This is a genomic window from Pseudomonas sp. PDM31, assembly GCF_019218965.1.
Taxonomy (GTDB): domain Bacteria; phylum Pseudomonadota; class Gammaproteobacteria; order Pseudomonadales; family Pseudomonadaceae; genus Aquipseudomonas.
Map to the genome: position 1 here is coordinate 171767 of NZ_JAHUWS010000010.1, position 55276 is coordinate 227042.

The window sequence follows — 55276 nt, forward strand, 5'->3', positions numbered from 1 at the left end:
GCCATGCCCCCCAGGCTGATAGTGTGCAGCTGTTGCCGCGAGATGCATTCGGGTTTGAGCAAGGTCAATTCGACGGGTATATCGTCAGGATGAGGAAGAAAACGTCCCATGAGCACGGACTCCATGTGTCGGTCATCTGACATTGTTTTCCCCAGTATAGTGGTCGAATCGGAACTGACCGATTTCGACGCCGACCAACGGCTGCTGGCGATGAGCGGTGTTTCGCTGGTTGTGTTTACCAGCGTTGGCTGCGCCAGTTGCCGTTATGCCCGCGAGCAACTGCCCGGACTCGAACTGGCGGTCGATCGACTGTGCTGGATCGATGCCGGAAACAATGGCGGGCTGGTCGAGCGTTATTCGGTTTTTCACTTGCCGGCACTGTTTGTCGTGCGTGACGGTGAGTTTTATGGGGCATTGCAATCGCGCCTGACCCGTATCGAGCTGAATGCAGCCTTGGGCCAGGCGTTGGGTGGAACAGCAGAGGAGTTGCCATGAAGGGGACAGTTGCCAAGCCGGTAGTGGGCATTATCGGGACGGGCGCAATTGGCGGTTTCTACGGTGTGATGCTGGCGCGGGCAGGGTTTGATGTGCATTTTCTGCTGCGCAGCGAGTTCAGCGCGGTGGCCGAGCGCGGCCTGCACGTTGATAGCGCGCCCCATGGCGCGCTGACGTTGAATCCGGTTCAGGCTTATTCGTCGGCTGAAGACATGCCACCCTGCGACTGGTTGCTGGTCGGCGCAAAAACCACCAGCAACGCGGATCTGGCACCGGCCATACTCAAGGCCGCGGCGCCGGGGGCGAAAGTGCTGCTGCTGCAAAATGGCCTGGACGTGGAAGACAGCTTGCGCCAATTGCTCCCCGACTCACTGCATGTGCTAGGCGGGCTTTGCTATATCTGCGTCCATCGCGAAGGCCCCGGGGTGATCACTCATCAGGCGCTCGGCGCGGTGCATGTCGGCTATCACAGCGGTTGTGCCGATGAAGCGGCGCGCACAGCGATCGTCGAAGAAGGCGTCGGCCTGTTCCGCGCTGCCGGCATCGACTCCCAGGCCATGGCGAACCTTAATCAAGCGCGCTGGCTGAAACTGGTATGGAATATTCCCTACAACGGTCTTTCGGTTGTGCTGGGGGCAAGCACCACACCGCTGATGGCCGATGCCGATAGCCGTATGCTGGTCAAGGCATTGATGGATGAAGTGGTCCAAGGCGCCATCGCCTGCGGTCATGAGGTGCCGACGGGTTACGCCGAGCATTTGTTCAAGGTCACCGAGAATATGCCCGACTACTGGCCGAGCATGTATCACGACTTCCTGCACAAGCGACCACTGGAGCTGGCCGCGATCTATGCCCGTCCGCTGGTGGTGGCCAGGGCGGCGGGATGTGAGATGCCGCGCATCGAGGCGTTGTATCGTAGCTTGAGTTTTATTGAACGACGCAACCTGGGTTGATCGACCCGAGGGGGAAGGGCATGCCGAAGGTTATTGACGACAAACTGGTGCTGGCGATTTCTTCGCGGGCGCTGTTCGACCTGAGTGAAAGCCACAAGGTTTACGAGGCGAGTGGTGTCGAGGCCTACCGGCAATATCAGATTGAACACGAGGACGAAATCCTCAAACCCGGCGATGCCTTTCCGTTGGTGCAAAAGCTCTTGAGCCTCAATGCCAGGCTGGGCCGCGCCCGGGTCGAGGTGATTCTGGTGTCGCGCAACAGTGCCGACACCGGCCTGCGGGTGTTCAACTCGATCGACCATTACGGGCTGGCGATTTCCCGCGCGGCATTTGTCGGCGGGCGCAGTCCGTACCCCTATCTAAAGGCCTTTGGCTGCGACCTGTTTCTCTCGACCCACGCCGAAGACGTACGCAATGCACTGGACGCCGGGTTTGCAGCGGCGACCATTTTGTCCGGCGGTGCCAGCCGCGCGGCCAGTGACGAATTGCGCATCGCCTTCGATGGCGATGCGGTGTTGTTCTCCGACGAGTCGGAGCGTGTCTATCAGTCCGGTGGTCTGGAAGCGTTTCAGGCCAGCGAACGTCAAGCCGCCCGTGAGCCATTGCGCGGCGGGCCGTTCAAGGGGTTTCTTGCCGCACTCAATCTGTTGCAGCGCGAGTTTGCGGACGACGCCTGTCCGATCCGCACCGCCCTGGTGACGGCCCGGTCGGCTCCGGCCCATGAACGGGTTATCCGTACCTTGCGCGAATGGGATATTCGTCTGGACGAGTCGCTGTTTCTTGGGGGCCTGACCAAGTCGGCGTTTCTCGAGGCGTTCGCGGCCGATGTGTTTTTCGACGATCAGGCCGGGCATTGCGAATTGGCCCGTGAAGTCGTCGCCACCGGTCACGTACCCCATGGCATCAGCAATGAGCTAAAGGTTTAACCCCGCCGTTCAATGTGTTACGCCGGACGTCGTAGTCGCCAAGGCACTGCTAAGCTGAATCAAATCCGAGCCATCTTGCCACTCAAGGAGGTCATATGATTCGTTCGATGTTGTATGCCACCGACCTCGGACTGTACGCACCTGTAGTGATGCAGCACGCCCTGGAGCTGGCTCGAACCTTCAATGCCAACTTGTATGTGGTGCACGCGGTCGAGCCCATGGGGCTGTTTGCCGAATCTGTATTGCAGAGCTATCTCGATGAGCAGGCACTGAACGAGTTCCACAGCCAGGGTCTGAATACGGTGATAGCCAACATTGAACAGCGCGTACTGGACAGTTTTCGTGAAGAGTTGGGTGAGGATGGCGAGCATGACCTGGCGCGCATCCAGGCGGTTCGCGTGCTGCAGGGGGATCCGGCGCAGGTGATTCTGGAGCAGGCGCAGAAACTCTCCGTGGATTTGCTGATCGTAGGTAGTCACAGCCAGGGGGCAGGTGTGGACACGCCATTGGGGCGCACCGCAGCGCGTGTGCTGCAGCTGGCCAAGGTGCCGGTCTATCTGGTGCCGCTGGTGCAACGTCGTCGCCAGGGGGATTTCTAGAGCATCAATAGTGGCAGTCTGATAAAAAAGTTCTAGATTTATTCTTCACGCCATTAATATAGTTATATACCGTCGCTGATGCCCGTGGCGTCTACCTGCTTTGAGGGATTGATATGAAGCTTCAACAATTGCGCTACATCTGGGAAGTGGCGCACCACGACCTCAACGTTTCCGCTACAGCCCAAAGCCTTTACACCTCTCAACCGGGTATCAGCAAACAGATCCGCCTCCTTGAAGACGAACTGGGCGTCGAAGTTTTCGCCCGCAGCGGCAAGCACCTGACCCGCGTCACACCAGCCGGTGAGCGCATCATCACTACCGCTGGCGAGATTCTGCGCAAGGTCGAAAGCATCAAGCAGATTGCCCAGGAGTTCTCCAACGAGAAGAAAGGCACGCTGTCGATTGCCACCACTCACACCCAGGCGCGATATGCGCTACCGCCGGTGATCAGCAATTTCATCAAGCAATACCCGGATGTTGCCCTGCACATGCACCAGGGCTCGCCGATGCAGATCGCCGAAATGGCCGCTGACGGCACCGTTGATTTCGCCATTGCCACCGAAGCGCTGGAACTGTTCGGCGACCTGGTGATGATGCCGTGCTATCGCTGGAACCGCTGTGTGGTCGTGCCACAGGGGCACCCTTTGACCAAGCTGTCGAAGCTGACTCTCGAAGCGCTGGCCGAATACCCGATCGTGACTTACGTGTTCGGTTTCACCGGCCGCTCGAAACTCGACGAAGCCTTCAGTCATCGCGGCCTGACGCCGAAAGTGGTGTTCACCGCGGCCGACGCCGACGTGATCAAGACTTATGTGCGTCTGGGCCTGGGCGTAGGCATCGTGGCGAAAATGGCCGTCGATACCAAACTCGACAGTGACCTGGTGGTACTCGATGCCAGCGAGCTGTTCGAATCCAGCGTGACCAAGATCGGTTTCCGTCGCGGCACCTTCCTGAGGGGGTTCATGTGCGACTTCATCGAGAAGTTCGCGCCGCACCTGACCCGCGAAGTCATGGCCAAAGCCATTGCGTGCCACAACAAGCAGGAGCTGGAAGAGCTATTCGACGGCGTCGAACTGCCCGTTCACTGATTTTGGCTAGACGACCTCGGTGACAGCGTACTGTTGCCGGGCACCCGCCACCAGAATCTCCACCTCATCACCCTCGAACTTGCCCAGCAGGCTTTTGCCCAGGGGAGAGCGGGGGGTGATGACGGTGATCAGCTGGCCCACCAGATCGACTTTCAAACCTGCCGCGTCGGGCGCCAGAAACAGCCATTGCTCGCGACCCTTTTCGTCTTCGAGCCCGAGCAACGCGCCCACTTCAATGCCCCGCCGAGCGTCGTAGGCACGCAGTACCATATTCTGGCAGAGCGTCAGCGACTGGCGAATTTCCTCCACCCGCCTGGCCTGCCCGGCCGCCAGGTAAGAGGCTTCCAGGCCCAGGGTGTCGTACTTGTTCTCGGCGATGTTTTCTTCGTGGGTCGCGGTTTCGTAAGCGGTTTGCGCAGCACGTTCGGCGATGTCGAGATCGATCCGCAGCTTGTCGAGAATCAGTTGGTGGACGCTGAGTTTGTTCATGATCAATCGCAGAACTGCAGGACGTTGGCGCGACTTTTTTCGCTGGGTATGGTCCGGTCCTGCTGCAGCCAGAACTGGCAGGCAGGATTGGCCAGATTGCGGCCGCTGCTGCGCGCCTGGTCGAGTCGTTGCTGTTGTTCATTCTTGCGCAGGTTTTCTTCGTACTGGTCGAACAGCGGGCTCTGCGCCGGGATGTCCGGTACCGGTTGCGCCGCTACCGGCGGTTTGGCCAGTTGCTCGATCGCTGCCGAGACCGGGGCCAGTTGCTCGCTGAACAGCAGGCGCGAAGCGAGCCAGCAGGTCAGCGCGATGGCGACGAAACCCAGCCATACACCGAGGGCAATACTGCCGGTCAGTTGCAGGGCATTGAGCCGGATCGGCAAGTGACGGCGGGGGGTGGCACGGTAGGTCATGGTTGCCTCCTGGCGAAGGGTCGCGGGCGAGTGCCGATTGTCGCATGAAGATTAATTGCCGTCGGCTCTTCTGCGCGGGGTAATTTATGCGGACAATCGGCGCCTTTGCCAACGGGAGCCCGCAATGCCTGAACTGAAAACCCGCTGGGATATATTTTGCACCGTGGTGGATAACTTCGGCGACATTGGCGTGACCTGGCGCCTGGCCCGGCAACTGGTAGCCGAACAGGGTCTGGCGGTACGCCTGTGGGTCGATGATCTGCGGGCTTTCGAGCGTCTGTGCCCGGATATCGACATCCACCTTTCGCAGCAGTGGCAACAGGGTGTCGAGGTACGTCAGTGGCCCGCCGAGTGGCCGCCGACGCAAGCTGGCGATGTGGTGATTGCCGCGTTCGCCTGCCAGTTGCCCGGCGCTTACATGGAGGCCATGGCGGAGCGGGAAAAACCGCCGCTGTGGATGAATCTCGATTACCTGAGCGCCGAGGACTGGGTGATTGGCTGCCACGGCTTGCCTTCGGTGAAGTACAAGAATGTGCAGAAGTACTTTTTCTTCCCCGGATTCCAGAAGGGCACCGGCGGTCTGTTGCGTGAGCGCGAGTTGCTGGAGCAGCGCCGGCAATTTCAGCAAAGTCCCGAAAGCCAGCGAACATTCCTGCAAGGTCTGGGAGTTGATCGCGCGCCGGGCGCGCAGTTGATCTCGCTGTTTGCCTACGAAAATACCGGGCTGGCCAGTTGGCTCGATGCAATGGCCGCAGATTCGACGAGCACTCATCTGTTGGTGCCCGAAGGTCGGATTCTTGGCGATGTCGAGTGTTGGCTCGCAGAGAAGGGGCTGGCAGCCGGCGCCGTGCATGTACGGGGTGCCTTGACCGTGCAAGTGCTGCCGTTCGTCCGCCAGGATCAATATGACCGCTTGTTGTGGTGTTGCGATTTCAATGCCGTGCGCGGCGAAGATTCCTTCGTGCGCGCCCAATGGGCCGGCCGGCCGTTGCTCTGGCACATCTATCAGCAGGAAGAAGACGTCCACCTGGACAAGCTCGAAGCCTTCCTGGAACTCTATGTAAAGGGCCTGTCTGAACCTGCGGGCGAGGCGATCAGCGGTCTATGGCGAGCATGGAATGCCGGTGAGAAAATGACCGACCACTGGCAATCCACTCGTAAACACTGGCCAGAGCTGGAAAAACACGCCGAGAAGTGGTGTCTGGAACAGGCCTTGCAGGCCGATCTTGCCACGGCGCTGGTACAGTTTTATGGAAATTGGATATGATACGCGGCCTAGATTTTTGTAAATCCCATCCAAATTCGGATATTCGCAATGAAAACTGGTAAAGAACTGAAACCCGGTACCGTGATCCGTCTCGAAAACGATCCTTGGCTGGTTCAGAAAGCTGAATTCACCAAGTCTGGTCGTAACAGCGCGATCATGAAGACCAAGCTGAAAAACCTGCTGACCGGTTACAAGACCGAGATCGTTTACAGCGCCGACGACAAACTGGACGACGTAATCCTCGACCGTAAAGAAGCGACCCTGTCCTTCATCAACGGCGACACCTACACGTTCATGGACACCACTGACTACACCATGTACGAGCTGAACGCCGAAGACATCGAAAGCGTTCTGCCATTCATCGAAGAAGGCATGACCGACGTCTGCGAAGCCGTGTTCTTTGAAGAGCGCCTGGTTTCCGTAGAGCTGCCGACCACTATCGTGCGTCAGATTGACTACACCGAAGGTTCCGCCCGCGGCGACACTTCCGGCAAGGTGATGAAGCCTGCCAAACTGAAGAACGGTACCGAGCTGTCGGTTGCTGACTTCATCGAAATCGGCGACATGATCGAGATCGATACCCGCGAAGGCGGTTCCTACAAAGGCCGTGCCAAATAAGCACTGCTTGAGGAATGAAAAAGCCCGACCATTGAGTCGGGCTTTTTTTCGCCTGGATGAAACCCGCCTCCTGTAGGAGCGAGCGTGCTCGCGATGGTCTTTAACGATAACGCGGGCTTGCTGAGTGCCCGCGTTGTCTGGACGCTCCTCGTCGGTACGCCGCCCGGAGCCTGCTCGCTCCTACAGTAGGGCACTTGCCAACGGTTAGACCGCAACGTGAAGACGCACATCTACATTGCCACGGGTAGCGTTGGAGTACGGGCAAACCTGGTGGGCGGCGTCGACCAGACTTTGCGCGTCGGCCTGTTCAAGTCCTGGCAGGCTGACATGCAGGTCGATGTCCAGACCGAAACCGCCAGGGATCTGGCCAATGCCGACGTGTGCGGTGATCGAAGTATCGTTCGGGATGCTGCGTTTGCTCTGGCTGGCAACGAATTTCAGGGCGCCGATGAAGCAGGCGGAGTAGCCAGCGGCGAACAGTTGCTCCGGGTTGGTAGCTGCGCCACCTGCACCGCCGAGTTCTTTCGGGGTAGCGAGTTTGACGTCGAGGATGTTGTCGCTCGAAACCGCACGACCGTCACGGCCACCGGTGGAAGTTGCGACTGCGGTATAGAGAGTTTGCATGGTGGAAGCCTCATTTGGAATTTGGTGTTTTGCGCTAAATGTTTGCGCATTAAGTAAGTGCGAGATGAATATATCGCGCAAATAATTAGCGCGCAATATAAATTCTGAAAAAATCCCCAGTGATCAAGTCGATGACGGCATGTGACGGGTTGTGAGAGCCGGTTTAGAGCCTTTCCGGCAGGCTTCTCAGCGATGAATATTTTTGCCCAGTGAAAAACAACTGTGGGAGCGGGCTTGCTCGCGAAGGCGCAGGGTCAGGCAATCCAGAGGTTGACTGACACATCGCTTTCGCGAGCAAGCCCGCTCCCACAGGTTTTTTGTATGACTTGAGGTTAGAGGCTGGCTTGCAGGTGGCTGCGCAGTTCTTGTAGCTCCGCTTGCAGTTTCTGCAGTCGCTGCAGCGTCATCCCGCTGGCGCCGAGGATGCATTGGGGGATGCCACGGGCCTTGTCGCGCAGGGCGCGGCCCTGTTCGGTGAGTTCGACGATCACCACCCGTTCATCTTCGCGACTGCGGGTGCGGCTGAGCAGGCCTTCGGTTTCCAGGCGCTTGAGCAGGGGTGTGAGCGAACCTGGGTCGGTCAGCAGCCGTGTGCTGATTTCGCCTACGGTCAAACCGTCCCGTTCCCACAGCACCATCATCGCCAGGTATTGTGGGTAGGTCAGGCCCAGCGCTTGCAGCAGGGGTTTATAGACCTTGGTCATCATCAATGAAGTGGAATGCAGGGCGAAGCAGGCCTGATTGTCCAGCAACAGATGGTCGCAGTTGTCCGGGGTGCCGTGTTTGGTGGTCATGTCAAAGCCTTGATCTGTGATTTATAGAATCTAGCGGCCAAATCTTTAATGCGCCAGATAATTTTCAATCAAGGTTTACCCACGTCAGTGCTGTTGCAGATGGGTTTGCAGCACCAGATCCCAAGGCGGTATGGGGCTGAAACGGGTTTTCAGGTATTCCAGCAACAAGCGGCTGCGGGAGTTGGGTTGCTGCTCCAGGCGCAAGGCGTAGATACCGGCGCTCTCCGGCTTTGGCAGGCCGGCTTCGCAGAACAACGGCAGCAGTTCACCGCGCAGCAGGTATTCACTGGCGAGCCAGGTCGGCAAGTGTGCGATGCCCAAACCGGCCAGCGCACCGCAGACCAATGCTTCGGCATTGTTGGCGCTCATTCGGATTCGCGCCGGGCGGTGCAGATACATCTGCCCGTCGCGTTCGAAGCGCCAGGCGAACGGCGGGGCGAGGCCATCCCAGTCGAGGCCATCGTGTCCGTTCAATTGCTCCGGATCGGTCGGCACTCCGCGTCGCTGCAAATAATCCGGACTGGCGCATGCGATGCGCACCATGCTCGCAAGCGGCGTGGCCACCAATCGGCTGTCAGCCATCAGTCCGGCACGCAGTACGAGATCGACCTTGCCCAGATTCAAACCTTGCATGTCGACAAAACTGTCGATCAAGTGCAACTGGACGTCGAGGCCGGGATACAGCAATAAAAAGTCGGCAACCACGGGGGCCAGGTGTCGCCGCCCGAACGCCGCCGGTGCATCCACCCGGATCAGGCCTTCCGGCGCGCTGCTCAGGGACACAGCTTCGGCCCGGGCCAGGCGCAGCTCGGCGACAATCCGCCGGGCGCGCTCGGCAAAGGCCAGTCCCGCCGGTGTGGCACGTACCGCATGGGTGCTGCGAAGGAACAACTGGCTGCCGACCGCACGCTCCAGGCTGTCGATCCGTCGTGACACGGCCGAAGGTGTCAGCGGGTGGCGGCGCGAGGCGGCGGAAAAACTGCCGGTTTCCAGCACATCGAGAAACAAACCAAGTTGCTCGGTCAGTTGATTGGGATTCATGGCGTTCTGCGCTTATGCGGATGTGGCAAAGCCATTGTGCGTCGCTATGCGTTTCCCCGCCACAAACATCTGCGTAGGATCAAAGCCTGATGTGAGTGGGGGAAATCGCAGTGATTGAGCTTTTGATGTACCTGGTGTTTGGCGCAGCCCTCGGCACACTCGGCGGGTTGTTCGGAATTGGTGGCGGCTTGATTGCCATTCCGCTGCTGGGCGTTTTGTTCGGCCTGGATCAGCAAATTGCCCAAGGCACGGCGCTGGTGATGGTAGTACCGAATGTGATGCTGGCACTGTGGCGTTATCACCAGCGCAACAAAATCGAATTGCATCACGCCCTGCCACTGGCCTCGATGGGGTTCTGCTTCGCCTGGCTCGGCTCGATCTGGGCAGTAGGCATGGATGCGCAAACCATGCGTCTCGGCTTTGTCGCGTTCCTTGTCGCACTGTCGGCCTACAACCTGGCGCGAATGTTCTCTACTCGCTCGTCGGCTACTTCGCAGATGAACTACTCATGGCCATGGCTGGGTGTGTTGGGTGCGGCTTCCGGCACCATGGGCGGGCTTTTTGGCGTGGGTGGGGCAGTGGTCGCCACACCGGTATTGACCAGTCTGTTTGGCACCAGCCAGGTGGTCGCGCAAGGGTTGTCCCTGGCGCTGGCCCTGCCGAGCACCGGTGTCACACTGGTGACCTACGCGGTGCATCATCAAGTGGATTGGCTGATCGGTGTGCCCTTGGCGGTTGGCGGTTTGATGAGCATCAGTTGGGGCGTGAAAATCGCCCACGCGCTGCCGGAACGATTGCTGCGAGGACTGTTTTGCGGCTTCCTGGTGTTCTGCGCGGTAACGCTCGCCTTTAAGGTTTGAAGCCGTCGGCGATGTGTTCGGCCAGGCATTCGGTGATCGGCGAGGGATTATGCAGGTTGCGCACGAGCACGATGCTGGCTTCCGGCAGCAGTGGCAGCCCCTCTGCTTCACCGAGAATGCGCATGTCCGGAGTGATCAGGCTCTCCAGTTGCGCAGTGATTGCCAGGCCCGCGCTGACCACCGCCATGATCGCCGACAGACTGTCGCTGTTGTACGCAACGCGATAATCGCGACCGATGGCGTCGAGGGCATTGCACGCCCAGAGACGACAGAAGCAATCACTGTTGAACATCGCCAGCGGCAACGGCGTTTGTTCGTGGGCGCTGTAGCATTGCGCTTCGGCCCAGACAAAACGCTCCTTGCGTAACAACTGGCCGATTTCGCTACCCGGCTCGCGGGTGACGATCGATAGATCCAGGTCCTGGCGCATCAGCAGTTGCTTGGATGATTCGCAGTGCACTTCGATCTGGATCAGCGGATAGGACTGGGCGAACCGTCGCAGAATCCCTGGCAGGAAACGCATCACGTAATCGTCCGGTGTACCGATGCGCACCGTTCCGATCATGTCTGGCTCGCGCAGGGTATTGAAAACCTCGCTGTGCAGCTTGAGGATTCTGCGGGCATAACCGAGTAGCACCTGGCCTTCGGCGGTCAGGCGTACCTGGCGTCCGTCGCGCTGGAACAACTGGCGCTGCAGCACGTCCTCTTCCAGCCGTTTCATCTGCATGCTCACGGCCGACTGGGTGCGATTGACCAATTCGCCAGCGCGGGTAAAGCCGCCCTGGTCGGCGATCGCAACAAAGGTGCGCAGCACTTCGGTGTCGATACTCGGGTAGGCCGACATACATCAATCTCCGAGATGGTTGCCATCAGAAACATTTGTTGGATTGATCTTAGCCCCGGGGGGAGACTTGAGCCATCCAAACGGAGGGCAACAAGATGAAAGGTCAACATGGTTTTATCAATGCCGAAAAACATTCAATTCATGTCGTCTCCGACCTGCTGCACAAATTCAGCCGTTGGTATGAATTGCATCGTGAACGCGAGTTACTGGCGGGTATGAGCGACGAAGCCTTGAAGGATATCGGCTTGAGTCGAGCAGACGTCGCACAGGAGGCCGAGCGGCACTTCTGGCAAGATCCCTTGAGCAATGGAAAATAAATTGAAACCGCAGGAAATATTCGGTCACCGCCCCATGAATCATGGCAAGTGCCTGCAAACGTGGGGTGGGTGCCGAGCGGAAACAGACAGTCATAGAACCTGACTGGAGCTTCCCCGCCAACAGTACAAGACTGCCGCCTCAATCCTGAGGATGGCCGTCATGGAAGACAAACAATCTGCTGCAAAAGTCCTGTCCAAATCGTTGCGCAACGCCTCGGGCAACTGCGCTGTGCATTTTTCCCGAGCCTTGGTGCAAGTGGCACGCTGGAGGCAACTGCATCGAGATCGCGCCGAGTTGTCGCGCCTGAGCGATGATCGTTTACGTGACATCGGCTTGAGCCGGGCGGATGTCAGACGCGAAGCGTGCCGGCCTTTCTGGGAAGATCCGCTGAAGCGGTGAGGGCGGCGGTGGCGTTTTTTACGCAGAGGGCTAAGGTGGAGTGGCCTCGTCATCAACCAGAGCCATTGAATGCCTGCACTTCTTTGCCTGTCCTTGAAAAAAGCCAGACGTCTGGCGCTGACTGCCCAGGCGTTTACCGCGCGTCGCCCGTGCGCATTGGTTACACCGGCACGCATTAATCGATTGATCGAGCGCCTTGGCATTCTGCAGATCGATTCGGTCAATGCCTTGGTGCGCTCACATTATCTGCCGCTGTTTTCTCGTCTCGGCAATTACTCGTCCGATTTGCTCGACCAGGCTGCCTGGAGCTCGGGTCGCCGACGCACGTTGTTCGAGTACTGGGGTCATGAAGCTTCCTTGCTTCCGTTGTCCATGTACCCGTTGCTGCGCTGGCGCATGCAGCGGGCGCGCCGTGGCGAAGATATCTATCAGCAATTGGCGCGTTTTGGCCGGGAGCAGCAAGGCACGATTCGCCGGGTCCTGGCTGCGGTTGAGGAGCAGGGCGCCCTGGCTGCTGGAAGCCTGTCAACCCGTCAGGAGCGGGCGGGGCCGTGGTGGGACTGGAGCGCGGAGAAGCATGCGCTGGAGTGGTTGTTTGCCGCCGGTGAAGTGACTGTGGCGGGGCGGCGTGGATTCGAACGGCTTTATGACCTGCCGGAGCGGGTGATTCCCTCGGCGATCCTCGCCCAGCCGCTGCTCACGGAAGCCGACGCTCAGCGTGGCCTGTTGCTGCATGCGGCAACCGCCTTGGGTATAGGGACGGAAAAGGATCTGCGAGATTACTTCCGTCTGAACCCGGGTGATGCTCGTGCGCGCCTGGCGGAACTGGTTGAGGCGGGGGCGTTATTGAGCTGTGAAGTCCAGGGCTGGCGGCAGCCGGCATTTTGTCTGCCCGATGCGAAGTCGCCACGCAAGGTCGAAGCCAGCGCCTTGCTTTCACCTTTTGATTCGCTGATCTGGGAGCGCAGCCGCACCGAGCGCCTGTTCGATTTTCGTTATCGACTGGAGATCTACACGCCACAGGACAAGCGGGTCTACGGCTATTACGTGTTGCCGTTTTTGCACAACGAACGGATCGCCGCCCGGGTTGATCTGCGCGCCGAGCGGGCGGCGGGTCGGTTGGTGGTGCACGCGGTGCACGAGGAAGTGCCGGGGCTGGATGGGGAGGGGATGCGGGCGCTGGCGCTCAATTTGCGGCAGCTGGCGGACTGGCTAGGGCTGGCGCAGGTTCAGCTCAATTGTCAGCGCGAAAGTGCAGGGCGGTTGCGGGTGGCATTGGTACGGATTGAAGGTGATTGAACTGGCCGCATCGCGAGCAGACTCCCACATTGGATTTGTGAACGACACAGAACCAGTGTGGGAGCGAGCCTGCTCGCGATGGGGGGACGCGATTTACCGCCGAACCTGCTTGAGGGTTTCGGCAATCAAAAACGCCAACTCCAAGGACTGATCGGCATTCATCCGCGGGTCGCAATGGGTGTGGTAACGATCCGACAAACCGTCTTCGGTAATCGGTCGGGCACCGCCGATGCACTCGGTGACGTTCTGCCCGGTCATCTCGATATGAATACCGCCGGCATAGCTGCCTTCGGCTTGGTGAACCTGGAAGAACTGCTTCACCTCGCCAAGGATCTGCGCGAAGTCGCGGGTCTTGTAACCGCTGCTGGCCTTGATGGTGTTGCCATGCATCGGGTCGCTGCTCCAGAGCACCTGCTTGCCTTCACGCTGCACTGCGCGGATCAGTTGTGGCAAATGGTCGCCGACCTTGTTCGCGCCCATCCGCGCAATCAGGTTGAGACGACCGGGGTCGTTGTCCGGATTAAGGACGTCGATCAGCCGGATCAAGTCTTCAGGGTTCATGCTTGGGCCGACCTTGACCCCAATCGGATTGTTCACCCCGCGCAGGAATTCAACGTGTGCGCCGTCGAGCTGGCGGGTGCGGTCGCCTATCCACAGCATGTGCGCCGAGCAGTCGTAATAATCATTGGTCAGGCTGTCGCGGCGCACGAACGCTTCTTCGTAATTCAACAGCAGCGCTTCGTGGGCGGTAAAGAAGCTGGTTTCACGCAGTTGTGGCGAAGTGTCCATGCCGCAAGCGCGCATGAAGGCCAGGGTTTCATCGATGCGATCGGCCAGGTGGCTGTATTTTTCCGCCAGCGCCGAGTTGGCGATGAAGTCCAGATTCCACTTGTGGACCTGATGCAAATCGGCAAACCCGCCCTGGGCGAACGCGCGCAACAGGTTCAGGGTCGCGGTGGACTGGTGGTAAGACTGCAGCAGGCGCTCCGGGTCCGGCACGCGGCTTTTTTCATCGAAACCGATGCCGTTGACGATGTCACCCCGGTAGGCAGGCAGCGTCACGCCGTCGATGGTCTCGTCATTGGCCGAGCGGGGCTTGGCGAATTGCCCGGCCATGCGCCCGACCTTGACCACCGGGCAGCCGGCAGCGAATGTCATGACGATCGCCATCTGCAGCAGCACCTTGAAGGTGTCGCGGATTTTCGCGGCGGAGAACTCTGCAAAGCTTTCGGCGCAGTCGCCGCCCTGCAGCAGAAACGCGCGGCCCTGGGTCACTTCGGCAAACTGACGGCGCAGCTCCCGGGCTTCGCCGGCAAACACCAGTGGCGGGTAGCTGGCCAGGGTCTGCTCGACGTGCAGCAAGTGCGCGGCGTCGGGGTATCGGGGTTGTTGCTGGATCGGCAGGGCGCGCCAGCTGTCAGGACTCCAGGGTTGGCTCATCACGGTCTCTAATGTTTTACGCTCGGACGACCATGTTATCAGCAATTAGTGCGTGACCTGTTCCCGTCGCTTGGCCGACAATCGCGCCTTTGCCGTGCCCTGCGCGCGGTGTTATCGCGTCGCCGCCCCGGGTGACGATCAGGAGACAAGATGACTGAGGAGCGCGTCGAGCATCTGCTCGCCGAGGTACAGGACGAGTTTGGCGTGATTCGCGTACTGGAAGTGGCCGACTACCGTTTTCTCGAATTCGGTGATGCCATCGAGCAAAGCTGTGTGTTCACCGCCGATCCGAGCTGGCTGGAGTACGACTATACCCGGGCGATGCTGATCGGTGCGTTGTGTCACGAGCAGCCGGAAAGCGCGCTGTTCCTCGGTCTCGGAGCCGGCACGCTGACCCAGGCGTGCCTGAAGTTCCTGCCGCTGGAGGACGTCGAAGCCATAGAACTTCGTCCCGACGTACCGCGCCTGGCCATCGAATATCTGGGCCTGGATGACGATCCGCGGCTGTATATCCGTGTTGGCGATGCGCTGGAATTGCTCGATAGCGCCGAGCCGGCTGATCTGATTTTCGTCGACCTGTATACCGATGTCGGTCCGGGGGTCGGGCATTTGGCCTGGAGTTTTCTGGAAAACTGTCAAAAACGCCTGAATCCGGGTGGCTGGCTGGTGATCAATCAGTGGGCCACCGATGATGGCAAGCCATTGGGTGCAGCCTTGTTGCGCGGTTTGTATCACCGTCATTACTGGGAATTGCCGGTGAAGGAGGGCAACGTGATTCTGATCGTGCCTTCGGAACTGGATCAGCAACTTGACCTGGAAGGGTTGATCGCCCGGGCTGAAGGCCTGGCGCCACGGTTGGGTTATTCGTTGCAGTCGTTGATCAAGGCTATTCGGCCGGCGACATAATTGGTTGATTGTGATGGCCCCTTCGCGAGCAGGCCCGCTCCCACATTTGATCTGAATCGATCACCAATCCAGTGTGGGAGCGGGCTTGCTCGCGAAGGGGGCCTAAAAACCAATACAAGGCTAAAGCCCCTTGAAAACTCCGGGCCGCCGCTCAACCATGGAGCGCACGCCCTCGGCGGCATCCTCGCTGGCCAGTAACTTCTTCACCAACGGTGGTAACCCTTGTGCTGCGGCGGTTTCCCCCTCATAGCGGGCCTGTCGGGCCGACATCAAGGTTGCCTGCACACCCAGCGGCGCCTGGCGGGCGATGCGCTCGGCGAGCTCCATCGCCCGTGGCAGCAAATCTTCGCTGGCCATGACCTCCTGCACCAGTCCCAAGCGCAATGCGTCATGGGCATCGAACTCATCTCCGGTCAGCAGCCAGCGCATGGCGTTGCCCCAACCGGCGACCTGATGCAGGCGCAAGGTTGCCCCACCGAACGGGAAGAGCCCGCGCTGCACCTCCATTTGCGCAAATCGGGTATTGCTGGCGCACAGGTTGATGTCGGCTGCCAGCATCAACTCGATGCCGATGGTCAGGCAGTAACCCTGCGCGGCGACAATTACCGGTTTACTGACTCGAGGGCCGGGAGAAATACCCCAGGGGTCGGCGCCACCGGGTGGCGGCAGCCAGCCATTGGCCAATGTCGCGCTGGCGTTGACCAGATCGAGCCCGGCGGTAAAGTGTTCGCCGTGGCCGAAAATCACCGCCACCCGTGCTTCGCTGTCGGCTTCGAATTCGCCGTAGGCCAGACTCAGTTCGTTGAGCAGATCGAGATCGAAGGCATTGCGCTTGGCCACCCGATCCAGACCGATCATCAGAACATGACCCTGCCTTTGGCGGCTGACTCGGCTGGAAGAAGGCTGATTCATGGAGCAGTTCCTCGGGTGGGGAAGGGGCTGTCAGACAGGCGGTCTGCACTGCAAGGGTGAACCGTTTTAGCTTCTTCAGCCGCAGGGCCGGGCCTTTGAAAAGTAGACGCTCGATCGATTATCCGCAAAGCCTGTGACGCAAAGGTTTATCCAGCGCATTTACGATAAAAAAAGCTCCCTTTTTGGGCGAATTCCGGTATAGTGCGCGCCGGCCTTTAGCCGGGCCGCGTTTAGGTGGCGCAATTCCCCGAAGTCAGATTCGGTTGCAAGTTCGCCCAGCGAACACTTCCTAAACGATTCTTTCATTCATTCGTTTTCGCAAATCCCCGCCGACAAAGCTGCCAGGGCGACTCTTGAGTCTCAACACGGCACGCGCAGCTTTGGAGCATGGGTCTTTGCGGATGCACTTAGAGGCAGACCCATGACCCAGGAATCCGGCGGATTCGCCGCTTTTAATCTTAATCCGAATATTCTTGCAGCCGTCACCGCGACTGGCTACGAAGAGCCATCGGCTATTCAGCAGCAATCGATCCCGATCATCATGGCCGGACACGACATGATTGGTCAGGCGCAAACCGGTACGGGTAAAACCGCAGCGTTCGCCCTGCCGATCCTGCATCGCATCGATCCTGCAAAGCGCGAACCGCAAGCCCTGATCCTGGCGCCAACTCGTGAGTTGGCGCTGCAAGTAGCAACCGCTTTTGAAACTTACGCCAAGCAAATGCCCGGCGTTACCGTTGTGGCCGTTTACGGCGGCGCGCCTATGGGCCCGCAACTGAAAGCAATCCGTAATGGCGCACAGATCGTTGTCGCTACTCCGGGCCGTCTGTGCGACCACCTGCGTCGTGACGAAAAAGTCCTGGCGACCGTGAACCACCTGGTTCTCGACGAAGCCGACGAAATGCTCAAACTGGGTTTCATGGACGACCTCGAAGTCATCTTCAAGGCCCTGCCTGCAACCCGTCAGACCGTATTGTTCTCGGCTACCCTGCCGCAGTCGATCCGTGCCATTGCCGAGCGCCATCTGCGCGATCCGCAACACGTGAAGATCCAGACCAAGACCCAGACCGTTACCGCGATCGAGCAGGCTCACCTGCTGGTTCACGCTGACCAGAAGACTTCTGCAGTTCTCAGCTTGCTGGAAGTGGAAGACTTCGACGCCCTGATCATGTTCGTGCGCACCAAGCAAGCGACCCTGGACCTGGCCAGTGCCCTGGAAGCCAAAGGCTACAAAGCCGCTGCGCTGAACGGTGACATCGCCCAGAACCAGCGTGAGCGCGTCATCGACTCCCTCAAGGATGGCCGTCTGGACATCGTTGTGGCGACCGACGTTGCTGCTCGTGGCCTGGACGTTCCGCGCATCACTCACGTGTTCAACGTTGACATGCCGTACGATCCGGAATCCTACGTTCACCGTATCGGCCGTACCGGCCGTGCCGGTCGCGAAGGTCGTGCGCTGCTGCTGGTGACTCCGCGTGAGCGCCGCATGCTGCAAGTGATCGAGCGTGTAACCGGTCAAAAGGTTGCTGAAGTTCGCCTGCCGGACGCTCAAGCCGTTCTGGATGCGCGCATCAAGAAGCTGACCAACAGCCTGTCGCCGCTGGTGGCTGAAGCCGAATCGACTCACGGTGATCTGCTCGATCGCCTGACCGCCGACATCGGTTGCAGTCCGCGTGCCCTGGCCGCAGCCCTGCTGCGCAAGGCTACCAACGGTCAAGCGCTGAACCTGGCCGCTATCGAGAAAGAGCGTCCACTGGTGCCGAACAATGCACCGCGTGGCGATCGTCCAGAGCGTTCCGGTGATCGTCCTGAGCGTGGTGACCGCGAGCGTCGTGCTCCGATGCCACTGGGCGAAGGCCGTGCCCGTTGCCGTACCGCGCTGGGTGCGCGTGATGGTATCGCTGCCAAGAACCTGCTGGGCGCCATCCTCAACGAAGGTGGTCTGGCGCGTGAAGCGATCGGTCGCATCCAGGTGCGTGACAGCTTCAGCCTCGTCGAGTTGCCGGAAGATGGTCTTGAGAAGTTGCTGACCAAGCTCAAGGACACTCGCGTTGCCGGTAAGCAGTTGAAGCTGCGTCGCTACCGCGAAGATTGATCCGCTCTCGGGCTGATTGATCGAACATAAAAAATCCCCGACTGGTTCGGGGATTTTTTTTGCCTGCAGTTCAAAGCCCGGCTGAAGTGTGGCGGTGGCCCCTTCGCGAGCAAGCCCGCCCCCACAGACGACCGCGTGACTTTGGAAAGAGTGCGATCAAATGTGGGAGCGGGCTTGCTCGCGAAGGTCGCGACGCGGTCTTGCTGTCAGCCGAAGCGATAGATGTCCATGCCCAGTGCACCCATGGTGAACCCCTGATGGGCAATGTTGAACGGTCCTCCCGCGGCACGGGCAAAATACAGCGGCAACAAGTGCTCGTCGCTGGGATGGTTGCGCACGGCATTCGGCGCTTGTTGGCGATAGTCGTGCAGCGCGGCTTCGTCATTTGCGACGAGTTTGTCGATCATCCATTCGCGAAATGCCAGGGCCCAGGGCTCAACGCTCTCGGGGCCGGCATGCCAGTCCAGTTCCCGCAGATTGTGGGTGATGCTGCCGGAGCCGATCAGCAGCACGCCATGCTCGCGCAGGCTGGCCAGGGCTTGGCCAACGCGGGTTTGCAGGGCCGGGCCGCCACGGGTGGGCAGGGACACTTGCACGATCGGGATGTCCGCCTGCGGATACATCAACGATAAGGGCACCCAGACCCCATGATCGAAGGGGCGCCCGGGGTCAATCCGGGCGGGTAGGTTGCTCGCCTTCAACAGCTCGACAACTTCTGCGGCCAGCTGAGGATTGCCAGGCGCCGGGTATTGCACTTCGAACAGGGCTTTGGGAAAACCGCCGAAATCATGCCAGGTGTCAGGCTGCGGATTGCCGCTGACCAGCAATTCGTTGCTTTCCCAGTGCGCAGAAACAATCACGATGGCTTTTGGCTTCGGCATTTGCGCTGCCAGAAGCGCGAGAGCTGGCCCACTGGCACCAGGTTCCAGGGCCAGCATCGGGGAGCCATGGGATATATACAGGCTGGGGAACATGAATGAGCTCCTGAGGGTTAAGATGTCACCATCTTCAGTCAGATCATTGATCTAAATCTAATATAAGTTTTAGGGTGTTTTGATCGAATATTCGGGGTTATTTATGCAGCCGGAGTTTTGGCACAAGAAGTGGGCGTCGAATCAGATCGGCTTTCACCTGCCGCAGGTCAACCCTCATCTGAAGCGGTTCTGGCCAGCGCTAAACCTTGAAGAAGGTGCCCGGGTGTTAGTACCGCTATGTGGTAAAAGCCTGGATTTGCTATGGCTCGCTCATCAAGGTCATGAGGTCTTGGGCGTCGAACTGTCGGAAAAGGCCGTCGAGGAGTTTTTCAGCGAGCATGGCTTTGATCCGGCCGTCAGCGAACAGGGGCCGTTCAAGGTTTATCGGGCAGGTTCGATTGAGCTGTGGTGCGGCGATTTCTTCGAGCTGACGGCCGGTGACGTTGCCGATTGCTCCGCGCTTTATGATCGCGCGGCGTTGATCGCGCTGCCGGCGCCAATGCGAGAGCGCTATGCCGCCCATTTGAAGCGGATACTGCCCAATGAGTCCCATGGCCTGGTGATCACCCTGGACTATGACCAGGCGCAAATGCCCGGGCCGCCATTTGCTGTACTCGATGATGAGGTGCAGCGGTTGCTCGGGGACTCATGGGCGCTGAAGATCCTGGAAGATCAGGATGTGTTGAGCGAAAGCGGGAAGTTTCTGGAGGCGGGTGTCACGCGGCTGGAGGAGCGGGTGTATCGGGTTTCCAGTCAATAATTTGTTTTGCCCGTGCCGTCCTCTTCGCGGGCAAGCCCACTGCAACAGGGGCGGGCGCCGCAGATCTTGTGGACGGCTCGGAACCTGTGGGAGCGGGCTTGCCCGCGAAGAGGCCCGGAAAAACACTGAAGCTTCCAGGCAGACAAAAAAAGGCCCGCATCACTGCGGGCCTTTTCATTTGCACTACGAATCACTTAGCCCCGACGACGAGCCAGTGCGTCGATACGCTCTTCCAGCGGCGGGTGGCTCATGAACATGCGGGCGAACCCTTGTTTGATACCACCGTTGATGCCGAAGGCATTCAGGGTGTCCGGCATGTGCACCGGCAGACCTTGTTCTGCCCGCAAGCGTTGCAGCGCGCCAATCATCGCGGCGGTGCCGGCCAGGTTTGCACCCGCTTCGTCGGCACGGAATTCACGCTTGCGCGAGAACCACATGACGATGGAGCTGGCCAGAATGCCCAGGACCAGTTCGGCGAAGATGGTCGCCACGTAGTAGGCGATACCCTGGCCTTCTTCGTTCTTGAAGATCACCTTGTCGACAAAGTTACCGATGATCCGCGCGAAGAACATCACGAAGGTGTTCACCACGCCCTGGATCAGTGCCAGGGTGACCATGTCGCCATTGGCTACGTGGCCGATTTCGTGGGCCAGCACCGCCTTCACTTCATCTGGCGAGAACCGTTCGAGCAAACCCTGGCTCACGGCAACCAGTGCATCGTTCTTGTTCCAGCCGGTGGCAAAGGCGTTCGCCTCGTAGGCCGGGAAGATCCCGACTTCCGGCATCTTGATCCCGGCTTCGCGGGACAGTTGCTCGACGGTTTGCAGCAGCCATTGTTCGTGACGCGTGCGCGGCTGAGTGATGATCTGGGTGCTGGTGCTCATTTTCGCCATCCACTTGGAGATGAACAGCGAGAACAGGGAACCGGCAAAACCAAAGACCGCACAGAAAATCAGCAGCTGATTGAGGTTGAGATCAACCCCATTGGCCGCCATGAACCCGTTGAAGCCGAAAAGGCTCAGGGTGATGCTGGCAATCAGCACGACCGCCAGGTTAGTGGCCAAAAACAGCAGGATGCGCATCATGGTTGTAGAAATCTCCTTTTGCTAAAGATGTAGCGTACTGCGGGGTATATAAGGTGATGCACCGGGGTATTCAACCGGGTGACTATTTCAAACTGTGTCCTACAGCAACAGTCTAGCTGTTTGAAGGACATTTCCGACGTCGAAGCAGCAGGCGTTTGTAAACCGGTTCACGTCACAGGCCCCGCCGTTGTTGGGCCCGGCGGGAGAGTGCAGCCCCGTCGAGGATAGCGGCGGCGTTAACGTCCAGGGCGTGAAGATATGTTGCTGAATCAATCACCGTGCGAGTTGCGCGAGCATCGCACGGTGATAGTAGCTTACTGGCGGTAGGACTTGAGGAAGGTACCGATACGCCCGATGGCCATGTCCAGGTCGTCGACACGGGGAAGGGTCACGACGCGGAAGTGGTCGGGCCAGGGCCAGTTGAACGCGGTTCCCTGAACCACCAGCAGCTTTTCGGACAGCAGCAGGTCCAGGACGAACTTTTCGTCGTTGTGGATCGGGCACACCTTGGGGTCGATCCGCGGGAAGGCATAGAGTGCTCCCATCGGTTTGACGCAGCTCACGCCGGGAATGTCGTTGAGCAACTCCCAGGTGCGGTTGCGTTGCTCCAGCAAGCGGCCTGGAGGCAGTACCAGGTCGTTGATGCTCTGGTAGCCACCCAGGGCGGTCTGGATCGCATGCTGGCTCGGCACGTTGGCGCACAGGCGCATGTTGGCCAGCATGTCGATGCCTTCGATGTAACTCTGGGCGTGGTGTTTAGGACCGGAGATGGCGATCCACCCGGAACGGAAACCCGCCACGCGATAAGACTTGGACAGACCATTGAACGTCAGGCACAGCAGGTCCGGTGCCAGGGACGCGGTGCAGATGTGCACGGCATCGTCATACAGGATCTTGTCGTAGATTTCGTCGGAGAACACCACCAGATTGTGCTGGCGGGCCAGTTCCAGCATGCCTAGCAGGACTTCTCTCGAGTACACCGCACCGGTCGGGTTGTTCGGGTTGATGATGACCAGAGCCTTGGTGTTCGGGGTGATCTTGGCCTTGATGTCGGCCAGGTCCGGCCACCAGTTGGCTTGTTCGTCGCACAGGTAATGCACCGGGTTGCCGCCCGACAGGCTCACCGCAGCGGTCCACAGCGGGTAGTCAGGAGCCGGCACAAGCACTTCGTCGCCGTTATTGAGCAGGGCCTGCATCGACATCACGATCAGTTCGGAAACGCCGTTGCCCAGGTAGATGTCTTCGATACCGACACCTTCCACCTGTTTTTGCTGGTAGTACTGCATCACCGCCTTGCGCGCACTGAACAGGCCCTTGGAGTCGCTATAGCCCTGTGCGGTCGGCAGGTTGCGGATCACATCCTGGAGGATTTCGTCCGGCGCTTCGAAACCAAAAGGCGCCGGGTTGCCGATATTCAGCTTGAGGATGCGATGGCCTTCCTCTTCCAGGCGTTTGGCGTGCTTGAGCACCGGGCCGCGAATGTCGTAGCAGACGTTGGCGAGCTTGTTCGATTTGCTGACCTGCATGGCGATGTGTTCCCGAAAGTGAACGATCCAGGCGGTGTATAAACTACCGTACTGGGAATTCTGCGTTCTTGCTCAAACCTGGCGCTTGGGCCGCTCGCCCCAAAATCCGTTTGAGTGCGTGTAACGCTGCTGCCAGACTGGCGTCAAATGAGGCGCAATCATACGTGCCGCCCGATCAGTGGAAAAGATACAGATCGGGCTTTTTCAGCCGCCGAGGTGTGATGATGGAAAAGTTGCAAAAAACCCTGGAAGAATGGAAGGCGATGCTCGACCCGGAGCAGTACAACGTGTGCCGCCTCAAAGGCACCGAGCGACCGTTCTCCGGCAAATACAACGCCACGAAAACTGATGGCGTCTACCACTGCATTTGCTGCAATGAAGCGCTGTTCGACTCCAGCACCAAGTTCGATTCCGGCTGCGGCTGGCCGAGCTTCTACGCACCGATCGCCGACAGTGCCATGGTCGAGATCCGTGATGTCAGCCACGGCATGATCCGTACCGAAGTGGTCTGCGCCAAATGCGATGCGCACCTTGGGCATGTGTTTCCCGATGGTCCGCCGCCGACCGGCCTGCGCTACTGCATTAACTCGGTGTGCCTGGATCTCGTCCCCCGCAACTGATCCCGGGTTGTCCGTAAGAGCCAGCTTGCCGGCGATAGCGTCGGCAATTGCGATGCAAGGTTCAAGGGCCTGTTCGCTGGCAAGCCAGCTCCTGCGGTTCGGAATTTATGTCGGAAGGAGAGAACGGGGCGATCAATTAAATTGCACGCAATTCAATTGCTCGCTATTTTGTCATTCCTGTCTTCCATTCGGAACCTGCGCCATGAGCGACAATCTGCTGAGCATCCCTTGCACCACCATCAAGGGTGAACAAAAGACCCTGGCGGATTTCGCCGGTAAAGCCGTGTTGGTGGTCAATACCGCCAGCAAGTGCGGTTTCACCCCGCAGTACAAGGGCCTCGAAGAGCTGTGGCAGACCTACAAGGATCAAGGTCTGGTGGTTCTCGGTTTTCCCTGCAATCAGTTCGGCAAACAGGAGCCAGGTAACGAAGGGGCGATTTCCGAATTTTGCGAGTTGAACTACGGGGTCAGTTTCCCGCTGTTCAAAAAGATCGAAGTCAATGGCACCGGCGCTCACCCGCTGTTCGTGCAATTGAAGAAACGCGCACCGGGTCTGTTGGGCTCCCAGGGCATCAAATGGAATTTCACCAAGTTTCTGATCGGCAAGGACGGCCAGTTGGTCAAGCGCTTCGCCCCGGCCACCAAGCCGCAGGACCTGAGCCGCGAGATCGAAGCCCTGCTCAAATGAACAGTTTGTCCATCGACTCCCTGAGCCTGGACAGCCAGCTCTGCTTCAAGCTGTACGCCGCTTCCCGGGCGGTCATCCGTGCCTACAAGCCGATGCTCGATCAGTTGGGCCTGACCTACCCGCAATACCTGGCGATGCTGGTGTTGTGGGAATGGCAGGAGAACGCCCCGCAGCAGCCGACCGTCAAGGCGCTGGGCGAGCGCCTGGCGCTGGACTCTGGCACGCTGACGCCTTTGCTCAAGCGCCTGGAGCTGCTGCACCTGGTGCAACGTCAGCGCTCGGCACGGGATGAGCGTGAAGTGCATCTGAGTCTGTCGCCTGCCGGCCGGGGCCTGCGCGATCAGGTTGGGCCCCTCAAGGCGCGGTTGTTATGCGATAGCGGGGTTGATCTTGATCGACTCAATGACTTGCGCGACGGGCTTGATCACCTGCTGGGTCAGATCAAGGCACTGACTTAGCGGGAATCCACAAATCGAGGAGGGCGGCCAGTTCTTCGCGCCTGAAGGGTTTGGCCAGATAGTCACTCATGCCCGCCGCACGGCAGCGTTCACGCTCTTCGGACATGGCGTTGGCCGTCAGGGCGACAATGGGCAGCTGTGGCCAGCGTCCGCTGTGGCGAATTTGCCGACTGGCCTCGTAGCCATCCATGACTGGCATGTTGCAGTCCATCAGCACCAGATCGAAGTCCCTGAGTTCAAGTTGATCCAGTGCCTCGGCACCGTGGGCGGCAGTGACCACCTCGCAGCCGAGTTTGCCGAGCATACCCTTGGCCACCAGCTGGTTGACCGGATTGTCCTCTACAAGTAGCACGCGCCCACGGGGTTGCGAGTTCAGCGTGTCGAGGCGGGCATCGTTGAGTGTCTCGGTCTGCGGTTGCAAGAGGCGTCGCAAGGCCTGGTACAGCGCGTTGCGCGCCAGGGGCCGTGCCTGCTGCTGCAAGGGCGCCAGAGCGCTGACTTCTTCGATGGGCATGAAATTGCCGTAGGCGGTCACCAGCAGAATCGGTGCGGTAACGGTGGGGCGCAGACTGAACAGGCATTCGGGGCAGTCGGTGATCAGTACATCGAGTTCTACGCCCAGTAGCGGGTCATCAATGGATCGGCGTTGATAGTCGAGTCCCCAGCCAGGCAGCAGGCTGCTCAGCAGTTCACCCAATCCACTGCTGGCGTCGGTGATTGCGATGACCTTGCCCTGCAGCAGGGGTGCAGGTATTACGCGAGTATGGGCGGATAACGGCAGCTCGGCGCAGAACTGGCTGCCAAAACCCGACTCGGAACTGATCGTCAGGCGCCCTTGCATGGCTTCGCAGAGGTTGTAGGTCAGGGCCAGGCCCAGCCCGGTGCCGCCGAACTGCCGGGTAATGCCGGCGCCGGCCTGGGTGAAGGGCTGGAGTATCTTGACCTGGGCGTCCTGGGGAATTCCGATACCCGTGTCGCAAACTTCGATTCTGACGCCATTTGCAGCGTTTGAAAGGCGCACATCGACGCGACCGAAGCGGGTGAACTTCAGGGCATTGGATAACAGGTTGCTGACAATTTGCCGAACCCGGGTCGGATCGCCGAGTACCAGTGCCGGGAAGCGCGGATCGATCAGGCAGGTCAGCTCGACGCTTGGCGCGGCGTTTTGCGAAAGCAGGTTGGCGGTGTCTTCGACCAATGCGCCGAGGTCGAAGGGGATGTGTTCGAGTTCGAGCTGGCCGGCATCGAATTTCGACAAGTCGAGAATATCGTTGAGCAACTCCACCAGAACTTTGCCCGAGTCATGGGCGATGGATAGCTGCTGTTGCTGCTCGGGGTTCAGCGGGCCGTCGAGCGATAGCGCGATCATTCCCAGCAAACCGTTGAGAGGGGTGCGGATTTCGTGGCTCATGTTAGCCACGAATACCGAGCGCGCTTCGGCCATGTCGAGGGCTGTACGGCGGGCGACTTCCAGTTCCTGGTTGGACAGGCTGAGCCGTGCGTTGATGGCCTTGAGTTCGGCAGTGCGGGCCGAGACGATGTTTTCCAGTTGTCCGAGGTATTCGGTCAGGCGATTTTCGGCGCTGCGCCGCTGCTGGATTTCGGTGGCGATATTGGCGAATTGCTGGTTGGCGACCTTGACCAGCACGCCGATTTCGTCATTGGCGTGCCCCGCGGGGCACTCCAGGGATGTCGGTTGCGTACTGCGCGGGTCGCGACCGCTCAGCTCGTGGATGATGCGTACCAGAGGCTTGGTCAACATGACATAAAACAACGCCAGCAGGATGCCCGACAGCAGCAGGCTGCGGGCGAAACCATTGAGCAGGGTGACTTCGGCCCGGCGCAGAAAGCGGTTGCCGAAGGAGAAGGTGTCCACATCCAGCTGCAGCGTTCCGAGGGCTTCGCTGTTCATGTGATCCAGATAGAGACGGTCTTCGAACTGTCTATGGGCGCCGAACAGGAAGTCGCTGAGCACTCGATAACCGCTTTGCATGCCTTGTCGTTTGACGTTCGCCAGCACGATACCGTTGTTGTCGGTCAGTTTTGCACCAATGATCGCCGGCGAGCGCAACAGCCCCTGGGTCAACTCCCTGGCGAGCTCGGCGTCGATGTTGTAGGCGATGCGTGAGGCCGGGTTGTGGCTGATTTCCAGCAAAGACAGGATTTCCCGGTTGATGGAGGCGTCTTCACTGGCATAATCGATGCCTATTTGCAGCACGCTGAGCAGCGTGCCGAGAATGAAACCAACCAGCACGGTAAGCCGGGCCTGCTTGTATGACAGCCGGTTGGTGAACTTGATATCCATGGGGGGTTGAACCACTTCCGTTTTCTTCGCTGCTCAAGCATAGCCGATCATGCAGGGCGACCGAAGTTCTGGAGAGCCTTGTTCAATCAGGTAAGCCGGTCACCGGACGCTGTGCTTCGTCGCTGCATCGCCATCATTACTGTCAACGTGTCCGAGGAGAAGTCGTGGATTCCCGATTGAATGCTTTTCTTGAGCGCGCCGATGCCGTACTGGCCCGAATCGAGCCGTTGCTGCCCGCGCCTCGCCCCGCTATCGACTGGACGCATTGCCTGGCCGCGCGCTGGCAGCGCGAGGCGCGCAGCGGCTTTCTGCTGCCGCTGCAGGTCAGCCTCGACATGCGCCTGAGCGACCTGATTGGCGTCGATCGTCAGGTGGAGCAACTGGGGCGTAATACCCAACAGTTCCTCGATGGCATGCCGGCCAACCATGCACTGCTCTGGGGTTCACGCGGCACCGGCAAATCTTCGCTGATTCGCGCCTTGCTCGCTGAACACGCCCAGGCCGGTCTGCGCCTGATCGAAATTGAACGCGATCACCTGGCGGACCTGCCACGAATCGTTGAGCAGATCGGCAAACTGCCCCAGCGTTTTGTGCTGTTCTGCGACGACCTGTCGTTCGAATCGGGCGAGGGTGATTATCGAGTGCTCAAAAGCGTGCTCGACGGCTCGCTGGAGCAGGCGCCGGACAATGTTTTGCTGTACGCCACCTCCAACCGTCGGCACCTGGTGCCGGAAAAGGAAAGCGATAACGAAAACTGGAAGCGTGTTGATGGCGAACTGCATCCCAGCGAGGCGGTGGAAGACAAGATCGCCCTGTCGGATCGTTTCGGCCTGTGGTTGTCGTTTTATCCCTTCACCCAGGAACACTTCCTCAATGTGGTCGAGCACTGGGTCGGTCAGTTGGCCAGCAAGGCCGGCCTGCCGTGGCAACGCACCGAAGAGCTGGACGTTCTGGCGGTGCGTTGGGCCACTGGGCGGGGCAATCGCAACGGGCGCTGCGCCTATCAATTTGCCCGTTACTGGGTCGGGCTCAAACTGTTGGAGCACAAGGCATGATCGATTTACAAAAGAGCGGCCAGGGCCTCGAAGGCTACGGCATGCTGCACGCACAGCTTGAATCCTTGTTGGCGGACGAGCGTGATTTCATCGCCAACGCCGCGCAGTTCTCGGCGTTCCTGTTCAACCAGCTTGACGACCTGAACTGGGCCGGTTTTTACCTCAATCGCAATGAAGAGCTGGTGCTAGGCCCGTTCCAGGGGCAGATCGCCTGCGTGCGCATTCCGTTCGGTCGCGGGGTATGCGGGACGGCAGCAGCCACCCTGCAGACCCAACGGGTCGAGGATGTGCACGCGTTTCCCGGTCACATCGCCTGTGACAGCGCGTCGAACAGTGAGTTGGTCGTGCCGCTGGTCAAGGACGGCCGACTGATCGGTGTGCTTGACCTCGATAGCCCGAAACTGGCGCGCTTCACCGCCCAAGACCAGGCCGGTATCGAGCAGCTTGCGGCGATTTTCCTGCGTCTGAGCGACTGCTGATCAAGCCAGTCCGGCCTTTGCCAGCAGGCTTGAAGCGTCCACCGCATCAATTTGCTGGGGGTCGAGAAAGCGCTTGGCGTACTGCAAATAAATTTGCGCGTTGATGAACAGTCCGAAGAGTTCAGGATCGATGTGGGCATCACGGCACATGCAGGCCATGATGCCCAGCGCCTCACTCAAGGTCTTGGCCTTCTTGTAGGGGCGATCGGCAGCCGTCAGCGCTTCGAAAATATCGGCTATTGCCATCATTCGCGCCGGCAGGCTCATTTGCTCGCGCCTCAAGCGTTTCGGATAACCGGTGCCGTCCATTTTCTCATGGTGGCCGCCGGCAATTTCCGCGACCGTGCCGAGATGGCCGGGGAAGGGCAGGTGGCTGAGCATCCGAATCGTCTGCACCATGTGGTGATTGATGATGTAGCGCTCCTCGGCCGTCAGGGTGCCGCGCACAACGCTCAGGTTGTACAACTCGCCCCGGTTGTACTTGTAGGCGGGCACGTCGAGTTTGAAGCCCCATGGGTTGTCTTGGGCAATCAGCTCGCTTTGCGCACGCTCGAACAGGTGTTCCGGCTTGTCCGCCAATAGCGGCTCGCTGACGGGCAGAGCCGGGGCGGGTGTTCGTGCCTGTCGCCGGTTTTCTTCCCAGGAAACCCCGAGACGGTCATCCAGGGTGCGGGTCCAGGTACGTTGCGCCAGACTGCGCAAGCGTTGCAGGTCTGCCTCTGCCATGGCTTCACCACCAAGGTTGCAGCGGGCGACGAAGGCAAAATCCTCATCCAGCCCGGCCAGGGTAGCGTTGCGCAGCTCTGTCAGGGGCTTTGCGTCACCGCCCATGGCGACGGCCTGCCAGTAGTCGATCCAGGCATCGCGTTTGAGCACCTCGAAGCGGGTGCGGATTTCGTGGATGCGATCGTTCAGGGTTTCCAGTTTCGTGGCTTTGTCGACCACGTATTCCGGGGTGGTGACTTTGCCGCAATCGTGCAGCCAGGCTGCGATGTGCAGCGCCTCCCATTCATCTTCGCCGGGTTGATAGCTTTTGAAGGCAGGCTCCTGGCTGGCAGCTGCGGCGTGGGCGAGCATCAGGGTCAGTTCCGGGACACGCTGGCAATGGCCACCGGTATAGGGGCTTTTCGCGTCGATCGCGCCGGCAAGCAGTTGAATGAAGGCGTCCAGCAATTGTTTTTGCCTGGCTTGCAGGCGTTGACTTTCAATACTGACAGCGGCCGCGCCGGACACCGCCTGGATGAACGCGATGCGATCGGGCCGCAGTTTTTCCTGATCACTCTGATTGCCGCTGTCGGCGAGCAGCAGTACCAGCAAGCCCACGGTTTCGTTATGCCGGTTGTGCAAGCGGATACCGATCAGATGAACCCGGGGGCAGGCCAGTGCCAGGAGCACGTGTTGCAGGTCTGCCGCCTGATCGAAACCGAGACTGGTGACAATATTGTCGGTTTTCGCCAGTTGCAGCATCCAGGCCGGACTCTGCGGGTCTTCAAGCGCGTGGCCTCGAATGTCGTACGACGACAGCTCCTCGGAACTGTTGTTGAGCACCAGGCCGTGGGGCTCCATGCGATCGCCGTCTCCTTCACGAAGGTAAATCAGGCCGGCCTGGGCCTGGGCGATTTTCGCGGTTTCAAATAACACTCGTTCGAGCAGCGGGGCGAAACGGGTTTCGGCGCTCAGGCTGTCGGTGATCTGGAAGAAGCTTGCCAGGGTGTCCTTCATCCGCGCCATCGACACACTCAGTTGATCGACTTCGAGGACTGGCGAGCGCCGGGAAACCGGGAAGTTGAAGTCGAAACTGCGAATCGCATCCGCTTCCTGCACCAGTGCACGCAGGGGTTTGACCAGGACTCTTGACGTCAACCAACCCAGAGGCAGGCACAACAGCAATGTTGCCAGGGTAATCAGCGCGCCTTGCCAGCGCATGCGGTAGGCGTCGGCGAGCAACTCATCTTCCGGGACCAGCATTGCCAGTTGCAGCCCGTGGGGGCCGCCCTCCTGCAGGCTGCTGCGGGCCACGATCCATTGTCGACCATAGGCGTTGAGCCGATTGCCCGCCACAGGATTCTTGAGCAGCGCGCCGAGACTGGGGCTCAGGTCCGCCGCCTTGATCAGGCGCGCGGTCTTATCGTCGATGATCAGCCGGGAACTGTCGGGGTAGGCGATGGCATTGCCTTGGGCATCGAACAGCACGATTTCGGTACTGGGGGTCACGACGTGCCTGGCCAGGGTTGCACTGAGCTCGGCCAGGGTCAGGTCGGCGCCCATGACGGTGTTTTCGTCGCTGCGTCGGGCCAGTGTGGTACCAATGTTGTGGGTGGAGAAAAAAATGTAGGGTTCGGTGGTGATCTGATCGTTGTCGCTACGGGCGTGGGTAAACCAGGTGCGACTGCGTGGGTCGTAAGTATCGTTGGGGTTGTCCCGATGGCTGACGAGAGTCAGGTCTTGAGCGAAAAACAACGACTGGGAATGGACCATTCCGGCGTTGTCGTGTTCGATGCTCCAGACCTGATAAGCCGCCGTCTGCGGGGCATCGAGCAGCGCTTTGAGGTCCGGGGTGCGTAGGGGGCGTACCATGAAAAAATCGCCGTTGCCGTAACCTACATACAGCGAGGCCAGGTCAGGATTGTCCTTGAGCGACTGGCTGAACGGTGCGAGCAGCGCCAGGCGTTGTTCCAGGTCAGGGGCATGCCCCGCCGGGTTGACGACAAGCAGGCTCAACAGATGACGAATCGGTTCATAGGTGGCTTGCAGGTCCAGGCGAACGTCCTGCTCGATGCGTTCAAACAGCTTTTCACTGCTCGAAAGAATGATTTGCGTGGTTTGCCGATAGTTGAAAATGCCCAGCACTACCCCGGTCAACAGCAGCAGGAAAGTGAACATCACGCTGATATGGACGTGTAGCGGAAAGCGCCGTGCGTCCGGATGCAGTGGGTTGGGCATTGCAGGTTTCTCCAGGCTGGAAACGCACTGCTGAGCGTTCAAGCATAGTTAAGGCTCTGTCATCGTGCTCTCGGCGTTGTACTCAAGCTGTTGCAGCAATGCCTGTTCCAATTCAAGCAACGCGCGCTCCATGGCTGTTATGCATTGAGCCACCTTTTCACCATGGAAATCCCCATGACAGGCTGTTTCGAGCGCCTCGCAGCGCTCGATTACGCCAGATGCCTGGACGATACGGGCTGCGCCCTTGATCTTGTGGGCGAAGTCGAGCAGTGACTGCTTGTCCTCTGGAAACGTTAAAGCCAGCAGCGATTGCAGATCGAGCCGGTTGCTCTTCACCAACTCGCTCAGCAAGCGCCTGTTCAAGGTCGGGTTACCCCCTGTCAGCAGGTGCAAACCATTGAGACTGAATGGTAGAACGCCATGGCCCGGCTCGATGCCATCGACCCTTTGACTCAAGGCGTTCAGGCTGAGGGGCTTGAACAGGCAGTCATCCATCCCGGCCTGCTTGCAGCGTTGTATTTCCTCTGGCTGCGCATTGGCGGTAAAGCCCAGGATGGTGCAGGGCGGGCGCCGGGCTTGCCGTTCGTGCCGGCGTATGGAGCGAGCCAGTTCGTAGCCGTTCATGACCGGCATGTTGCAATCGGCAATGACCAGATCGAACGACTCGGCTTGCCACGCCTCGAACCCTTCCTGACCATTGACGGCAACCTTGCTTCGGTGGCCGAGGAACTCCAGTTGCTGGCACATGAGCAAGCGATTGGCTGAATGATCGTCCACCACCAGGACATTCAGTGCGCTCCGTGCGGTAGAGATTTGTACTTCGGCCGTATTCGGCACAGGTTGTGCCGGCAATGTTTTGAGCTGCAACGAAACCTCGACTTGAGTGCCGACCCCCGGCTGGCTGCTCAATTGCAAGCTGCCCCCCATCATCTCGCACAGGTTGCGGCTGATCACCAGCCCCAGCCCTGCACCACCCCTGGCCGATTGCGCGGCGTTGTCGGCCTGGGCGAATGGTTCGAACAGACGATGCTGATCCCGTTCGCTGATGCCCATGCCACTGTCCCGGACCTGTAGGCGCATTTGCACCTGATCGGGCTCGTCAACGCAGCTCAGATCAACAATGACCCGGACTTCGCCCCGTTCGGTGAATTTGATGGCGTTGCTGACCAGATTGGACAGCACTTGCTTGAAGCGCAACGGGTCAAGCATGACATCGATTACGGGGTAGGCCGGATGGAATTCCAGCAGAAGATCCAGGTTTTTCTGTCGAGCCAGGCCATCGAAAATTCGTACTACCGAGGTGACGAGCTCCCCGGGATTGACGCGCTCCGGGCTCAGGCTCAAGTGTCCGGATTCGATCCGGGCAATATCGAGGATGTCGCCAATCAATCCCAGCAGGTCCTTGGCCGAGCTGTACGCAACATCAATGGCCGGTCGATCCGGGTGCTGAAGATCGATGCGCTTGAGGGTCAATTCGAGCATGCCGATAATCGCGTTCATCGGCGTACGGATTTCATGGCTCATGGTGGCCAGAAAGGTACTCTTGGCACGATTGGCTTCATCGGCACGTTCCTTCGCGCAACGCAGGTCATCGAGCAATTGCCGCCGCTCACTGATGTCGATCCAGCCACCGATAATGCCGCGCACTTCGCCGCTGGAGTCCCGATAGGGAAGAATCCAGTGATAGATCGTCAAGCGCCTGCCATCGATGTGCAGCTCACGGTCGATAATCAGCGGGGTGCCGTTGGCAACAACACGCTGGTAATCGGCCTGAAATTCCCGGGCTTCGAACACATTGCTCATGGCGCCCTGCATGACGCTTTTGCCGATGACGTCCTCGCGTCTGGCGCTAAACGCTTGCAGGTAACTGTCATTGCAACTTTGCAGCAGGCCCTGGCGGTCGCGTACGTAGATTGGATGTGGCGTACCGTTGACCAGCGATCGCATGAACTCGAATTGATCGTTCAATGCGCGCTCGGCGGCCTTGCGCTGTTTGATCTGGCGGCGCATGTAATCGTTCCAGGCCACGGAAAGCAGCAGTAGCACCCCGGCACCGATGACGATCTGATAAAACAACCGATGATAATTTCGCCAGGTGCTGTGGGCGGTCGCTGAATAGCCACGCCAGCGGCTGTTGATGATGCCCAGCTCCTCCGGTGCGATGCTCAGCAAAGCCTTGTCGAGAATGGCGTTCAGGTCCCCGGCTTGCCGGGCTGTCGCCAGGGAGAACGCGGCCTGTTCGGTGCCGATGGTGGTGCTGATCTGCAGTGTGTGTTCGAAGAGCTGCGAGGAAATGAAGTAGTTGGCGATTATCAGGGAGTTCACCGCGCCTTCTGCCTTGCCTTCGGCGAGCATCTCTACTGCGCTGAAACTGTCCGGGGTTTCGATCAGCTTGATGTGGGGGAATTCGCTGCGCAGGTAATCGAGCAGCGGGTTACCTCGGGCTATCGCCAGGCGCTTGCCTTGCAGCTGGGAAAGATTGCTCGGGCTATCCTTTGCTTTTCGGGTCAACAGGACGTAGGAATTTTCCAGAAAGGGGCGAGTAAAATTCAATGTCGCCTGACGTTGTGCACTGGGCAGCAGGGCGGCGATCACGTCGGCCTGGCCGCCCTTGACCTGTTCGATCATCTCATCGTCGTTGCGGCTGCGCCGGATGTCGAAGCGCAGACCGGTGCGTAGCCTGATCAGCTCAAGCAGGTCTGCGGTGACCCCGCGAAAATTACCCTCACTGTCGAAAAAGGTCAGCGGGGCAAAGGCTTCATTGACCACCACGCGCACGACTGGATGTTGCGCCAGCCACTGCTCTTCGCGGTCGGTAAGCTGCAGTTTCTGATCCGTAAGCAGAATATCGCTGCCTGCACTCCAGCGCTTTGCAATGTTTTCTCGTTCAGTCGAGGGGATGGCCATGAGCATCCTGTTGATGATGCCGAGCAGCTCGGGGTTGTTTCTGGTCACGGCGAAGCTGAAGCCATGGGCTTCATGTTTGCCGAAATTGGCCATGCGAATGTTGTTCAGGTACCCCTTGTTGATCATGTAGTGCGTCGAAATGGTGTCGCCCAGGAACACATCCGCCTGATCGAAAGCGACGGCACTGATAGCGTTCTGGTACGACGGATAGGAGGTGATGATCGCCTGGGGGTACATCGCCTTGACTTCCGACAGCGGCAAGTAGTGATAAAGCATGCTCAGGCGTAAACCTGCCAGTCCGTCGGTCAGGGATCTGGTTTCGCCCTCCCGCGTCACCAGTACCGGTTGATCGACGGCGTAGGGTATGGAGAGCGCGAGGTCGGCATTACCGGCTTCGAAGCCATTGGCAGTACCGAGTAAATCGACTTCGCCGCTTGCAAGAGCGGAGATCGCAGCCCCCCGGGACTCGAAGCGCCTGACCTTTATTGGCAGGCCGGTAACGGTGCCCAGGATGCCGGCGTAATCGGCAGTGAACCCTTCGTAGTCATGACCGCTGGTGGTCAGGTCAAAAGGCGGATAATCCTGAGCCGAGGTGCCAAGTACCAGTTCGCGTTTGTCGTTGAGCCATAACCGTTGTGCTTCGCTGAACTGGACTTGCAGATGTCCGGCGTTTGAGCGGCTGAGCAACGTGTAGTTTTCACTGGTTTGCGCTGCGAGCAGTGAAGTGCTCAGGCACAAACCTGCGGTCATCCTTATCAGATTATCCTTCAAGCGACTGGGCATCCGGCTTCTCACACGAGTGCGTTGCGTTTTGCCATTTCGATCAGCTCAACCAGTGATTGGGCTTTGAGTTTCTGCATGAGTCGCTTTTTATAGGTGCTGACGGTCTTGTTGCTGAGAAACATGCCTTTGGCAATTTCCTTGTTGGAGCGTCCTTGCGCAAAAAGTTGCAATACCATTAGTTCCCGATCGTTTACCGACTTGAATAATTCAAGTTCGGCGCAACGCGCCTCATCACCCCGGGCCGGATTCAACGCTTCACTCGGGAAATAGTTGTATCCTGATAATACCGCTTTAATAGCGCTGACCAGTTCGCTGAGTTCTTCCTGTTTGCATACATATCCCGACGCACCTGATTGCATGCAACGAATACCGAACAGGGTCGGACATTGGGCTGTCAATACGAGAGTTCTCAAAGGTGTGTTCATGGCGTTTAAACGGGACAGCACTTCCAGTCCGTCGAGTTTGGGAATGCTGATGTCGAGAATCACCAGGTCAGGCATGCATTCTCTAATCATTTGCATGGCGTCGACACCATTGTCGGTCTCGCCTACGACTTTGTAGTTTTCGTGTTCCAGTAACATTCGAACGGCCAGGCGGATGACAGGATGATCGTCGACAATAAAAACGGAGTTCATATTCAAATCCCATGCGAGCTCAAATAAAGCGCGCACCATAGCTCAGATGGTTGGCAGGACGTATGAACTGGCGAGCCCGTGGCGGCAATATAGGAAAAGTCCTACGCGTGAAAAAGAATGGACCTACGTATCAAATAGATTTTTAAGAAATAATTTGTGCTTTTGGTTGTTTATTCAAAGTTTTCATTTGCAAGTTGTGTTGTGTTTTTTTTCGGATTTTAATGCGTTGTTTTTATACAGGCGTCATGGCCAGCAGACTTCTGAACTCCGCTTGTTCCAGGGGTTTCATCAGATAGCCCAGCAATGGCAGTTGATGTTCGATGGCTGTTCTTTTGAGTCCGTCCAATTCAGCGCTCGTCAGACTACTCAACAAGATGGCCTGTCTGATCATTCCTTGCTGGCTGGCGTATCGGACCAGGTCGAGTCCGGACAGCCCGGGCAGGCATTGGTCGCATAAAAGAATATCGAAGGGTTGTGCCGCCCTGGACATTTGTTGCATCGCCGAATGGGCGCTGTCGGTGGATGTCAGTTGGGTGAAGCCATAACTTTCCAGAAGATATCCAGTGACTCTGAGCTGGAATGGATGGTCTTCCACCAGCAAGATACGCAGATCGTTTTCGGTCATGAGAACTCACTTCATCTGGCGAACAGAGGGAGGGTGATTGTTTCGTGTGAGAAGCGCACGGGCGATCAGTTCGCTCTACAGGGTATGTAGGACGATTCGGCAAACCTTGAGTGCATTTGGTTTTGAGGAAGGAGATCAGCCAGATCTGACGGCGAAATGGCTGATCAGTCGACACTCGTCAGTGACTTGAGCGGCCGGTCATTTCCAGCGCCATGTCACTGGCGTAGCTGTCGGTCATGCCGGCGATGAAATCGATCATGCGCAGGAACGATGTGTGCAACGAGCCGTGGGGATCGGGCGCATTGTTGCCCAGCAGATCGAGGACGCGGCGGCTTTTGAACGAAGGCGTGCGACCGTTGTGTTGTTCCAGCGCGGCTCCGCAGAACGCGTTGAGGAGGATTTCCAGGGTGGTGTAGGCGCCTATTTCGTGCAGGGTCTTGCGCTTGTCCTGGAAGATTTTTTTACGAGCCATGTCCTTGGCATTGAGCACACAACGCTTGGCGGGGCCGTGCATGTGCTCTACCAGATCGCCGGGCAACGTACCGGCCAGCAGCGCCTGTTGTTGCTCGACGAAGGCGCGGGCCGCGGCATTGGTCAGGTGTTCAATGGCCTTGCCACGCAGGATCGCCAGCTTTCGACGGCGTGAATCGTTGGGGCCGAGCTGGCGATAGGTTTCCGGCAGATCGTCACCGACCAGGTTGAGCAGCAGGGACTCGACTTCAGCGTATTCCAGCAGCTCCATTTCCAGGCCATCTTCGAGGTCGATCAGCGCGTAGCAGATGTCATCGGCGGCTTCCATCAGGTACACCAGTGGATGACGCGCCCAGCGTTGATCCTCCAGCTGCGGCAGACCGAGCTTGTGGGCGATCTGCTCCAGCAGCGGCAGCCCGCTACGTTCAATTTGGCAACCAAATTAATAAGCTGCTATGCAATTGATTTATCAGGAATAAATTATATTTTTTGCTTGATTTACAGACTCTCGCACCGTCGGGATGGGCAGCGTTAGCGGCACGCAACCCCTCTAGCTATGAGCAGAACGGAATCGTGAGGTAACGAGGTTTTTTGATGGAGATAGACAAGGGCTGGAGCATCAAGGGCAATTTGGATGGGTGTGCTCGGAAGGTTGAGGGATCGTCTGCCCAACGTCTTCAATTTACATGCCTTACGTCAGGAAAGGGTCGTGCGGATACAGGCATATGGACATCACAACCACCCTCGGTTAGGGTTCTGCCTACCGCTTGAACCTCAGTAACGGATTACACGTCGCTATGACGCAAATTATAAATCGTGATGCAGCCGATAAGACGAAAGGTTTTCGATTACAGAAGCTTCGTGCGGCAAGGCTACTGCTTGAAGCGTCGAGCGAAAACTCGCATGTGAATTTTTATTATGCTGCCATTGAGGTTGAAGAAGATGTAACAATAATAAAAACTACAGATTTCACCACTGAGCAGATAATTGAAGAAGACAAAAATTTTGATCCTGAAAGTAACTTCACCATTTTCTCAAATGCAGTGATCAATACGCTTGTAAGTTTTTTCGATATTTACATAGGTAAGTGGCAAAAAAGTTACTCAACCTTGTTTACGTTTAATTTTTACACAACAACAAATTTCGGAAAGGAGAGAAAAGATAAGCTTTCCGATGGAACCAAAATAGCACTCCCCAAGAAACCAATTCTTGAAACGCTCCAAAATAAGTCCGAAATTACCGACGAGGCAGCAAGTCTTATCAAATCCATATTGGTTGACGAATATAAAGATCAATATGACAAAATAGAAGGTAATGGGCACCTAAAAGCACTGGAAGACATGCCTTTAGGTGACTTTAAAAGTTTCTTAAATAAGATAACTTGGCTTTCAGGGCAAGAAGACGAGTCGGCTCTTCAAGAGATAGCTGAAAAGCTAATAAAAGAAAGTAATTATTATCAAATTAGCATGAGCGGGAAAGAGCAATTAATCCTTGCAAAGTTATTAGATAAGATCGATGAGAAGCAGCATTTCAAAGACTATGCCGAAAGGTTCATAAATTCTGCTGAGGTGCACCTCATCTTTAAGATGGCTGAATCTGAAATAAATGAATCGTTGCTTGATCCAATTTGGAAAGACCTTCAAGAACTGTCCTTGAAGATAAGTGATAAACGAAATCTTGAAGAGAAAATATTAGATGTTTGTCCAGCTTATCCAAAGTCGAGAATTGCGACGCTAGCAAGGAAAGCTTGTAACTCCAAGACCGAAGAGGATGCAAGCAATAAAAGTTTCTTGTCATTGAAATACAGAGTTTTTGAGGCGTGTGATGATTACTTTTTTGACCATCAAAAACTAGAGAAAGACGTTGACCAAAAATGTATTGATATGACAATAAAGATACTGCAAGAGAAAGCCGTTAGCTCTGTTGAAGAATTGAAGAAAGACTATACCTACTCCGTATCTAACAGGGAAACCATAAATAGCATAGTTCTCAATCTGATAGACTCATGTCTTGTAAGTCTTGACGAGGAGAAATCGAAATGAACGAGGCTGCTAAAAAGAATTTAATGTTCATCTCTTCGGACGATTTCTACCTTATAACTTACTCAATTATTATTATTCTTGACTGCCTTGGATGTACCAAAGGGAGAGAGTTTAAGGATTATAGGAAGCTATCTTTTATAATTGAGCTAATAAATAACAAAAGAAACATACTGATACTGGAGGCTATACCTCTAGAAAAGCTACATAAAAACGATAAAGATTTTTTGTTTCAGAGTTACACTAATGGTCTAGCAAAAAGAAGTGAAATTTTAAAAATCCTTTTCACTCTTGAAAAAAGAGGTTATGTAAGCTTGCAGCAAGGAAGCATAGAAACCTTAGTTAACATAACCTTAAATATAGACAAGCTTCCAAAAGATTTTTTATCAAAAAAAGTATTCGGTACAGAGTACCAAAACTGTCAAAAATTCAAAGCAATAATCCAGAGAAGCACTGCACTTACTCTTGACACTTTTCTCAGCAAAATATATAGGGATAGAGGTGTAAAAATATGGGAAATTTAAGAATCCAAAAGATAGTTTACCAAGGTGCCAACTATCATTTTGAGTCCCCCATATTCGACGAGAACCTTATTCTTATAGAAGGTGATAATGGCACAGGTAAAAGCACCTTTTGTAACCTGATTTACTATGGCCTCGGCGGCAGAGTGAATGAATTCAGCCGCAAAGAGAAAAAAGAACAGCACAAAGAAATAACGAACGATAAAGATAATCGGGTTGAACTTTACATAAAAATAAATGATGAAAGCTTCAAGCTCACAAGATTCATAGAAGACAATGACATAACTATATCTTCAACATTAGAAGCAAGTGACATTCAGACAAAGTCCCTAGCACTCATACATAATGGCGATGTTGCTCCAATTATATTGCAAGTATTCCGCTCGCAAGAGTCTGAATATATATTTTCGGATTGGATTTTATCGAAGCTAAAAATATCTGTTGTAGAGCTATATCAGGGGCATCGAAATTTTAAAATAAACTTCAATGACCTAATGCGTCTTATATATCATGACCAGCAACCAGACCCGAGAGGCGTCTACAAAAAGCTGGACACTCAGAACAACTTCATGAACGACTCAGAGCTTTTGAGGAAAGCTATTTTTGAACTTTTGGTCGGTAAAACATACTCGGATTATTATGACTCTCTTTCCAGATCTAAGGCTCTGGAGAAGGAAAAAATCATCGCGGCAGGACTTCTAAAAGAATACTCACGAATCATAGAGGAGTTGTCAGGAAGCTCAGAGCCGCTAAATATTACGTTCCTACAGAAAAACCTGCAGGAAAAAGAAAATCAGTTAGAAAAACTGCATGACTCACGAAATCAATTCAAAAGCAGTAGAGACACAAAAAAGTCAACCGTAGACTTTGCACTAATCGACCTAAAAAATAAAATAACTGAAAAGCAGCTCACACTAAGCGAGTTAAATCAAACGTTAATTTCAACGATTGGAGAAAGACACAAGCTGAACTCCATAAAAGAGAGCACTCTTAGAGAGATTTCACAAATATCCAAAATAATTCATTCTCACGATCAGCTCAATTTATTTTCAGCAGACACTTGCCCATATTGCTTGGGTAAAGTTGAGCGTATAGCCGGACATTGTGTGTGTGGATCTGAAATCAGAGAAGAACAGTACCAGCGTTTTTTTTATACATCCAAAGAATACAAAGATATTTACAAGTCCAAGATAAAAACTACTCATACTATTGAGATAGCAATAACTGACTGCGAGCAAGAGCTGAGTGCTATCCAAAAAGCCATCATGCATATTGAGGCTGAACTTCCTGAGTTAATGCGAAAAATAGAAGAGCGTGTTGATAATCTCGACACGCCAATAGACCTTGATACGATAAATGATATTGATGACGAGATTTTAAATACTCGTCAGGACATAGAGACGATACGCCAACAAATGGAGGCGGAGAGTAAGAATGTTCGTCTGACAAACGATTACGAAAGGAAAAGAAGCGACCATGAAACAGCAAAATTATTGACAGACCAGCTTGAGGCCAACGCTAAGATAGACATACAAGATAAAGTCGGTAAGCTGAGTGCGATATATAATAAGTTAATGACCGACTCGCTTCCTGACTGTAATGTCGCACGAATCAGTATAGAGGATTACTTGCCAATAGTTGGTGGCGGTGAATATAGGGAGGCTAGTTCGGCCGTATCAAAAAGACTGATGTATTATCTAGCACTTATGAACTTATCTCTTTCAGAGGAAAACGTCCCTTTCCCAAGATTCCTAATTATAGATACGCCAGAAACATCAGGAATTGAGCTAGATAATCTTAAACGCTGCTTGGAAAAAATTGGAGAGCTTGAGCACTATGGAAAACCCTACCAAGTAATACTCACTACGGGTCTAAAAAAGTATCCTGACAGCTTCCTAAAATACAGAAAAATATACCTGCCGGACAAACAGCATCGATTGCTTATTAAGAATTAGTTATGGGGCAGGGGTGTGCTCTGCCTTTGAAAGCGGCCTTTTGGGTTTATTAAAACACACATCACTGAACCTTTAAGCGACGCATGCTGACATTTGGGGTTTTAGGCTAGGACTTTCAATAGTCCGCTCCATCGGGCTAGCAGAGTCAGCGGTGCGGAACCTCTCGATGGATCCGAAGAGTGTCATCGTCAGGTAGCGACTTTTCTTGGTGGTGAATGGACAAGGCTAGGTACATCATTGCCGTTTTGGACATTTTGAATAGGCCCATGATCTGCTGTTCAAGGTCTTCGATTGATATGGCTTCACCATACGACTGGAGCCGTTTTTTTTCTGTTATAAGCTCAACTAGTTTTTTGTGCTCTTCGCTATCAGCATCCAGCTCGCTCAGCTTTGTTTCGGCTGCTTTTAGGGTGTTTTCCGGGTTATAGGGTTTCTGGGATAGCTCATATCCGAACGAATCAACTATTTTCAGCGATTTATGCTCAAGAGCATTCCGTATTTTATTTACAACGTTTGCTCTTGGGTAGTTAACATCGGCTAGGAAAAGGTTAGCGTTAGGGTCTTTATTGGTAGTGCTATTTTTTTCGCCAGTATCATGAATGTCTTGGCTCAGAAAATAAAGTGCTCTCAAATATGGGTTTTTGACTTCACTCAACCAAATAGCGGGTTTCTGGTTAGAAGAAAATATGCTGTTTATGTTGACTTTGTGTTCGGGTATTTCACTGTCTGAGACTTTAAAAAATTTATAGATGAAGTAAGCGATTTTGTCTTGTATGGAGTAAAGGCAGCGAAGAGCTGTTCTGTAGTGATTGGTCTTTAAATCGTAGAAGGTCGAATCGTAGCTTTCGACTTGTGAGGTTGTCGAATTATACATGTGCTCAGTTTCGATTGGGATTTGTAAGGCAGTATGGAATAGGTATCTAGCATATTTATAGGTGTCTTTTATCTCTTCAAAGTGAGAGTGGTATGCAAGCTCTTCACTGGGGAGTAATAAGTGATTTATTTTTTCACTAAATGAAGGCAAGTAAAGACAATCTTCGTATGCGTATTCCTCTGTGATGACATTGTTTGTGAAATTCAGGAATAGTTTATTCTTCCCCACCCAGTCAAGGTATGATTTATGCTTTCTGTTCATAAAGTTTTCTTTGTGAGTGTCTGAGTGGTCGGAATCTAGATATTTAGGGTATTGGGCTTCAAACCATTTGCAGTAATGATTGAGTCGATGATTTAGCTGCTCAAATAAGTTCTGTTCTCCCGGAGTGCTTACGCTTTCTGATAGTTTTGCTTTTTTAGAAAGTCTATATGAATGTTTGTAGAAAAAGAATCTTGAGTTTTCATCATATATGCTCTCGCTGGCTTCTATCAGGCATAGTGCCTTGGTGGTGAGGCCGAAAGCATTTTTTTCATCAATAGCTAAATCATAAAATTCTAAGGCTTCAAGATGCCGATGTTGCTCGGTCAGGTAATTTGCAAGATTTATACTTGTTTTTGAGCGGAGGTGTGCAGTGCTAAAGTGGGCAAGTCCTTTACTGCTTTCAAAACTATAGTATTTATCTTTTTGACTGCTCAGCTCATGCAAGGCTTTCCGTAAATAATAGATAGCTCTTTTTATGTAAGGTGAACTCCACTCGTCCGCGATTATAGCTCTGTATGCTGAGTAATATCCCGTGCCCACTGTGTAATACAGTTGAGCTGTCAAAAAATTCGTTTCACCTCTCTTTTTTTGAACTATCTGGCAGTAGTTTATGAGGTTGGTGCTTGAGGTTTCTATCAGTAAATCCATTTTTTGACTGATTTTCTCTATTTCTTGATTGTTGAGAGCTTTATCAGTCATGTGTTCCTGCCTGCGAAGGTCTTGGGTGTTTTTCGATATTCAAACTATATCCCGTCCTCAAAGCTTGGGTAAAGTGATGTGCTGGATGTAGCGTTTAATTTTTAGTATTTTGGAATGCTGGACGGGTTTGAATGGTTAGCTCTTAATCAACTGTTTAGTGCGTATCTCTTTTTTATTGCAAATATCTATGGCTGAGCTATATTTAAACGCTTTGCCTATGTGTTAAAGGTAGTGATATGGCTAGTATGAGTTGGGATAAGCTGCTGAATAATACCCGTCTTGGTGGTCGGCCTCCTAAATCTGAGCTAGGCCGTTCACCTTTTCACTCAGATCATGACAAAGTGATATTCTCCGGTGCTTTCAGACGTCTTGCCAGAAAAACACAGGTTCATCCTCTGGCTACTAATGACCATGTTCACAATCGCCTCACGCATAGCTTAGAAGTGGCTTGTGTTGGGCGGACGCTGGGCGTGAGAGTAGGCCAAGAGCTTCTGAGTAAGCGGCTGATACCCGAGCAACATTCGGCTTCTGATATTGGTGATATTGTCCAAACTGCTTGCCTCGCTCACGACATTGGCAATCCTCCATTTGGTCATACTGGCGAAGAGGCAATACGTCACTGGTTCTCCAATGACGCTGGTGCAAAGCTCATTGAGCATCTTCCTCTATCAGAGGCCACTGACCTGCGTCGGTTTGAAGGCAACGCACAAGGCTTCAGGGTTCTGACGACATCTGAGTACCATCCTCATGATGGAGGCATGCGTCTGACATACGCTTCATTGGGTGCATTCATCAAATACCCATGGTTGGCTGAAGACGCGATGAATGACCTGCGGCCTGTTAAGAACAAATATGGGGTCTACAGTTCTGAGTTAGACCTCTTTAACGAGGTGGCAGATGCTACCGGCCTGCTTCAACTGGGTGAAGGCTGGCGTTGTCGTCATCCCCTTGCGAACCTGATGGAGGTCTCTGATGACTTCTGTTATGCCATTCTGGATCTTGAGGATGGTGTAGAAATGGGAATTTTGGAGTGGGATAAGGTCTTTGAGATCCTGTGTCTTGTCCTTGATGACCATCAGAAAAACCAGCTCATGAAAGACATGCAAGGCATGAAGGTAGGTCGTCGGCTCTCTTTGGTACGTGGGAAAGTCATTTCAGCTTTTGTAGATGCTGGTGCTGCTGCCTTTATGGGCAACCATGATGAGATTATGACCGGTAAGGCTCTGGGTATCCTTGACCTGTGCGACAGAAACGTTAGGGACTGTGTAGCGTCTGCTAAAGCCCTCGCTCGAGACGAAATCTTTCAGCATCCCCGCAAGGTTGAGCTAGAGATTGGAGCCTACAGCACCATTTCTACCTTGTTGAATGTAAGCTGTACTGCCGCCTTGAATTACGTCAGAAGCGGCGGCGTAGCCGACTCCAAGACAAGGCGGGTGGTTGACCTTTTGAGTTTAGATTTAACCGCCTTGAACGGATCTAACGGTGTTTCCAGAGAGTATGGGGCAATTATGCAGGTGCTCGATTACGTTAGTGGCATGACCGACAACTATGCGATGCATTTGGCACGTCAATTCAATGGAATGGGTCTAGAGCGATAGAGCTGAGAGGCGATTCGTTTCATCGAGATTATGCAGAACGACATAATGGCTGTGACGCACTGGTATGCTAAGGAATAGGGTTATGGAAAACAACGCTGAAAACTGTGAAATGATTGACCTCACAAAGTTGAATTACAAAAAGAATCAACATTATGTGTCTAGATTTTATTTGGAGCAGTGGCTAGTCAATAAACGGTTTTTTGTGAAAAGATCGGAGTTCGATAGCTTTAAAGTTTTTGACAAACAAACGGCGAAGGAGGTAGGTACAGAAAGATACTTCTACGGCATTGAGATTGATGATGATGTCCTTGACACGCTTAAATATATGTTCGGTGAGCAGTCTCTATGCAGTAAGGTTCTTGAAAAGCACTTGCAGAATTTGACTCTGCTGAAGCTAATGGATGATGTGATAAACAAAGAAATTGGCATCGTTAATCGCGATGAAGCTTTACTTGAAAACGTAAAGTCTGCCTTCAAGCATATGACTCTTCACCACCTTGAAGATAATTATGAAAGAATTGAGACTGCAATATCGGCCGAAATTAAAAAATTTGCTAATTCAGATTTTGATGAGTCTTGGTATAAACCTACTCGCAAAACCGCTACGTTTATCTTTGTGCTATTTGGGACGCAACTATTTAGAACAAAAGAGAAGATGATTGAGCTTCGGAGCCTTATCCCGAAGATTCATATTGATCGAAACGGCCTCAAAAAAACTCTAACCGAAGAACAAAAAGACTCTGTGTTGAAGGTTATGGCTTTCTTTCATGCACTAGAATTTTCAGCTTCGCTTGAGAAATCCGGTTGCACATTGACTATCACTAGAAACCATACGGACTTAGGTTATCTGACATCTGATTCACCTTCTCTAATACACATGAACCCTCCGCCAGAACTTGATTTATTGGCCTACGGTGCTATTCCTCTCTCGCCTAGGGTTATGGCTCATATCCATTTTCCAAAAGTGAAAGGGAACACAAATGTTTTGACAGTTCATGACGTTCACGATGTTGATCAGATTCTCCTTGCTAACAAGGTAATCATCAGTAACCCTCATAGCCAACTCTATGCTAGTAAACTGGCTGATTTTGTTAGGTCAGGCGTCGATATTGGTGATTACGTCGAGCCCGCTGAAAAGGCTGACAGGAGGAATCAGAGTCGATAATTTAAACATTTCGAATGTTGGTTTTGTTAAGGAGTTTTATTGTGAGCGTACAAAGTTTTATTGATAGGAGTAGAGTTCTCCATGAAACTCTCGAACAAGTTGGTTGGTTCGATGCTGATACAGTGGTTCAGCTTGGTTCACGGCATCGGTGGTAAAGTAAGGTCCTAGCAAAACCCTTCTTATTCTTTTTTTGAAAGCTAAAGCGGCTAGATATTTCCAGATAGTTGCACTTATAGCTTTTTGGCTGTTGCTTTTCAAGAAATGTCATTTTTGGCTGCAAGGCCTAAGTACAGCTCGCTCTGGTAGCAACCGAATTTGTGTTTCTTGTAGCCCAGGGAGTCGGCGTGCTTCGCCGTCCACGGGTATTTCAGGTAGGTACCCAGGGTCGCATAGGTCAGCCGGGTACCGCCGTCGAACTGGTGGTATTCAAGCTGGGTGAGTACCCGAAAGCCTTGTGCATTGCCTTCGAAGTTCAGGAAGTCATTGCGCTCGGTTTCGCTCATCGCATCCAGCCAGCCACGACCGGCGGCTTGCTGGAACCAGTGACGAATAGCATCTTCACCGGAGTGGCCAAAAGGTGGATTGCCGATGTCATGGGCCAGGCAGGCCGATTGCACCACCATTCCCAGGTCGCTGGGCTCGCACCAGTCGGGCAGAGAGCTGCGGATGGTTTCACCGACCCGCATGCCCAGGGAGCGGCCCACGCAGCTGACTTCCAGCGAATGGGTCAGGCGCGTGTGTATGTGATCGTTGCTGGAGACCGGATGCACTTGGGTCTTGCGCCCGAGGCGGCGAAACGCCCCCGAGAAAATGATGCGGTCATGATCTTTGTGAAAAGGACTGCGGCCCAGTTCTTCAGGGCTGTGCAGAGGCTTTCCGAGGCGTTCGCGGGTAAGCAGGGTGTGCCAATCCAAGGCTGGTTCTCTCCGTCCGGTGACTGATGGCCTAGCTTCCCGTTTCGCGACGGCACCTGCAAGCGCAACTGTAACCGGCCAGCGTCGAGGCGATGAGCCGCAGATTTGTGCCTGCCGCCCGGGCATGTACACGGCAATGCCCCCCTCGGCAGAAGGAGGCATCTGGCAGCCATGGTAGAAAAGCAGGTCGAACCTGCTGGTCAGTTTCTGTGCGAAGAACCTTGCATCACCAGTTTGATCAGCGGCCCAAGGGTATTGCCCAAGCGAACCAGACGGCTCAGGGTGCTGATGCCGCCAGCGTTTTTTGCCCCCTTGCCGGTCAGGAATCCCAGCAAAGTGACGGCGGCCACGCCCCAGAGTGGCGCGTGCTTGATGCCGAAACTCTCCTGCAGGTTGTGCGTCATCCCGCGCATGCGTTGCAGCGGCTCCAGCAGTTGCCGGGATTCATGGCGGATTTCCTGGCGATGCATTTCCATGCGCAGGCGGATCAGTGTCTTGCGCATTTCTGCGCGCGTGCTGTTGCGTGGCAGTTCTGGCAGGTTCATGGCAGCAGGCGCTCCCGATCGTTGGCCAGCTCTTCGAGCGTGCCATGGAAGGGTGAGGATTCATCGTAAATCGCAGCTCGCAAGCGAATTGCACAGAAGATCGCGGCGAGCGCATAAAACACGCAGAGGCCGATGATGGCGGGCAGGCGATACGTGTCCCAGAACAGGATCATTACCAGTCCCGACAACCCCACCAGCAATAGCAGCGCGAACACCAGCGCGAGCCCCGCAAACAGCAACAGGCTTACCGTGCGGGCCTTTTGCTCTTGCAGTTCGATACCGAACAGTTCGACATGACTGTGCAGCAATCCCAGGAAAGCGGCACCCAGGCGCCGCGATGATGCGCTTGTACCCGTCACGGACGGGCCGGATTCACCGATTGCCATATCAGCGCCGGCTGGCCAGCAGGCCGATCAGGAAACCCACACCGGCCGCGATCCCGACCGATTGCCATGGATTGGCTTGAACATAGTCTTCGGTTGCGGTAACGGCAGCCTGGCCGCGCTCGCGCAGGGAGTCTTCAGTCAATTTCAAGGTTTCGCGGGCGCGCAGCAGACTGTCGTGGATCTGCTCGCGCAACTCATCCGCCTGATCACCGGCCAGGGTGGCGGTGTGCTCCAGCAGGCGTTCGGTGTCGCTGACCAGAGTCTGGAAGTCGTTCATCAGGATTTCTTGAGCAGTCTTTGCCTTGATGCTGGCCATGTGGGATCTCCATAGGTGGCTTTCTGAATCGTTCGAGTATGAGCCTTGAATGAAGGTTCAGTACAAATGACTGGTACAACTTTTGCTATCTCGTGGTGCGCCAGCTGCGCCGTTGCGCTATTGCCGGGCATGCTTTGAGTAAAACCGTAGTACCGGAATCCGAATACGGACACCCGTGCGGGCCATGTTTTGTCCGGACAGCATATGTGCGCCAAATCGGTTCAACCGGTTGAACCTCCTGATTGCGTGAGGCCGCAACATGGTGCATGGAGCGCTGCCGCGAACTGCTTTGGTGCTTTTTTTCAGCCTTGAGGTCTGCCAACCGATGGAAAACCTGCAAAGTGCTGTGGACAGTCTGGTCCATAGTTCCAACACACTGTTCATTCTGATCGGTGCGGTCATGGTGCTCGCCATGCACGCCGGTTTCGCCTTTCTGGAAGTCGGAACGGTTCGGCAAAAAAACCAGGTCAACGCGCTGTCGAAAATCCTCAGCGATTTTGCCGTTTCGACCCTGGCCTATTTCTTTATAGGCTATTGGATTTCATATGGTGTGACTTTCATGCAACCGGCCGCCGTGCTCAATGCCGACCATGGCTATGGGCTGGTGAAGTTTTTCTTTCTGCTGACCTTTGCCGCGGCAATACCGGCGATCATTTCCGGGGGCATTGCCGAGCGCGCCCGATTTGTCCCGCAGCTGTGCGCAACGGTGCTGATCGTGGCTTTCATCTATCCATTCTTCGAGGGCATGGTCTGGAACGGCAACTTCGGCTTGCAAGCCTGGTTGCTTGAACGCTTCGGTGCCGGCTTTCATGACTTTGCAGGTTCCGTGGTGGTCCATGCCATGGGCGGCTGGCTGGCACTGGCGGCGGTGTTGTTGCTTGGGCCGCGCAATGGCCGTTATCGCGACGGCCGCCTGGTTGCATTCGCCCCCTCGAGCATTCCGTTTCTGGCGCTGGGTTCGTGGATTCTCATCGTCGGCTGGTTCGGCTTCAACGTGATGAGTGCGCAGACTCTGCAAGGCGTCAGCGGGCTGGTGGCGGTCAATTCGCTGATGGCCATGGTCGGCGGGACGATGGCTGCATTGATCGTCGGTCGTAATGACCCCGGCTTTCTGCATAACGGTCCATTGGCAGGGCTGGTGGCGATTTGTGCCGGCTCGGACCTGATGCACCCGGTGGGTGCGCTGGTCACAGGGGCCATCGCCGGGGCACTGTTTGTCTGGTGCTTTACCGCCGCCCAGGGCAAATGGCACATCGACGATGTACTGGGTGTGTGGCCGTTGCATGGTCTGTGTGGCGCGTGGGGCGGCATAGCCTGCGGGATTTTCGGCCAGAGTGCCTTGGGCGGCCTGGGCGGGGTCAGCCTGATCAGTCAGTTGCTGGGCACTGTGCTTGGCGTGAGCGTGGCGCTGGCCGGTGGCTTTGCGGTGTATGGCGTGATCAAGGCGTTGCATGGGTTACGCCTGAGTCAGGAAGAGGAGTATTACGGCGCGGACCTGTCGATTCACAAGATCGGCGCCGTGAGTCAGGATTGAGTCAGGTCTCTTCATCTGTGGCGCCCGGATAGAAGCCATGCAGCAGGCGATAGCGGTCGCGTCGCACCTGATCGACATGAACTTGCACCTGCTGGTCGGACAGACCCAACAGGATCAATGCCTGGGAGGCGAGCATCAGGCTGGACTCCAGCAATTCAGGCACGACTTCGCTGGCGCCGGCCTCCTTGAGTTCGGCCTGGCGACTGTCATCACGGGTGCGCACAAGGATCGGTACGGTCGAATGGCAACGGCGTGCCTGCTTGAGTATCAGCAGCGCCACATCCGTGCGGTCGACAGCGATTACCAGCAACTTTGCCCTCTCAAGTCCTGCGGCAATCAGCAATTCACGACGTCGGGAGTCGCCGTAATGCACGCATTTTTCAGCGACCGCGGCTTCCTGAATTCGCACGGGATCATTGTCCAGAGCAATGTAGGGTTGCCGGGCATGGTTGAGCAAACGGCCGATTGCTTGACCGACGCGGCCATAGCCACAGATCACCACATGGTTGTGCAGGCCGGCACTGAGTGCGCTGATTTCCTCGAGTTTGGTTTCTTCGCTGGATTTATGGTGCAGGCGAGCGGCGATATGTGGAGCTGCGCGCAGTAGCAACGGAGTCAACAACATCGAGCAGAATGTCGCAGACAGCAACGGGCCACCGAGGTCGCCGAGCATCAATTTGTGCAGCTGCATCTGCGCCATCAAGGCGAAACAGAACTCTCCACCCTGGGCCAAGGCCAGGCCGCTGCGCCACGCGGTTTCACTGTCGCTGCCGCGCCACTTGAGCAATAGCGCAACCACGCAGCCCTTGATCAACATCAAGCCCAGAGTCAGGGCGAGAATCAGCAGGCCTTGGCTGGTAAACAGCTGCAAGTCGATCAACATGCCGATACTGACGAAGAACAACCCAAGCAAGATGTCGCGGAACGGTCGCAGGTCAGCTTCGATCTGATGGCGGTAATGACTTTCACCCAACAACATGCCGGCAAGAAATGCCCCCAGGGCCGCAGACAGGCCGAGCAAGTGAGTCAGGGAGGCTGTCAACAGCACAATCACCAATGCCAGCAACACAAACAGTTCTGGTGAGCGGGCTGCCGCCACTTCATGGAACAGGCGCGGAAGCAACCAGCGGCTGGCCAGCAGCAGGCCGACGAACAGCACGACGGTTTTGCCCAGGGTCAGTGGCAGCGCCCAATACCAGAGCTGCTCGCTATTGCCGGCGAACACCGGGACCAGGGTCAGCAACAGCACCGCCATGATGTCCTGAAACAACAGTACAGCGATGGCATTCTGGCCATGGCTGCTGAAGATTTCGCCGAGGCTGCCCAGTTCCTTGCTGACAATGGCGGTAGAGGACAGCGCCAGGCCGGCGCCGAGCAGCATGGCGGGTGTGGAAGGAATGCCGAGCAACATCAGTAATCCGCCCAGCACAAGCGCCGAGACCAGCATCTGCAGGCTGCCAAGACCCAACACCAGCCGGCGCATTGCGAGCATTTTCGACAGGGAAAACTCCAGTCCGAGCGAGAACAACAGAAACACTACGCCCAGCTCTGCGAGGTCCGGCAGCTCTTCGCTTCTATTGACCCAGTTGAAGGCGGCCGGCCCGATCAGCATCCCCACGCATAGATAGCCCAGTACCGGTGGCAGTCGAAGCCGCTGGAACAGGGCGATGACCACCAGGGAAGAGGCAAAGATGATCAATAGATTGCTGAACACTAATCACCCCGGTGAATAAGTCTGCTCTACAAGCGTAGAGGCAAATAAACCCTGAGCATCCGGTAAATGACGGCAGTGGCAACTGATGTGCGTCAGGATATCTCTGTTCGCCCCGACCCTTTGGAGGTGGCGCAGGGAGTATTCAACCGCTCGACGGTTTTTCGGGGCAGGCCTAGAATAGTCACTCAATTTTCTGGTTGAGCGCTCATGCTTCCTGAATGTCAGCTGTTCGGCACCCTTGGGTGCCATCTCTGTGAAGTCGCCGAAGCCATGCTGATGGAGTTCGTCGAGCGCGGCCTGCTGGTGGAACTGGTGGATATCGCTGACGACGAAACCTGGTTCGAGGCTTATAGCCTGCGCATTCCTGTGCTGCGACGGGTTGATACCGGTGCGGAGTTGGGCTGGCCGTTCAGTGCCGATGAGCTGGTAGCATTCCTGCTCTGAGCAATGCGCTGGCGGTGCTCCCGTCTGTCGAACTTTATGATCGATACCCTTGGCTTAACCGGTGTTGTTCGGATACTGTATGCGCATACAGTTATTCGCAATACCCGGTTTGCGGCTCCTGATCGTCAGGAATATGCAGTCAAGACCGGGCGAGAGAGGGATCAATCGTGGTCAATGTCGAACAGTTGAAGAGCAGCGTGAACAGGATGTCCGCGGACGTGGTACGCGAGGCTGTCCTTGAATTGCAGCTCGATGGTCTGGTAACCGAAGGTAAAACACCATTCAACAAAACCCATTTCAATACCTGCTTCGCAGAGATCGAGGCCCTGTTTCAGCGGGCTGGCTATCACAGGCAACTGGACGTCGTGGGCTATCAGGGTCTGTTGTATGCATTGTACGACCCGGTTCGCTGGGAAGCGGTCGATGTGCTGCGCTGGCTCAAGGAATACACCGAAGCGGCGGCGCGCACGCAGATTTCGGCCTGAGGATTATCTTCTAGGCTCGTTCACGCCGCTGCTGGATAATGGCGCTCAGCATTGAGGGTTAGAGCGTCGTATGTCCACTTCATCATTTTGCGCGGCAAAGAGTCAGGCCAGCACGTTGTATTTGCCACCGGGGCCTTGGTTGACCGTTCTCGAATGCCTGTGCGAGCACTTCAGCGCCATTGGTCGTGAACAGTGGCTGGATAGAATCGCTCGTGGTCGTGTCCTCGATGGGCACGGCCAGCCAATCGCCCTGGATCTCGCCTACAAGGAAGGTTTGCGGATTCACTATTTTCGCGAAGTGCCGGACGAAAAACCGATCCCGGTGATCGAGTCGATTCTGTATGCGGACGAGCACCTGGTGGTGGCCGACAAGCCGCATTTCCTTCCGGTGACACCGGCAGGTGAATACGTTGAACAGACTCTGCTAAGACGCTTGATCCGTCGATTGGACAACCCGCATCTGGTACCGCTGCATCGCATTGACCGGCACACCGCAGGCCTGGTGCTGTTTTCCGCCAACCCCCAGAGTCGTTCGGCTTATCAGTCGTTGTTCCCGACCCGGCAGATCGAAAAACGCTATGAGGCCATCGCCCGGGCCTTGCCTCAACACTCGTTTCCGCTGGTTCACAAAAGCCGCCTCATCGATGGCGAGCCTTTCTTCCGCATGCAGGAAGGCCCGGGTGCGAGCAACACCGAGACGGCTGTCGAGGTCAAGGAAACGCACGGAGATCTGTGGCGCTATGGGCTTTACCCGGTGACGGGCAAGAAGCATCAGCTGCGGGTGCACATGTCGGCATTGGGGGCCGGTATCTGCAACGATCCGTTTTACCCTGAGGTACTCAAGGATGCAGAAGATGACTACGCCAATCCTTTGAAGCTGCTGGCCCAGGGGCTGAAGTTTATCGACCCGGTGACAGGCCAGGAAAGGCAGTTCGAGAGTGAAATCACCTTGCAATGGTGATCATCAACCCTGGACGATCCGCTTTCTCCAGCCATGAAAAAGCCCGCATTCAGCGGGCTTTTCTGTATCCGGTGTCTCGTAGGAATTACAGCTCCTTAACGGTACGAACCTGATCCTTGTTGATGCGCGTCTGCTTGCCATCGAGCTGTTCGAACTCGTAGAAACCGGAATCCTGGTCGAAGTCCGGGGTGTCGACTGCCTGGATTTCGCGACCGTCATTCAAGGTGATCACTGTTGGCGATGCGCAACCGGCGAGGGTGGCGAGGCCCAGTGCAAGCATGAAAGTGGCGAGGGTCCGTTGTGTCATGAGTGTGTCTCCGAATATGAATTCTTTGGTTACTGAACTTGAGACGTACACAGCGCCAGCAAGTTCCTTGGGTATCAGTTTGACACAGTGTGGTGAGTGCTCAACAGCTGCGGCGTGTTGAGGTTGGCCAGGCGAGGATCATTGTCAGGGCATGTCAAGGCGGTCGCACCGAGCTTGCGCATCAGTCGGCCGGGGCTGCGCTCACCCTCATTCCAGGCTTTGTCGAATTCAGCCCGCAACGCTACAGGTATCACACACAGCAGCGGCTCCCAGTGTTCGTCATGGCGAAGCATCAACGGCTGGTCCGGGTGTTGGCCGGCGGATTCGCGCATGCTGGTCAGCAGCGCCGCATCGACACGCGGTACATCGCAGGGCAGCACCAGCAGATGGGGATGACGCGCGGCTTTGAGGCCCGCGCGAATACCGGCCAGCGGCCCCGGAAAGTCACCTTCATCGTCATGGACCAACTGATCGGCATAGGCTGCGTACCGCTGCGGGTTGCGGTTGCAGGAAATGATCAGGTCATCTGTCAGAGGGCGGGTCTGACGATGCAGATGTGCAATCAGCGGTTCGCCCTGCCAGTCCAGTAGCCCCTTGTCCTGGCCGCCCATGCGTTGGCCACGACCGCCCGCCAGGAGCAAAATGGAGCAAGTCAATAAATTCGTACGGGTGATCATTGCAAGTCTCCACGCAGGCGGCGAAAAAACGGGGCGCTGTGATATAACACCGGGCTGTTTCTCCTACAACTGGACGAGCCTATGAAAGCCAAGGCTGATGTACCTTTCGCACCGCTCAACATCGCGGTGCTGACTGTCAGTGATACCCGCACACTGGAAACCGATACCTCGGGCCAGGTCTTTGTCGATCGGCTGGTCGCTGCCGGTCATAACCTGGCTGCCCGGGTGATACTTAAAGATGACCTGTACAAGATCCGTGCGCAAGTTGCCACCTGGATCGCCGATGATGTTGTGCAAGTGGTGTTGATCACCGGAGGCACCGGCTTTACCGGGCGTGACAGCACACCGGAAGCGGTCAGTTGCCTGCTGGACAAGCAGGTCGATGGCTTTGGCGAGCTGTTCCGCCAGATATCGGTGGCGGACATCGGCACCTCGACCGTTCAGTCGCGAGCATTGGCTGGCCTGGCCAATGGCACGCTGGTGTGCTGCCTGCCGGGGTCGACCAATGCAGTACGCACCGGTTGGGACGGCATACTTGCCGAACAGCTGGATGCGCGGCATCGCCCATGCAATTTCGTACCGCACTTGAAGCAGGCGCCAGCCTGTGAATCCCGTGGGTAAGCCAGGCAAGACCGGCAGCCTGATGCCGGTCGAGGTGGCCTTGGCACGCTTGCTCGAAATGGCCGATGACACGCCAATTGTCGAGCGTGAGCATTTGCCGTTGGCTCAGGTTCAAGGACGTGTGCTGGCGCAAGACCTGGTGTCGACGCTTGATCTGCCGCCGTGGCCCAACAGCGCCATGGATGGTTACGCCTTGCGCACGGCCGACTGGGCTGGCGAGCCACTGGTGGTCAGTCAGAAGATCTTTGCCGGGCAGGCTCCCGACCCCTTGCAGCCCGGAACCTGCGCGCGAATCTTCACCGGTGCACCGGTTCCCGCCGGTGCCGACTGCGTCGAGATGCAGGAAAACGCCGAGGTCCAGGCGGATCAGCGAGTGCGTTTCATCCAGGCCATGAAACCGGGCCAGAACATTCGCCCCCAAGGCCAGGAAACTACCGTCGGTGAGCTGGTGCTGCCGGCTGGCACGCGTCTGGGGCCCATCGAGCAGGGGTTGGCCGCTTCCCTGGGATGTGCCGGGCTGGAAGTGGTTCGCAAAGTGCGCGTTGCGGTGTTGTCCACCGGAGATG

The 55276-nt window shown here is 55.9% G+C and carries 54 protein-coding genes and 2 pseudogenes (2 of these 56 cut by a window edge); 30 read left to right on the forward strand and 26 right to left on the reverse strand.

Annotation, left to right across the window (positions count from 1 at the left end; genetic code table 11):
* Positions 1-110, reverse strand: partial view of a PilZ domain-containing protein gene (locus KW839_RS20290; RefSeq protein ID WP_060540928.1) — the 5' end (the start) only. The gene continues 334 nt to the left of window position 1, outside the view; 110 of the gene's 444 nt are visible here — the first part of the coding sequence; it begins with the start codon at positions 108-110; the stop codon falls past the left edge of the window.
* Here KW839_RS20290 and KW839_RS20295 point away from each other — a divergent pair.
* The 5 genes from KW839_RS20295 (at position 109) to cysB (ending at position 4061) form a co-directional block, all read left to right on the forward strand.
* Complete coding sequence (locus KW839_RS20295; protein WP_060540929.1) at positions 109-495, forward strand: co-chaperone YbbN; 387 nt, start codon at positions 109-111, stop codon at positions 493-495. The two genes, KW839_RS20290 and KW839_RS20295, sit on opposite strands and share 2 nt — an antisense overlap.
* On the forward strand, positions 492-1448 hold the full coding sequence (locus KW839_RS20300; protein WP_218425314.1) for a putative 2-dehydropantoate 2-reductase: 957 nt from the start codon (positions 492-494) through the stop codon (positions 1446-1448). Before KW839_RS20295 ends, KW839_RS20300 begins: the two co-directional genes overlap by 4 nt.
* Positions 1449-1468: 20 nt before the next feature.
* Complete coding sequence (locus tag KW839_RS20305) at positions 1469-2374, forward strand: 5'-nucleotidase (RefSeq protein ID WP_218425315.1); 906 nt, start codon at positions 1469-1471, stop codon at positions 2372-2374.
* Positions 2375-2469: 95 nt separating this feature from the next.
* Positions 2470-2973, forward strand: coding sequence for a universal stress protein (locus KW839_RS20310; protein WP_060540932.1), 504 nt, complete (start codon positions 2470-2472; stop codon positions 2971-2973).
* Between the two features lie 113 nt (positions 2974-3086).
* The gene (cysB, locus tag KW839_RS20315) at positions 3087-4061 is read left to right on the forward strand and encodes an HTH-type transcriptional regulator CysB (RefSeq protein ID WP_053161674.1); all 975 of its coding nucleotides are present in this window, start codon (positions 3087-3089) and stop codon (positions 4059-4061) included.
* Between the two features lie 6 nt (positions 4062-4067).
* On the opposite strand, the gene KW839_RS20320 is transcribed toward cysB, so the two are convergent.
* The gene (locus KW839_RS20320) at positions 4068-4550 is read right to left on the reverse strand and encodes a GreA/GreB family elongation factor (RefSeq protein WP_218425316.1); all 483 of its coding nucleotides are present in this window, start codon (positions 4548-4550) and stop codon (positions 4068-4070) included.
* Between the two features lie 2 nt (positions 4551-4552).
* Positions 4553-4963 carry a hypothetical protein gene (locus KW839_RS20325; protein ID WP_060540935.1) on the reverse strand — a complete coding sequence of 137 codons (411 nt, stop codon included), beginning with the start codon at positions 4961-4963 and terminating at the stop codon, positions 4553-4555.
* A 124-nt stretch (positions 4964-5087) separates the two neighbouring features.
* On the opposite strand from KW839_RS20325, the gene earP reads away from it, so the two are divergent.
* On the forward strand, positions 5088-6230 hold the full coding sequence (gene earP / locus KW839_RS20330) for an elongation factor P maturation arginine rhamnosyltransferase EarP (protein WP_218425317.1): 1143 nt from the start codon (positions 5088-5090) through the stop codon (positions 6228-6230).
* 48 nt (positions 6231-6278) lie between these two features.
* Positions 6279-6848, forward strand: a complete 570-nt coding sequence (locus KW839_RS20335; RefSeq protein ID WP_060540937.1) for an elongation factor P — start codon at positions 6279-6281, stop codon at positions 6846-6848.
* A 204-nt stretch (positions 6849-7052) separates the two neighbouring features.
* Here KW839_RS20335 and KW839_RS20340 read toward each other — a convergent pair whose 3' ends face one another.
* The 3 genes from KW839_RS20340 to KW839_RS20350 all read right to left on the reverse strand — a co-directional run bounded on the left by KW839_RS20340 (position 7053) and on the right by KW839_RS20350 (position 9307).
* Entirely contained in the window at positions 7053-7472 is a 420-nt protein-coding gene (locus KW839_RS20340) for an organic hydroperoxide resistance protein (protein ID WP_060540938.1), read from the reverse strand.
* 332 nt (positions 7473-7804) lie between these two features.
* Complete coding sequence (locus KW839_RS20345) at positions 7805-8266, reverse strand: MarR family winged helix-turn-helix transcriptional regulator (RefSeq protein ID WP_060540939.1); 462 nt, start codon at positions 8264-8266, stop codon at positions 7805-7807.
* A gap of 84 nt (positions 8267-8350) precedes the next feature.
* A complete protein-coding gene (locus tag KW839_RS20350) occupies positions 8351-9307 on the reverse strand; it encodes a LysR family transcriptional regulator (protein ID WP_218425318.1) in 957 nt (318 codons plus the stop codon).
* A 125-nt stretch (positions 9308-9432) separates the two neighbouring features.
* Between KW839_RS20350 and KW839_RS20355 the strand changes: the two genes are divergently transcribed.
* The gene (locus KW839_RS20355; protein ID WP_060540941.1) at positions 9433-10167 is read left to right on the forward strand and encodes a sulfite exporter TauE/SafE family protein; all 735 of its coding nucleotides are present in this window, start codon (positions 9433-9435) and stop codon (positions 10165-10167) included.
* On the opposite strand, the gene KW839_RS20360 is transcribed toward KW839_RS20355, so the two are convergent.
* Entirely contained in the window at positions 10157-11011 is an 855-nt protein-coding gene (locus KW839_RS20360) for a LysR substrate-binding domain-containing protein (RefSeq protein ID WP_060540942.1), read from the reverse strand. The genes KW839_RS20355 and KW839_RS20360 overlap by 11 nt on opposite strands.
* A gap of 95 nt (positions 11012-11106) precedes the next feature.
* Here KW839_RS20360 and KW839_RS20365 point away from each other — a divergent pair, with 95 nt between their 5' ends.
* From KW839_RS20365 to KW839_RS20375, 3 genes are all read left to right on the forward strand, one after another.
* Positions 11107-11328: a DUF1127 domain-containing protein gene (locus KW839_RS20365; RefSeq protein ID WP_060540943.1), complete on the forward strand. Its 222-nt coding sequence runs from the start codon at positions 11107-11109 to the stop codon at positions 11326-11328.
* Positions 11329-11488: 160 nt separating this feature from the next.
* Positions 11489-11728, forward strand: coding sequence for a DUF1127 domain-containing protein (locus KW839_RS20370; RefSeq protein ID WP_082457509.1), 240 nt, complete (start codon positions 11489-11491; stop codon positions 11726-11728).
* 69 nt (positions 11729-11797) lie between these two features.
* Positions 11798-13027 (forward strand): winged helix-turn-helix domain-containing protein, encoded by a 1230-nt coding sequence (locus tag KW839_RS20375; protein WP_218425319.1) that lies wholly within the window; start codon positions 11798-11800, stop codon positions 13025-13027.
* A gap of 93 nt (positions 13028-13120) precedes the next feature.
* On the opposite strand, the gene KW839_RS20380 is transcribed toward KW839_RS20375, so the two are convergent.
* On the reverse strand, positions 13121-14467 hold the full coding sequence (locus tag KW839_RS20380; RefSeq protein ID WP_060540945.1) for a class II 3-deoxy-7-phosphoheptulonate synthase: 1347 nt from the start codon (positions 14465-14467) through the stop codon (positions 13121-13123).
* Positions 14468-14617: 150 nt separating this feature from the next.
* On the opposite strand from KW839_RS20380, the gene KW839_RS20385 reads away from it, so the two are divergent.
* The gene (locus tag KW839_RS20385) at positions 14618-15373 is read left to right on the forward strand and encodes a spermidine synthase (protein WP_060540946.1); all 756 of its coding nucleotides are present in this window, start codon (positions 14618-14620) and stop codon (positions 15371-15373) included.
* 120 nt (positions 15374-15493) lie between these two features.
* Here the strand turns inward: KW839_RS20385 and KW839_RS20390 are convergent, their stop codons facing one another.
* Positions 15494-16285 carry a crotonase/enoyl-CoA hydratase family protein gene (locus KW839_RS20390; protein ID WP_218425320.1) on the reverse strand — a complete coding sequence of 264 codons (792 nt, stop codon included), beginning with the start codon at positions 16283-16285 and terminating at the stop codon, positions 15494-15496.
* A 421-nt stretch (positions 16286-16706) separates the two neighbouring features.
* On the opposite strand from KW839_RS20390, the gene KW839_RS20395 reads away from it, so the two are divergent.
* Positions 16707-18380, forward strand: a complete 1674-nt coding sequence (locus KW839_RS20395) for a DEAD/DEAH box helicase (RefSeq protein ID WP_060540948.1) — start codon at positions 16707-16709, stop codon at positions 18378-18380.
* 206 nt (positions 18381-18586) lie between these two features.
* Here KW839_RS20395 and KW839_RS20400 read toward each other — a convergent pair whose 3' ends face one another.
* Positions 18587-19354 (reverse strand): class III extradiol ring-cleavage dioxygenase, encoded by a 768-nt coding sequence (locus KW839_RS20400; protein ID WP_218425321.1) that lies wholly within the window; start codon positions 19352-19354, stop codon positions 18587-18589.
* 103 nt (positions 19355-19457) lie between these two features.
* Here KW839_RS20400 and KW839_RS20405 point away from each other — a divergent pair, with 103 nt between their 5' ends.
* The gene (locus KW839_RS20405; RefSeq protein ID WP_060540950.1) at positions 19458-20114 is read left to right on the forward strand and encodes a thiopurine S-methyltransferase; all 657 of its coding nucleotides are present in this window, start codon (positions 19458-19460) and stop codon (positions 20112-20114) included.
* Positions 20115-20308: 194 nt separating this feature from the next.
* Here the strand turns inward: KW839_RS20405 and htpX are convergent, their stop codons facing one another.
* Positions 20309-21199 (reverse strand): protease HtpX, encoded by an 891-nt coding sequence (htpX, locus tag KW839_RS20410; RefSeq protein WP_095061105.1) that lies wholly within the window; start codon positions 21197-21199, stop codon positions 20309-20311.
* A gap of 314 nt (positions 21200-21513) precedes the next feature.
* Complete coding sequence (locus KW839_RS20415) at positions 21514-22725, reverse strand: pyridoxal phosphate-dependent aminotransferase (RefSeq protein ID WP_060540951.1); 1212 nt, start codon at positions 22723-22725, stop codon at positions 21514-21516.
* A gap of 224 nt (positions 22726-22949) precedes the next feature.
* On the opposite strand from KW839_RS20415, the gene msrB reads away from it, so the two are divergent.
* The 3 genes from msrB to KW839_RS20430 all read left to right on the forward strand — a co-directional run bounded on the left by msrB (position 22950) and on the right by KW839_RS20430 (position 24491).
* Entirely contained in the window at positions 22950-23345 is a 396-nt protein-coding gene (msrB, locus tag KW839_RS20420) for a peptide-methionine (R)-S-oxide reductase MsrB (protein WP_218425322.1), read from the forward strand.
* 202 nt (positions 23346-23547) lie between these two features.
* Entirely contained in the window at positions 23548-24033 is a 486-nt protein-coding gene (locus KW839_RS20425) for a glutathione peroxidase (protein WP_060540952.1), read from the forward strand.
* Positions 24030-24491: a MarR family winged helix-turn-helix transcriptional regulator gene (locus KW839_RS20430; RefSeq protein WP_060540953.1), complete on the forward strand. Its 462-nt coding sequence runs from the start codon at positions 24030-24032 to the stop codon at positions 24489-24491. Before KW839_RS20425 ends, KW839_RS20430 begins: the two co-directional genes overlap by 4 nt.
* On the opposite strand, the gene KW839_RS20435 is transcribed toward KW839_RS20430, so the two are convergent.
* Positions 24475-26796, reverse strand: a complete 2322-nt coding sequence (locus KW839_RS20435; RefSeq protein ID WP_218425323.1) for a response regulator — start codon at positions 26794-26796, stop codon at positions 24475-24477. The two genes, KW839_RS20430 and KW839_RS20435, sit on opposite strands and share 17 nt — an antisense overlap.
* Before the next feature lie 164 nt (positions 26797-26960).
* Between KW839_RS20435 and KW839_RS20440 the strand changes: the two genes are divergently transcribed.
* Both KW839_RS20440 and KW839_RS20445 read left to right on the forward strand, forming a co-directional pair.
* On the forward strand, positions 26961-27851 hold the full coding sequence (locus KW839_RS20440) for an ATP-binding protein (protein ID WP_218425324.1): 891 nt from the start codon (positions 26961-26963) through the stop codon (positions 27849-27851).
* Positions 27848-28330, forward strand: a complete 483-nt coding sequence (locus KW839_RS20445; RefSeq protein ID WP_060540956.1) for a GAF domain-containing protein — start codon at positions 27848-27850, stop codon at positions 28328-28330. The genes KW839_RS20440 and KW839_RS20445 overlap by 4 nt, the downstream gene beginning before the upstream one ends.
* Here the strand turns inward: KW839_RS20445 and KW839_RS20450 are convergent, their stop codons facing one another.
* The 5 genes and pseudogenes from KW839_RS20450 to KW839_RS20470 form a co-directional block, all read right to left on the reverse strand.
* Positions 28331-31273 carry an HD domain-containing phosphohydrolase gene (locus tag KW839_RS20450; RefSeq protein WP_218425325.1) on the reverse strand — a complete coding sequence of 981 codons (2943 nt, stop codon included), beginning with the start codon at positions 31271-31273 and terminating at the stop codon, positions 28331-28333.
* Between the two features lie 48 nt (positions 31274-31321).
* Complete coding sequence (locus KW839_RS20455; protein WP_218425326.1) at positions 31322-34963, reverse strand: transporter substrate-binding domain-containing protein; 3642 nt, start codon at positions 34961-34963, stop codon at positions 31322-31324.
* A gap of 8 nt (positions 34964-34971) precedes the next feature.
* Positions 34972-35598 (reverse strand): response regulator transcription factor, encoded by a 627-nt coding sequence (locus KW839_RS20460; protein ID WP_060540959.1) that lies wholly within the window; start codon positions 35596-35598, stop codon positions 34972-34974.
* Positions 35599-35830: 232 nt separating this feature from the next.
* Positions 35831-36223, reverse strand: coding sequence for a response regulator (locus KW839_RS20465; protein WP_060540960.1), 393 nt, complete (start codon positions 36221-36223; stop codon positions 35831-35833).
* Between the two features lie 178 nt (positions 36224-36401).
* A pseudogene (locus KW839_RS20470) lies at positions 36402-37115 on the reverse strand (deoxyguanosinetriphosphate triphosphohydrolase); the annotation flags it as partial.
* Positions 37116-37491: 376 nt separating this feature from the next.
* Here KW839_RS20470 and KW839_RS20475 point away from each other — a divergent pair.
* From KW839_RS20475 to KW839_RS20485, 3 genes are read left to right on the forward strand one after another with little or no spacing between them, the layout of a single operon-like run.
* On the forward strand, positions 37492-38736 hold the full coding sequence (locus tag KW839_RS20475) for a hypothetical protein (protein WP_218425327.1): 1245 nt from the start codon (positions 37492-37494) through the stop codon (positions 38734-38736).
* Positions 38733-39257, forward strand: a complete 525-nt coding sequence (locus tag KW839_RS20480) for a hypothetical protein (protein ID WP_218425328.1) — start codon at positions 38733-38735, stop codon at positions 39255-39257. Before KW839_RS20475 ends, KW839_RS20480 begins: the two co-directional genes overlap by 4 nt.
* The gene (locus tag KW839_RS20485) at positions 39245-41209 is read left to right on the forward strand and encodes an AAA family ATPase (protein ID WP_218425329.1); all 1965 of its coding nucleotides are present in this window, start codon (positions 39245-39247) and stop codon (positions 41207-41209) included. Before KW839_RS20480 ends, KW839_RS20485 begins: the two co-directional genes overlap by 13 nt.
* A gap of 145 nt (positions 41210-41354) precedes the next feature.
* On the opposite strand, the gene KW839_RS20490 is transcribed toward KW839_RS20485, so the two are convergent.
* A complete protein-coding gene (locus KW839_RS20490; protein WP_218425330.1) occupies positions 41355-43043 on the reverse strand; it encodes an LA2681 family HEPN domain-containing protein in 1689 nt (562 codons plus the stop codon).
* Positions 43044-43279: 236 nt separating this feature from the next.
* Here KW839_RS20490 and KW839_RS20495 point away from each other — a divergent pair, with 236 nt between their 5' ends.
* Positions 43280-44641 carry a deoxyguanosinetriphosphate triphosphohydrolase gene (locus KW839_RS20495; RefSeq protein WP_371318088.1) on the forward strand — a complete coding sequence of 454 codons (1362 nt, stop codon included), beginning with the start codon at positions 43280-43282 and terminating at the stop codon, positions 44639-44641.
* Between the two features lie 82 nt (positions 44642-44723).
* Complete coding sequence (locus KW839_RS20500) at positions 44724-45806, forward strand: DUF4238 domain-containing protein (protein WP_218425331.1); 1083 nt, start codon at positions 44724-44726, stop codon at positions 45804-45806.
* Between the two features lie 284 nt (positions 45807-46090).
* On the opposite strand, the pseudogene dgt reads toward KW839_RS20500, so the two are convergent.
* From dgt to KW839_RS20520, 4 genes and pseudogenes are all read right to left on the reverse strand, one after another.
* Positions 46091-46720, reverse strand: a pseudogene (gene dgt, locus KW839_RS20505) (dGTP triphosphohydrolase); the annotation flags it as partial.
* Between the two features lie 200 nt (positions 46721-46920).
* Positions 46921-47265, reverse strand: coding sequence for a hypothetical protein (locus tag KW839_RS20510; protein ID WP_218425332.1), 345 nt, complete (start codon positions 47263-47265; stop codon positions 46921-46923).
* Complete coding sequence (locus KW839_RS20515) at positions 47262-47651, reverse strand: phage holin family protein (RefSeq protein WP_060540963.1); 390 nt, start codon at positions 47649-47651, stop codon at positions 47262-47264. Before KW839_RS20515 ends, KW839_RS20510 begins: the two co-directional genes overlap by 4 nt.
* A gap of 1 nt (position 47652) precedes the next feature.
* Positions 47653-47967, reverse strand: a complete 315-nt coding sequence (locus tag KW839_RS20520; protein WP_060540964.1) for a YqjD family protein — start codon at positions 47965-47967, stop codon at positions 47653-47655.
* A 325-nt stretch (positions 47968-48292) separates the two neighbouring features.
* Here KW839_RS20520 and KW839_RS20525 point away from each other — a divergent pair, with 325 nt between their 5' ends.
* A complete protein-coding gene (locus KW839_RS20525; protein WP_060540965.1) occupies positions 48293-49501 on the forward strand; it encodes an ammonium transporter in 1209 nt (402 codons plus the stop codon).
* A gap of 1 nt (position 49502) precedes the next feature.
* Here KW839_RS20525 and KW839_RS20530 read toward each other — a convergent pair whose 3' ends face one another.
* Complete coding sequence (locus tag KW839_RS20530) at positions 49503-51215, reverse strand: monovalent cation:proton antiporter-2 (CPA2) family protein (protein ID WP_218425333.1); 1713 nt, start codon at positions 51213-51215, stop codon at positions 49503-49505.
* Positions 51216-51422: 207 nt separating this feature from the next.
* Here KW839_RS20530 and KW839_RS20535 point away from each other — a divergent pair, with 207 nt between their 5' ends.
* From KW839_RS20535 to KW839_RS20545, 3 genes are all read left to right on the forward strand, one after another.
* On the forward strand, positions 51423-51659 hold the full coding sequence (locus tag KW839_RS20535; protein ID WP_060540967.1) for a glutaredoxin family protein: 237 nt from the start codon (positions 51423-51425) through the stop codon (positions 51657-51659).
* 167 nt (positions 51660-51826) lie between these two features.
* Complete coding sequence (locus KW839_RS20540) at positions 51827-52144, forward strand: transcriptional regulator (protein WP_218425334.1); 318 nt, start codon at positions 51827-51829, stop codon at positions 52142-52144.
* Between the two features lie 70 nt (positions 52145-52214).
* The gene (locus KW839_RS20545; protein ID WP_218425335.1) at positions 52215-53105 is read left to right on the forward strand and encodes a pseudouridine synthase; all 891 of its coding nucleotides are present in this window, start codon (positions 52215-52217) and stop codon (positions 53103-53105) included.
* 85 nt (positions 53106-53190) lie between these two features.
* On the opposite strand, the gene KW839_RS20550 is transcribed toward KW839_RS20545, so the two are convergent.
* Together KW839_RS20550 and mobA are read right to left on the reverse strand one after the other, a co-directional pair.
* Positions 53191-53412: a YgdI/YgdR family lipoprotein gene (locus tag KW839_RS20550; RefSeq protein ID WP_060540970.1), complete on the reverse strand. Its 222-nt coding sequence runs from the start codon at positions 53410-53412 to the stop codon at positions 53191-53193.
* 74 nt (positions 53413-53486) lie between these two features.
* A complete protein-coding gene (gene mobA / locus KW839_RS20555) occupies positions 53487-54089 on the reverse strand; it encodes a molybdenum cofactor guanylyltransferase MobA (RefSeq protein WP_218425336.1) in 603 nt (200 codons plus the stop codon).
* A gap of 81 nt (positions 54090-54170) precedes the next feature.
* On the opposite strand from mobA, the gene moaB reads away from it, so the two are divergent.
* Positions 54171-54710 carry a molybdenum cofactor biosynthesis protein B gene (moaB, locus tag KW839_RS20560; protein WP_218425337.1) on the forward strand — a complete coding sequence of 180 codons (540 nt, stop codon included), beginning with the start codon at positions 54171-54173 and terminating at the stop codon, positions 54708-54710.
* On the forward strand, positions 54694-55276 hold the start of the coding sequence (gene glp, locus KW839_RS20565; RefSeq protein ID WP_218425338.1) for a gephyrin-like molybdotransferase Glp. It continues 644 nt past the right edge of the window; the window shows 583 of its 1227 coding nt (coding positions 1-583); it begins with the start codon at positions 54694-54696; its stop codon lies beyond the right edge, outside the window. The genes moaB and glp overlap by 17 nt, the downstream gene beginning before the upstream one ends.

Excerpts from the sequence above, each read along its gene's own strand:
- KW839_RS20500 (WP_218425331.1), top strand. The coding sequence starts at position 44,724 with ATGGAAAACAACGCTGAAAACTGTGAAATGATTGACCTCACAAAGTTG.
- mobA (WP_218425336.1), bottom strand. The coding sequence starts at position 54,089 with ATGATCACCCGTACGAATTTATTGACTTGCTCCATTTTGCTCCTGGCG.
- moaB (WP_218425337.1), top strand. The coding sequence starts at position 54,171 with ATGAAAGCCAAGGCTGATGTACCTTTCGCACCGCTCAACATCGCGGTG.
- KW839_RS20545 (WP_218425335.1), top strand. The coding sequence starts at position 52,215 with ATGTCCACTTCATCATTTTGCGCGGCAAAGAGTCAGGCCAGCACGTTG.
- KW839_RS20395 (WP_060540948.1), top strand. The coding sequence starts at position 16,707 with ATGACCCAGGAATCCGGCGGATTCGCCGCTTTTAATCTTAATCCGAAT.
- KW839_RS20490 (WP_218425330.1), bottom strand. The coding sequence starts at position 43,043 with ATGACTGATAAAGCTCTCAACAATCAAGAAATAGAGAAAATCAGTCAA.
- KW839_RS20465 (WP_060540960.1), bottom strand. The coding sequence starts at position 36,223 with ATGACCGAAAACGATCTGCGTATCTTGCTGGTGGAAGACCATCCATTC.
- KW839_RS20405 (WP_060540950.1), top strand. The coding sequence starts at position 19,458 with ATGCAGCCGGAGTTTTGGCACAAGAAGTGGGCGTCGAATCAGATCGGC.
- KW839_RS20320 (WP_218425316.1), bottom strand. The coding sequence starts at position 4,550 with ATGAACAAACTCAGCGTCCACCAACTGATTCTCGACAAGCTGCGGATC.
- KW839_RS20350 (WP_218425318.1), bottom strand. The coding sequence starts at position 9,307 with ATGAATCCCAATCAACTGACCGAGCAACTTGGTTTGTTTCTCGATGTG.
- KW839_RS20380 (WP_060540945.1), bottom strand. The coding sequence starts at position 14,467 with ATGAGCCAACCCTGGAGTCCTGACAGCTGGCGCGCCCTGCCGATCCAG.
- KW839_RS20340 (WP_060540938.1), bottom strand. The coding sequence starts at position 7,472 with ATGCAAACTCTCTATACCGCAGTCGCAACTTCCACCGGTGGCCGTGAC.
- KW839_RS20435 (WP_218425323.1), bottom strand. The coding sequence starts at position 26,796 with ATGGATATCAAGTTCACCAACCGGCTGTCATACAAGCAGGCCCGGCTT.
- KW839_RS20305 (WP_218425315.1), top strand. The coding sequence starts at position 1,469 with ATGCCGAAGGTTATTGACGACAAACTGGTGCTGGCGATTTCTTCGCGG.
- KW839_RS20445 (WP_060540956.1), top strand. The coding sequence starts at position 27,848 with ATGATCGATTTACAAAAGAGCGGCCAGGGCCTCGAAGGCTACGGCATG.
- KW839_RS20310 (WP_060540932.1), top strand. The coding sequence starts at position 2,470 with ATGATTCGTTCGATGTTGTATGCCACCGACCTCGGACTGTACGCACCT.
- KW839_RS20360 (WP_060540942.1), bottom strand. The coding sequence starts at position 11,011 with ATGTCGGCCTACCCGAGTATCGACACCGAAGTGCTGCGCACCTTTGTT.
- KW839_RS20510 (WP_218425332.1), bottom strand. The coding sequence starts at position 47,265 with ATGAACCTGCCAGAACTGCCACGCAACAGCACGCGCGCAGAAATGCGC.
- KW839_RS20295 (WP_060540929.1), top strand. The coding sequence starts at position 109 with ATGAGCACGGACTCCATGTGTCGGTCATCTGACATTGTTTTCCCCAGT.
- KW839_RS20375 (WP_218425319.1), top strand. The coding sequence starts at position 11,798 with ATGCCTGCACTTCTTTGCCTGTCCTTGAAAAAAGCCAGACGTCTGGCG.
- KW839_RS20480 (WP_218425328.1), top strand. The coding sequence starts at position 38,733 with ATGAACGAGGCTGCTAAAAAGAATTTAATGTTCATCTCTTCGGACGAT.
- KW839_RS20300 (WP_218425314.1), top strand. The coding sequence starts at position 492 with ATGAAGGGGACAGTTGCCAAGCCGGTAGTGGGCATTATCGGGACGGGC.
- KW839_RS20400 (WP_218425321.1), bottom strand. The coding sequence starts at position 19,354 with ATGTTCCCCAGCCTGTATATATCCCATGGCTCCCCGATGCTGGCCCTG.
- KW839_RS20355 (WP_060540941.1), top strand. The coding sequence starts at position 9,433 with ATGTACCTGGTGTTTGGCGCAGCCCTCGGCACACTCGGCGGGTTGTTC.
- cysB (WP_053161674.1), top strand. The coding sequence starts at position 3,087 with ATGAAGCTTCAACAATTGCGCTACATCTGGGAAGTGGCGCACCACGAC.
- KW839_RS20450 (WP_218425325.1), bottom strand. The coding sequence starts at position 31,273 with ATGCCCAACCCACTGCATCCGGACGCACGGCGCTTTCCGCTACACGTC.
- KW839_RS20460 (WP_060540959.1), bottom strand. The coding sequence starts at position 35,598 with ATGAACTCCGTTTTTATTGTCGACGATCATCCTGTCATCCGCCTGGCC.
- KW839_RS20525 (WP_060540965.1), top strand. The coding sequence starts at position 48,293 with ATGGAAAACCTGCAAAGTGCTGTGGACAGTCTGGTCCATAGTTCCAAC.
- KW839_RS20345 (WP_060540939.1), bottom strand. The coding sequence starts at position 8,266 with ATGACCACCAAACACGGCACCCCGGACAACTGCGACCATCTGTTGCTG.
- KW839_RS20455 (WP_218425326.1), bottom strand. The coding sequence starts at position 34,963 with ATGCCCAGTCGCTTGAAGGATAATCTGATAAGGATGACCGCAGGTTTG.
- KW839_RS20550 (WP_060540970.1), bottom strand. The coding sequence starts at position 53,412 with ATGACACAACGGACCCTCGCCACTTTCATGCTTGCACTGGGCCTCGCC.
- earP (WP_218425317.1), top strand. The coding sequence starts at position 5,088 with ATGCCTGAACTGAAAACCCGCTGGGATATATTTTGCACCGTGGTGGAT.
- msrB (WP_218425322.1), top strand. The coding sequence starts at position 22,950 with ATGGAAAAGTTGCAAAAAACCCTGGAAGAATGGAAGGCGATGCTCGAC.
- KW839_RS20475 (WP_218425327.1), top strand. The coding sequence starts at position 37,492 with ATGACGCAAATTATAAATCGTGATGCAGCCGATAAGACGAAAGGTTTT.
- htpX (WP_095061105.1), bottom strand. The coding sequence starts at position 21,199 with ATGATGCGCATCCTGCTGTTTTTGGCCACTAACCTGGCGGTCGTGCTG.
- KW839_RS20425 (WP_060540952.1), top strand. The coding sequence starts at position 23,548 with ATGAGCGACAATCTGCTGAGCATCCCTTGCACCACCATCAAGGGTGAA.
- KW839_RS20385 (WP_060540946.1), top strand. The coding sequence starts at position 14,618 with ATGACTGAGGAGCGCGTCGAGCATCTGCTCGCCGAGGTACAGGACGAG.
- KW839_RS20495 (WP_371318088.1), top strand. The coding sequence starts at position 43,280 with ATGGCTAGTATGAGTTGGGATAAGCTGCTGAATAATACCCGTCTTGGT.
- KW839_RS20430 (WP_060540953.1), top strand. The coding sequence starts at position 24,030 with ATGAACAGTTTGTCCATCGACTCCCTGAGCCTGGACAGCCAGCTCTGC.
- KW839_RS20390 (WP_218425320.1), bottom strand. The coding sequence starts at position 16,285 with ATGAATCAGCCTTCTTCCAGCCGAGTCAGCCGCCAAAGGCAGGGTCAT.
- KW839_RS20485 (WP_218425329.1), top strand. The coding sequence starts at position 39,245 with ATGGGAAATTTAAGAATCCAAAAGATAGTTTACCAAGGTGCCAACTAT.
- KW839_RS20415 (WP_060540951.1), bottom strand. The coding sequence starts at position 22,725 with ATGCAGGTCAGCAAATCGAACAAGCTCGCCAACGTCTGCTACGACATT.
- KW839_RS20515 (WP_060540963.1), bottom strand. The coding sequence starts at position 47,651 with ATGGCAATCGGTGAATCCGGCCCGTCCGTGACGGGTACAAGCGCATCA.
- KW839_RS20535 (WP_060540967.1), top strand. The coding sequence starts at position 51,423 with ATGCTTCCTGAATGTCAGCTGTTCGGCACCCTTGGGTGCCATCTCTGT.
- KW839_RS20335 (WP_060540937.1), top strand. The coding sequence starts at position 6,279 with ATGAAAACTGGTAAAGAACTGAAACCCGGTACCGTGATCCGTCTCGAA.
- KW839_RS20370 (WP_082457509.1), top strand. The coding sequence starts at position 11,489 with ATGGAAGACAAACAATCTGCTGCAAAAGTCCTGTCCAAATCGTTGCGC.
- KW839_RS20365 (WP_060540943.1), top strand. The coding sequence starts at position 11,107 with ATGAAAGGTCAACATGGTTTTATCAATGCCGAAAAACATTCAATTCAT.
- KW839_RS20325 (WP_060540935.1), bottom strand. The coding sequence starts at position 4,963 with ATGACCTACCGTGCCACCCCCCGCCGTCACTTGCCGATCCGGCTCAAT.
- KW839_RS20520 (WP_060540964.1), bottom strand. The coding sequence starts at position 47,967 with ATGGCCAGCATCAAGGCAAAGACTGCTCAAGAAATCCTGATGAACGAC.